At 60.2% G+C, this 55737-nt stretch carries 54 protein-coding genes (1 of these 54 running past the window's edge); 25 read left to right on the top strand and 29 right to left on the bottom strand.

Annotation, left to right across the window (positions count from 1 at the left end; genetic code table 11):
* Positions 1-40: 40 nt before the first annotated feature.
* The 6 genes from FHT76_RS20440 to FHT76_RS20465 all read right to left on the bottom strand — a co-directional run bounded on the left by FHT76_RS20440 (position 41) and on the right by FHT76_RS20465 (position 7758).
* Positions 41-811 (bottom strand): phosphodiester glycosidase family protein, encoded by a 771-nt coding sequence (locus tag FHT76_RS20440; protein WP_183862541.1) that lies wholly within the window; start codon positions 809-811, stop codon positions 41-43.
* Between the two features lie 143 nt (positions 812-954).
* Positions 955-2265 (bottom strand): xylose isomerase, encoded by a 1311-nt coding sequence (xylA, locus tag FHT76_RS20445; protein ID WP_183862408.1) that lies wholly within the window; start codon positions 2263-2265, stop codon positions 955-957.
* 37 nt (positions 2266-2302) lie between these two features.
* Positions 2303-3757 carry a xylulokinase gene (xylB, locus tag FHT76_RS20450; RefSeq protein WP_183862410.1) on the bottom strand — a complete coding sequence of 485 codons (1455 nt, stop codon included), beginning with the start codon at positions 3755-3757 and terminating at the stop codon, positions 2303-2305.
* An 18-nt stretch (positions 3758-3775) separates the two neighbouring features.
* Positions 3776-4801, bottom strand: coding sequence for a LacI family DNA-binding transcriptional regulator (locus FHT76_RS20455; RefSeq protein ID WP_183862411.1), 1026 nt, complete (start codon positions 4799-4801; stop codon positions 3776-3778).
* Positions 4802-4948: 147 nt separating this feature from the next.
* Positions 4949-6541 (bottom strand): DHA2 family efflux MFS transporter permease subunit, encoded by a 1593-nt coding sequence (locus FHT76_RS20460; RefSeq protein ID WP_183862413.1) that lies wholly within the window; start codon positions 6539-6541, stop codon positions 4949-4951.
* Between the two features lie 20 nt (positions 6542-6561).
* On the bottom strand, positions 6562-7758 hold the full coding sequence (locus FHT76_RS20465) for an HlyD family secretion protein (protein WP_183755894.1): 1197 nt from the start codon (positions 7756-7758) through the stop codon (positions 6562-6564).
* Positions 7759-7913: 155 nt separating this feature from the next.
* On the opposite strand from FHT76_RS20465, the gene FHT76_RS20470 reads away from it, so the two are divergent.
* The 3 genes from FHT76_RS20470 to FHT76_RS20480 all read left to right on the top strand — a co-directional run bounded on the left by FHT76_RS20470 (position 7914) and on the right by FHT76_RS20480 (position 10383).
* On the top strand, positions 7914-8591 hold the full coding sequence (locus FHT76_RS20470) for a TetR/AcrR family transcriptional regulator (RefSeq protein WP_183755895.1): 678 nt from the start codon (positions 7914-7916) through the stop codon (positions 8589-8591).
* A gap of 101 nt (positions 8592-8692) precedes the next feature.
* Entirely contained in the window at positions 8693-9532 is an 840-nt protein-coding gene (locus FHT76_RS20475) for an AraC family transcriptional regulator (RefSeq protein ID WP_183862415.1), read from the top strand.
* Positions 9533-9633: 101 nt separating this feature from the next.
* On the top strand, positions 9634-10383 hold the full coding sequence (locus FHT76_RS20480; RefSeq protein WP_183755897.1) for a TerC family protein: 750 nt from the start codon (positions 9634-9636) through the stop codon (positions 10381-10383).
* 31 nt (positions 10384-10414) lie between these two features.
* Here the strand turns inward: FHT76_RS20480 and FHT76_RS20485 are convergent, their stop codons facing one another.
* Positions 10415-11347, bottom strand: a complete 933-nt coding sequence (locus FHT76_RS20485) for a phytanoyl-CoA dioxygenase family protein (RefSeq protein WP_183862417.1) — start codon at positions 11345-11347, stop codon at positions 10415-10417.
* Between the two features lie 95 nt (positions 11348-11442).
* On the opposite strand from FHT76_RS20485, the gene FHT76_RS20490 reads away from it, so the two are divergent.
* Positions 11443-12270 carry an AraC family transcriptional regulator gene (locus tag FHT76_RS20490; protein WP_183862419.1) on the top strand — a complete coding sequence of 276 codons (828 nt, stop codon included), beginning with the start codon at positions 11443-11445 and terminating at the stop codon, positions 12268-12270.
* Between the two features lie 50 nt (positions 12271-12320).
* On the opposite strand, the gene FHT76_RS20495 is transcribed toward FHT76_RS20490, so the two are convergent.
* Complete coding sequence (locus tag FHT76_RS20495; RefSeq protein ID WP_183862421.1) at positions 12321-13889, bottom strand: DHA2 family efflux MFS transporter permease subunit; 1569 nt, start codon at positions 13887-13889, stop codon at positions 12321-12323.
* A 24-nt stretch (positions 13890-13913) separates the two neighbouring features.
* The gene (locus FHT76_RS20500; protein ID WP_183862423.1) at positions 13914-15113 is read right to left on the bottom strand and encodes an HlyD family secretion protein; all 1200 of its coding nucleotides are present in this window, start codon (positions 15111-15113) and stop codon (positions 13914-13916) included.
* Positions 15114-15235: 122 nt separating this feature from the next.
* On the opposite strand from FHT76_RS20500, the gene FHT76_RS20505 reads away from it, so the two are divergent.
* Entirely contained in the window at positions 15236-15892 is a 657-nt protein-coding gene (locus FHT76_RS20505; RefSeq protein WP_183862425.1) for a TetR/AcrR family transcriptional regulator, read from the top strand.
* 27 nt (positions 15893-15919) lie between these two features.
* Here the strand turns inward: FHT76_RS20505 and FHT76_RS20510 are convergent, their stop codons facing one another.
* The gene (locus FHT76_RS20510; RefSeq protein ID WP_183755903.1) at positions 15920-16468 is read right to left on the bottom strand and encodes a glutathione peroxidase; all 549 of its coding nucleotides are present in this window, start codon (positions 16466-16468) and stop codon (positions 15920-15922) included.
* Between the two features lie 135 nt (positions 16469-16603).
* On the opposite strand from FHT76_RS20510, the gene FHT76_RS20515 reads away from it, so the two are divergent.
* Positions 16604-17365 carry a hypothetical protein gene (locus FHT76_RS20515; RefSeq protein ID WP_183755904.1) on the top strand — a complete coding sequence of 254 codons (762 nt, stop codon included), beginning with the start codon at positions 16604-16606 and terminating at the stop codon, positions 17363-17365.
* Between the two features lie 52 nt (positions 17366-17417).
* On the opposite strand, the gene FHT76_RS20520 is transcribed toward FHT76_RS20515, so the two are convergent.
* Complete coding sequence (locus tag FHT76_RS20520) at positions 17418-18452, bottom strand: aldo/keto reductase (RefSeq protein WP_183862429.1); 1035 nt, start codon at positions 18450-18452, stop codon at positions 17418-17420.
* A 114-nt stretch (positions 18453-18566) separates the two neighbouring features.
* On the opposite strand from FHT76_RS20520, the gene FHT76_RS20525 reads away from it, so the two are divergent.
* From FHT76_RS20525 to lysS, 4 genes are all read left to right on the top strand, one after another.
* The gene (locus tag FHT76_RS20525) at positions 18567-19118 is read left to right on the top strand and encodes a TetR/AcrR family transcriptional regulator (protein WP_183862431.1); all 552 of its coding nucleotides are present in this window, start codon (positions 18567-18569) and stop codon (positions 19116-19118) included.
* Positions 19119-19257: 139 nt separating this feature from the next.
* Complete coding sequence (locus tag FHT76_RS20530; RefSeq protein ID WP_183862433.1) at positions 19258-21027, top strand: SLC13 family permease; 1770 nt, start codon at positions 19258-19260, stop codon at positions 21025-21027.
* Between the two features lie 192 nt (positions 21028-21219).
* Entirely contained in the window at positions 21220-22677 is a 1458-nt protein-coding gene (gltX, locus tag FHT76_RS20535) for a glutamate--tRNA ligase (RefSeq protein WP_183862435.1), read from the top strand.
* Between the two features lie 16 nt (positions 22678-22693).
* The gene (gene lysS, locus FHT76_RS20540; protein WP_259128608.1) at positions 22694-24190 is read left to right on the top strand and encodes a lysine--tRNA ligase; all 1497 of its coding nucleotides are present in this window, start codon (positions 22694-22696) and stop codon (positions 24188-24190) included.
* A gap of 64 nt (positions 24191-24254) precedes the next feature.
* Here lysS and FHT76_RS20545 read toward each other — a convergent pair whose 3' ends face one another.
* Positions 24255-24980, bottom strand: a complete 726-nt coding sequence (locus FHT76_RS20545) for a hypothetical protein (RefSeq protein ID WP_183862439.1) — start codon at positions 24978-24980, stop codon at positions 24255-24257.
* Positions 24981-25161: 181 nt separating this feature from the next.
* Between FHT76_RS20545 and FHT76_RS20550 the strand changes: the two genes are divergently transcribed.
* From FHT76_RS20550 to FHT76_RS20585, 8 genes are all read left to right on the top strand, one after another.
* Complete coding sequence (locus FHT76_RS20550; RefSeq protein ID WP_114714357.1) at positions 25162-26070, top strand: LysR family transcriptional regulator; 909 nt, start codon at positions 25162-25164, stop codon at positions 26068-26070.
* A 131-nt stretch (positions 26071-26201) separates the two neighbouring features.
* Positions 26202-27362, top strand: a complete 1161-nt coding sequence (locus FHT76_RS20555) for an ABC transporter substrate-binding protein (protein ID WP_183862441.1) — start codon at positions 26202-26204, stop codon at positions 27360-27362.
* A gap of 201 nt (positions 27363-27563) precedes the next feature.
* The gene (locus FHT76_RS20560; RefSeq protein ID WP_183862443.1) at positions 27564-28550 is read left to right on the top strand and encodes an ABC transporter ATP-binding protein; all 987 of its coding nucleotides are present in this window, start codon (positions 27564-27566) and stop codon (positions 28548-28550) included.
* Positions 28547-29521 carry an ABC transporter permease gene (locus FHT76_RS20565; protein ID WP_183862444.1) on the top strand — a complete coding sequence of 325 codons (975 nt, stop codon included), beginning with the start codon at positions 28547-28549 and terminating at the stop codon, positions 29519-29521. The genes FHT76_RS20560 and FHT76_RS20565 overlap by 4 nt, the downstream gene beginning before the upstream one ends.
* Complete coding sequence (locus tag FHT76_RS20570; RefSeq protein WP_183862446.1) at positions 29511-30326, top strand: ABC transporter permease; 816 nt, start codon at positions 29511-29513, stop codon at positions 30324-30326. Before FHT76_RS20565 ends, FHT76_RS20570 begins: the two co-directional genes overlap by 11 nt.
* A gap of 52 nt (positions 30327-30378) precedes the next feature.
* Positions 30379-31806: a gamma-aminobutyraldehyde dehydrogenase gene (locus FHT76_RS20575; protein WP_183862448.1), complete on the top strand. Its 1428-nt coding sequence runs from the start codon at positions 30379-30381 to the stop codon at positions 31804-31806.
* 67 nt (positions 31807-31873) lie between these two features.
* Positions 31874-32368, top strand: coding sequence for an ester cyclase (locus FHT76_RS20580; RefSeq protein ID WP_183862450.1), 495 nt, complete (start codon positions 31874-31876; stop codon positions 32366-32368).
* Positions 32369-32520: 152 nt separating this feature from the next.
* Positions 32521-32694, top strand: coding sequence for a DUF1328 domain-containing protein (locus tag FHT76_RS20585; RefSeq protein ID WP_183862452.1), 174 nt, complete (start codon positions 32521-32523; stop codon positions 32692-32694).
* 2 nt (positions 32695-32696) lie between these two features.
* Here FHT76_RS20585 and FHT76_RS20590 read toward each other — a convergent pair whose 3' ends face one another.
* From FHT76_RS20590 to FHT76_RS20600, 3 genes are all read right to left on the bottom strand, one after another.
* On the bottom strand, positions 32697-33905 hold the full coding sequence (locus tag FHT76_RS20590) for an adenylate/guanylate cyclase domain-containing protein (RefSeq protein WP_183862454.1): 1209 nt from the start codon (positions 33903-33905) through the stop codon (positions 32697-32699).
* A 71-nt stretch (positions 33906-33976) separates the two neighbouring features.
* A complete protein-coding gene (locus FHT76_RS20595; protein WP_246712609.1) occupies positions 33977-34615 on the bottom strand; it encodes a DUF1345 domain-containing protein in 639 nt (212 codons plus the stop codon).
* Between the two features lie 98 nt (positions 34616-34713).
* A complete protein-coding gene (locus tag FHT76_RS20600) occupies positions 34714-35445 on the bottom strand; it encodes an SDR family oxidoreductase (RefSeq protein WP_183862456.1) in 732 nt (243 codons plus the stop codon).
* 210 nt (positions 35446-35655) lie between these two features.
* Here FHT76_RS20600 and FHT76_RS20605 point away from each other — a divergent pair, with 210 nt between their 5' ends.
* Positions 35656-36492, top strand: coding sequence for an amidohydrolase (locus FHT76_RS20605; RefSeq protein WP_183862458.1), 837 nt, complete (start codon positions 35656-35658; stop codon positions 36490-36492).
* A 56-nt stretch (positions 36493-36548) separates the two neighbouring features.
* Here FHT76_RS20605 and tal read toward each other — a convergent pair whose 3' ends face one another.
* Positions 36549-37514, bottom strand: a complete 966-nt coding sequence (gene tal / locus FHT76_RS20610; RefSeq protein ID WP_016556954.1) for a transaldolase — start codon at positions 37512-37514, stop codon at positions 36549-36551.
* A 325-nt stretch (positions 37515-37839) separates the two neighbouring features.
* Here tal and FHT76_RS20615 point away from each other — a divergent pair, with 325 nt between their 5' ends.
* Positions 37840-38823, top strand: coding sequence for a sugar-binding transcriptional regulator (locus FHT76_RS20615; RefSeq protein WP_183862460.1), 984 nt, complete (start codon positions 37840-37842; stop codon positions 38821-38823).
* 19 nt (positions 38824-38842) lie between these two features.
* On the opposite strand, the gene FHT76_RS20620 is transcribed toward FHT76_RS20615, so the two are convergent.
* The 3 genes from FHT76_RS20620 to FHT76_RS20630 all read right to left on the bottom strand — a co-directional run bounded on the left by FHT76_RS20620 (position 38843) and on the right by FHT76_RS20630 (position 40875).
* Entirely contained in the window at positions 38843-39322 is a 480-nt protein-coding gene (locus FHT76_RS20620; RefSeq protein WP_183862461.1) for a hypothetical protein, read from the bottom strand.
* A gap of 113 nt (positions 39323-39435) precedes the next feature.
* Positions 39436-40308 carry a bifunctional helix-turn-helix domain-containing protein/methylated-DNA--[protein]-cysteine S-methyltransferase gene (locus FHT76_RS20625; protein WP_183862463.1) on the bottom strand — a complete coding sequence of 291 codons (873 nt, stop codon included), beginning with the start codon at positions 40306-40308 and terminating at the stop codon, positions 39436-39438.
* A 69-nt stretch (positions 40309-40377) separates the two neighbouring features.
* Positions 40378-40875: a DUF2244 domain-containing protein gene (locus tag FHT76_RS20630; protein ID WP_016556951.1), complete on the bottom strand. Its 498-nt coding sequence runs from the start codon at positions 40873-40875 to the stop codon at positions 40378-40380.
* A 22-nt stretch (positions 40876-40897) separates the two neighbouring features.
* Between FHT76_RS20630 and nth the strand changes: the two genes are divergently transcribed.
* Positions 40898-41680 (top strand): endonuclease III, encoded by a 783-nt coding sequence (nth, locus tag FHT76_RS20635; RefSeq protein ID WP_183862465.1) that lies wholly within the window; start codon positions 40898-40900, stop codon positions 41678-41680.
* Here nth and FHT76_RS20640 read toward each other — a convergent pair.
* Complete coding sequence (locus tag FHT76_RS20640; protein WP_183862466.1) at positions 41645-42223, bottom strand: TetR/AcrR family transcriptional regulator; 579 nt, start codon at positions 42221-42223, stop codon at positions 41645-41647. The two genes, nth and FHT76_RS20640, sit on opposite strands and share 36 nt — an antisense overlap.
* An 83-nt stretch (positions 42224-42306) precedes the next feature.
* On the opposite strand from FHT76_RS20640, the gene FHT76_RS20645 reads away from it, so the two are divergent.
* Positions 42307-42732 (top strand): VOC family protein, encoded by a 426-nt coding sequence (locus FHT76_RS20645; protein ID WP_183862468.1) that lies wholly within the window; start codon positions 42307-42309, stop codon positions 42730-42732.
* 1 nt (position 42733) lies between these two features.
* Here FHT76_RS20645 and FHT76_RS20650 read toward each other — a convergent pair whose 3' ends face one another.
* Positions 42734-43447: a sulfate transporter family protein gene (locus FHT76_RS20650; protein WP_183755926.1), complete on the bottom strand. Its 714-nt coding sequence runs from the start codon at positions 43445-43447 to the stop codon at positions 42734-42736.
* A gap of 227 nt (positions 43448-43674) precedes the next feature.
* On the opposite strand from FHT76_RS20650, the gene FHT76_RS20655 reads away from it, so the two are divergent.
* Entirely contained in the window at positions 43675-44529 is an 855-nt protein-coding gene (locus FHT76_RS20655; RefSeq protein WP_183862470.1) for a MurR/RpiR family transcriptional regulator, read from the top strand.
* A gap of 50 nt (positions 44530-44579) precedes the next feature.
* On the opposite strand, the gene FHT76_RS20660 is transcribed toward FHT76_RS20655, so the two are convergent.
* The 8 genes from FHT76_RS20660 to FHT76_RS20695 form a co-directional block, all read right to left on the bottom strand.
* Positions 44580-46163: an FGGY-family carbohydrate kinase gene (locus FHT76_RS20660; protein WP_183862472.1), complete on the bottom strand. Its 1584-nt coding sequence runs from the start codon at positions 46161-46163 to the stop codon at positions 44580-44582.
* The gene (locus tag FHT76_RS20665; RefSeq protein WP_183862474.1) at positions 46163-46852 is read right to left on the bottom strand and encodes an HAD family phosphatase; all 690 of its coding nucleotides are present in this window, start codon (positions 46850-46852) and stop codon (positions 46163-46165) included. The genes FHT76_RS20660 and FHT76_RS20665 overlap by 1 nt, the downstream gene beginning before the upstream one ends.
* 83 nt (positions 46853-46935) lie before the next feature.
* Positions 46936-48417, bottom strand: coding sequence for a mannitol dehydrogenase family protein (locus tag FHT76_RS20670; RefSeq protein WP_183862476.1), 1482 nt, complete (start codon positions 48415-48417; stop codon positions 46936-46938).
* 105 nt (positions 48418-48522) lie between these two features.
* Positions 48523-49521, bottom strand: a complete 999-nt coding sequence (locus FHT76_RS20675; RefSeq protein ID WP_183862478.1) for an ABC transporter ATP-binding protein — start codon at positions 49519-49521, stop codon at positions 48523-48525.
* Positions 49522-49539: 18 nt separating this feature from the next.
* On the bottom strand, positions 49540-50370 hold the full coding sequence (locus FHT76_RS20680) for a carbohydrate ABC transporter permease (RefSeq protein ID WP_016556941.1): 831 nt from the start codon (positions 50368-50370) through the stop codon (positions 49540-49542).
* A gap of 1 nt (position 50371) precedes the next feature.
* Positions 50372-51244 carry a carbohydrate ABC transporter permease gene (locus tag FHT76_RS20685; protein ID WP_016556940.1) on the bottom strand — a complete coding sequence of 291 codons (873 nt, stop codon included), beginning with the start codon at positions 51242-51244 and terminating at the stop codon, positions 50372-50374.
* Between the two features lie 137 nt (positions 51245-51381).
* Positions 51382-52692: a sugar ABC transporter substrate-binding protein gene (locus FHT76_RS20690; RefSeq protein WP_016556939.1), complete on the bottom strand. Its 1311-nt coding sequence runs from the start codon at positions 52690-52692 to the stop codon at positions 51382-51384.
* 145 nt (positions 52693-52837) lie between these two features.
* Positions 52838-53791 (bottom strand): sugar-binding transcriptional regulator, encoded by a 954-nt coding sequence (locus tag FHT76_RS20695; protein ID WP_183862480.1) that lies wholly within the window; start codon positions 53789-53791, stop codon positions 52838-52840.
* A 223-nt stretch (positions 53792-54014) separates the two neighbouring features.
* On the opposite strand from FHT76_RS20695, the gene FHT76_RS20700 reads away from it, so the two are divergent.
* Both FHT76_RS20700 and FHT76_RS20705 read left to right on the top strand, forming a co-directional pair.
* Positions 54015-54668, top strand: a complete 654-nt coding sequence (locus tag FHT76_RS20700) for a response regulator (protein ID WP_016556937.1) — start codon at positions 54015-54017, stop codon at positions 54666-54668.
* A gap of 2 nt (positions 54669-54670) precedes the next feature.
* On the top strand, positions 54671-55737 hold the 5' portion of the coding sequence (locus FHT76_RS20705) for an ATP-binding protein (protein WP_183862482.1). It continues 268 nt past the right edge of the window; the window shows 1067 of its 1335 coding nt (coding positions 1-1067); its start codon is at positions 54671-54673; its stop codon lies beyond the right edge, outside the window.

The following is a 55737-nucleotide window of genomic DNA, read 5'->3' on the forward strand; positions in this document are numbered from 1 at the left end:
GGCACGATCCGGATGCCCTGAATGCGGCTCATCCGGTGCGCTATTCGACGAGGCCGAACATCGGGCCGAACCCGCCATGCCAAGACTTGTCGTCACGTCCCAAGGCGGGACTGTAGAGCCCGACACCCCGGCCACCATCGAGAAACAGCGCATTCGGGCAGGCCAGATGATCGCGGAACAGGCGCGCGAAATCGTGGAAGTTCACCCTGTCTTCGCTGACCGCGAAGTGCACCACGCCATCGCCACAGATACCGACGCCGCCGCGGCGGGTCTTGTCGGTCGATCCGACGATGAAGATCGGGTTCAGCTTGTTGTCGATCACGAGCATCGGGCCGGATTGCGTGGCGAGCCGGACATCGGGGCGGCGCTTCAGGAATTCCTGGGTCGGAAGTATTCCCGCGGACGTCTCATCGATGAAGAATATGCCATTCGGCTTCTTGTAGAAGTTCGGCACCGGGCCGTCGGCGGGCCCATTGCTTTGCGCGGTGCTGGCTGGCCGCAATTCCCTGCCGTCTTCGACATAGAGCCCGATCGGCGAAAAATCGGGCAGATACATGCCGGCATTGATCGCAAACACTAAGCTCTGCCCGCTCTTTTGAACGGCCTCGTCAACCCCGGAGAAGTCGCGATAGGGTTCTCCAGCCGCGTTCTTCCAGAACAAACGGAGGTCGCTTCCTTTCTCGACGGTGCACACGACATAGGCCTCGCCTTCGAATGTATCCTGCAGGCAAGGCCCTGCGACGGCCGCACCCGCAAACGCGGCAGCGCCCAGCATCGCGGCGCCGGCAAGCATACCCTGTCTGAAGTCCATCGCAGCTTTTCCCTTGAGATCGCCGAGCGGCCCGATACCAGCGATCGCACTTCCACCAAACATGGAAACGGCATCGCCTCAATCAACAAAAAAGGCCGGGGAACCTTCGCTCCCCGGCCCTCTCCTCCACAATCAACCGCCGATCACACGTAACGGTTGACGATGTTTTCGAGCAGCTCCTGCTTGCCGGACTTCGGCTGCGGGTTGATGTCCTTGGCTTCGACCCACTCGGCGATCTGCTCGAGCGAGTATTCGCCGCGGGCGAGCTTCTGGCCTTCGACCGAATCCCAGCCGGCATAGCGGGCGTCGAGCGGACCGGACAGAGCCTTGTCCTCGATCATCTTGGCAGCGGCCTTGAGACCGCGAGCGCAGGCATCCATGCCGCCGATGTGACCGATCAGCAGATCTTCCGCATCGAGCGACTGGCGGCGCAGCTTGGCGTCGAAGTTGGTGCCGCCTGTCGTGAAGCCGCCGCCCTGCAGGACCTGGTAGTAGGCAAGCGCCATTTCAGGAACGTTGTTCGGGAACTGGTCGGTATCCCAGCCGGACTGGTAATCGTTGCGGTTCATGTCGATCGAGCCGAAGATGCCGAGCGCGTTGGCGAGCGCCAGTTCGTGCTCGAAAGAGTGGCCGGCGAGGATCGCGTGGCCCTGCTCGATGTTGACCTTCACTTCGTTTTCGAGGCCGTGGTTCTTGAGGAAGCCATAGACCGTCGCGACGTCGTAGTCGTACTGGTGCTTGGTCGGCTCTTGCGGCTTCGGCTCGATGAGGATCGTGCCCTTGAAGCCGATTTTGTGCTTGTACTCGACGACGAGGTTGAGGAAGCGACCGAGATGGTCGAGTTCCTTCTTGAGGTCGGTGTTGAGCAGGGTTTCGTAGCCTTCGCGGCCGCCCCAGAGAACGTAGTTGGCGCCGCCGAGCTTCATCGTGGCGTCCATGCAGGTCTTAACCGTCGCAGCCGAGTAGGCGAAAACATCCGGATCCGGGTTGGTGGCGGCGCCCGACATGAAGCGGCGGTTGGAGAAGAGGTTCGCCGTGCCCCAGAGCAGCTTGGTTCCGGTCGCAGCCTGCTTTTCGGCGAAATAGTCGACGATCTCGTTCAGGTTCTTCGTGTTTTCGGCGAAGTTCTTGCCTTCCGGGCGCACGTCGGCGTCGTGGAAGCAGTAGAACGGTGCGTCGAGGATCTGGAAGAGTTCGAACGCGACGTCGGCCTTGAGCTTCGCGGCTTTCATCGAGTCTTCGAACCAGGGACGCAGGAAGGTGCGTCCGCCGAACGGGTCGCCGCCCTCCCAAGCAAACGTGTGCCAGTAGGCAACGGCAAAGCGCAGATGGTCTTCCAGGCGCTTGCCGAGAACGACCTCGTCCTTGTTGTAGTGGCGGAAGGCGAGCGGATTGGTGCTCTCAGGGCCTTCGTACTTGATCTTCTGGATGTCGCCGAAGAATCCGGTGCTCATCTCGTGTCTCCTCAGGTTTCGAATTGTTGTTCTGGGTTCAGTGCTGCAGCGATTTGATCGCCGGGTAGAGAGCGCGGTAGCGCTTGTAGGCATCTTCGTAGGCGCCAGAGAGCGCCGCGACGGGCTCGATCGTGCCAGCCGTCTTCGGTGGCGTGCAGACGGCAACCGGATCGGCACCTGTTGCCGCAATCAGGCCGAGACGCGCCGCGCCGAACGCAGCGCCGAAGTCGCCATCGGCGGGCAGGTCGACGGGAACGCCGAGCGCGGTTGCGATCGAGGCCAGCCAGTAGCGCGAGCGCGAGCCGCCGCCGATTGCCGTGACGCGGGAAATATCCGTGCCCGCCGAGCGCAGCGCTTCGAGATTGTCGCGGATGGCGAAGGACACGCCTTCGAGAACCGCCTGGGTCAGCACGACGCGGCTGCTCTCATGCTCGAGGCCGATGAACGCACCGCGGATGACGGCATCGTTATGCGGCGTGCGCTCGCCGGAGAGATAGGGAAGGAAGGTAACGCCTGACGGAGCCTTTAGCGTTTCGCCGAGCTCGGTGGTCAGATCCGCAGCCGACTTTCCAGTCACGCTGGAATGCCAGTTCAGTGCGTCCGTCGCCGAGAGGATAACACCCATCTGATGCCAGGTGTTGGGCAGCGCGTGGCAGAAGGCGTGTACGGCGCTTTCCGGCTTCGGCAGGTAGGCGGCATTGGCCGCAAAGAGAACGCCCGAGGTGCCGAGCGACACGAAGGCCGCGCCATCGCTGACGGTGCCCATGCCGCAAGCCGAAGCCGCGTTGTCGCCGGCGCCGCCGGCAACGACGACGCTTCCCGACATGCCCCACTGCCCGGCCAACTCACCGCGCAGCTTGCCGCCCTGCTCCGTGCCTTCGATCAGGCGAGGCATCTGCTTTTCATCGAGACCCGTCGCCGCGAGAAGCTCAGAGGACCATGCGCGCTTGCCCGTATCCAGCCAGGAGGTACCAGCGGAGTCCGACATCTCGGAGATGTGCTCGCCTGTTAGCCAGAGGCGCAGGTAATCCTTCGGCAGCAGCACCTTGGCGACCTTGGCAAAGATCGCAGGCTCATGCTTGGCAACCCAGGCAAGCTTCGGCGCGGTAAAGCCGGGGAAAACGATGTTGCCGGTCAGCTTGCGGAAGCGCGGATCGGAATCCAGGGCAGCCGCTTCGACATAGGAGCGCGTATCGTTCCAGAGAATGCAGGGGCGCAGCACCTTGTCGTCGGCATCAAGCAGGGTCGCGCCATGCATCTGGCCGGAGAGGCCAATACCCTTCACGGCGGCGAGCTCCTTCGGGTGCTTTGCCTTCAGCCCGGCAACCGCCTCTTCCGTTGCACGGATCCAGTGCGAAGGCTCCTGCTCCGACCAGCCGGAATGCGGGCGCGAAACGTCGAGCGAACCATTGGCCGAACCGATGATCTTCTGATCGCCGTCGATCAGCATGGCTTTGACGCCGGAGGTTCCGAGATCGAGACCCAGATACATGTGTTTCTCCCTTTGCCGTTACGGCAGATTGTCTTTTAGAAAAATGTCGAGGCGGATGCGTTCCTGCGCCTCGATGACGGCAAGCCCGTCCGCCTTCGCCTTGAGGACGCGGATGGCGCTGCGCACTTCATGGCCCGCATTCTGGTTGAGAATTGCGTCAATGGTGCCGTCGAGCAGCGCAGCGCGGGTATGGGCGGTCAGTTCATGGGCGATGACCGTCAGCGACCGATCGACCGCCTTTTCCTTCAACGCCCTGATCAGGCCACGATTACCAGCGCCGAGGCTGTAGACCCCGATGATGCCGCTTTTCTTCGACAGCGCGTCCGCAACCAGCATATACGCCATCTCGGGATCGTCGCGGCCTTCGATGACAGGCAGGATGGAGAGCGATGGAAACTCCGCCGCGATAACGGCGGCAAAGCCTTCGAGGCGTTCGCGATGGTCGCGCACCAGCATCGAACCGGCGAGCACGGCGATCTCGCCCTTTGCGCTACTGAGGAAACGGCCCAGCAGCCGCGCGGCTGTACGGCCGGCAGCGATGTTGTCGACACCGGCATAGTGATGGCGCTGCGAGCCGGTAAGATCGGAGACAAGGGTCACGACGGGAATGCCGTCATTCACCAGTCGGTCGACGGCGTCGCGCACATCAGGCGCATCCGTGGCGACAAGGGCGATCCCCGAAGGCCGCTCCTCGCAAAGCTCATCCAGGACCGTGACGAGCGCGGTCGGATCAAAGGCCGGCACCTCGATCGTGCGAATATCCGTCCGCTCGGCGGGCGAGCGGGCGACGGCGGCGCGTACCTCGTCGTTCAGACCGTGCATGAAGGAGTTGTCGCTGGCCGGGAGGATGAAGACGAGTGGGTAGGTCCGGCCCTTGGCAAGGTTGGCGGCAGCAACGTCCCTGACATAGCCGATCTCGCGAATCGCGTTCTCGACCTTCTCGCGGGTCACGTGGCGTACGCCCGGCCGCTGGTTCAAAACCCGGTCGACGGTCGCCAGGCTGACGCCTGCCGCAGCAGCGATATCGTGAACTGTTGGCCTCATCTTTCCTCCTGACGAGACCTTTAACTCCAAATTTGATGTACGTAAATCAAAAACTGCAAACGTTTCCGTTCACGTCAAATCTTTGTGCAAAAGCAAAGGCCGGCCCGTTGTCCGGACCGGCCTCGCAAGCTGGTTTGATATGCCTTCTTAGTGACCTCCGCCACCACCGCTTCCGCCTTGTGGCGCAGGCTTGTCCAGCATCAAGACACCGAAGATCATCGCAAGGAATAACACGGTCAGCATCAGGAAGACGTCACTGAAAGACAGAACGATTGCCTGTTTCGTAACAAGTCCAACCATCTGCTTGATGGCAACAGCAGCGCCGTCCATGCCGTAGGTGTTGAAGTTCGCCGCCATGTTGTTCATCTGGTCAATCGCCGCCGGATTGCCCCAATCGATATTTTCGCGCAGTCGCTCGTAGTGCACGTCCTGTCGGTTCGTCAGCACCGTGTTGATCACAGCCAGCCCCACCGCGCCGCCAAGGTTGCGAGTCAGATTGAAGAGGCCGGACGCGCCGCGCATACGGGCGGGCGGCATCGTACCGAGCGCGATGTTGTTGATCGGCACCATGCACATCATCAGCCCGAAGCCGCGGAAGATCTGCGGAATAAAGAGTTCGTAGAAGTCCCAATCCTGGGTCAGGTGCGTCATGATGTAGGTGCCGCATGCGAAGCTGACGAAACCGATGACCATCATCAGCCTGAGATCCATCTTCGTCGACAGCTTTCCAGCGATCGGCGCCGTGAAGAACATCGCGAGGCCAGACACGAACATGGTCTCGCCGATCATCAGCGAGTCGTAGCCGCGAATGCGCCCGAGATAGACCGGGTAGATGTAAGTCAGTCCGTAAAGGCCGATGCCCATGACGAAGGAGAACACCGAACCGAAAGCGAAGTTCCGGTTGGTGAAGGCTCTCAGGTCGACCACCGGAAATTCGACGGTGAAGGCCCGATAGAAGAAGACAACGGCAGCAATCGCAGAGGCGATCGCGCCCATGAAAATATAACTGTCGTTGAACCAGTCGTTGGAGTTGCCTTCCTCGAGCACGTATTCCAGCGCACCGAGGAAGACACCCATCGACAGCAGCCCCCACCAGTCAAACTTCTTGATCAGCGCGAATTCCGGCCTGTCGAAATCGATGAAATTCCAGGTAACGATCGTGACGATGATGCCCGGCACGATGTTGACCAGGAACAGCCAGTGCCAGGAGAACGCGTGGCTGAGATAACCGCCGACGGTCGGGCCGATCGTCGGCGCAAGCGTTGCGATCAGACCGATGATCGGCGACACGATGCTGCGCTTGGACGGCGGGAAGATGGTGAAGGCGGCCGCGAAGACCGACGGGATCATGCCGCCGCCGATGAAGCCCTGGATGGCGCGGTACACGATCATCTGGTCGATGTTCGTCGCCGTTGCGCAGAGCGCGCTCGCCATGGTGAACCCTGCAGCCGAGGCCGCGAACAGGTATCGCGTCGAAACGATGCGCGCGAGGGTGCCTGATAGCGGAATCATGATGACTTCGGCGATCAGGTAAGATGTCTGTACCCAGCCGATCTCGTCCGAACCGGCGCTGAGGCCCGCCTGGATTTCGGCAAGCGATGCCGAGACGATCTGAATGTCGAGGATCGACATGAACATGCCAAGCACCATCGCGAAGAAGGCGATGAGCTTGCGTGGGTCCATGTGCTCCGCGGCCGCCGGAGCGGCCGGGATGGTTCCAACTGTTGCGCTGCCGGCCATGGGCCTACCTCGTCAGGATCTTACTTGCCGGCATCCGGCGCGGTGCGCGTATCGACATCGACGACGACACTAAGGCCGGCCCGCAGGCGGCCGCTGTCGAGAGCATCTTGCGGCAGGGCGATGCGCACCGGGACGCGCTGGATAATCTTGGTGAAGTTACCGGTGGCGTTTTCCGGCGGCAGCAGCGAGAAGACCGAGCCGGAGGCCGGCGAGATCGACTCGACCGTGCCAACGATCGGATGATCGCCATAAGCATCGACATGGACGTTGACCTTCGAGCCGGGAACCAGATGCTGGATCTGCGTTTCCTTGAAGTTTGCGTCGATATAGAGCTGACGGACCGGGACAAGCGCCATCAGCCGCTGACCAGGCGATACCAGATCGCCTTCCTGCACCGACCGGTTGCCGACGACGCCCTCATAGGGCGCCTTCAGGATCGTGAAGGAGAGGTCACGGGCCGCCTTATCGCGCGAAAGCTCCAGCTGGCGGATCGTACCCTCGGCTTCGCGGCGCTGCGCCTGCAGGAGTGTGACGTTGGCGTGCGCGGATGCAATCGCCGCATCACCACCAACGAGGTTTGCCTTGGCCTGATCAAGCGCGATGTTAGCCGCATCGAGGTTGGCGGTCGTGCCAACGGACTTGGATTGCAACTCGGCAGCGCGGGTCTGGGTGATCTGCGCGCCGCGAACGGTGGCTTCGAGGGCCGTCTTCTGAGCCTCGGCCTGATCAAGACTTGCCTGCCCGCCGGCGATCTGTGCATCGATGCGCTGCAGCGAGAGCTTTTCCGTCTCGAGGGAAGCGACGGCCTGATCGAGAGCAAGCTTGTAATCGCCGTCATCAAGCGTCGCGAGCACATCGCCTGCCTTGACCTTCTGGTTGGCAACGACGTTCACCTTGGCGACATAGCCGGTGACCTTCGGCGAGATGGTTGCGATGTCGCCTTCGATATAGGCATCGTCGGTCGACACCATGAAACGGCCCGTCGTCCACCAGTCGTATCCGTACCAGGCGGCACCGGCGAGAAGGACAAGGCCGATGATCGGCAGCGCGAGACTGCGCTTTTTCTTCTTTTCGGCGGGAACAGCCTGCGTATCGCCAGGACTCTGCGGCGTGCGCGGTGCTTCCGCAGCAGGGATTGCTACTTCCCGAGCCTTGCCTTCGGCTTCATCGGTTTCGCTGACGATGCGGGCAACATTGGCTTTTGGACTGGACGACATGAGCGACTACCGGGCAAATTGAGTGAATTTAATCGAACTGAACGGTTCGGTTCAGTTGACATAGAACCTTTTTCCATTCATATCAAGATATATCGAACCGATTGGTTCGGTTTTATTAATGAAAAATTCGCTGATGCGAACATGGTTAAGGAGCGATGACAGAGCTTTCCGATACGCGCGTGGACGATACCCCCTCGATAGGTGGCCGTTGGGCCGCTGGCGAAGATCCCGCCAAGCGCAAACAGATTCTCGACGGCGCCCGCCGCGTTTTCATGAAGCTTGGCTTCGATGCCGCGAGCATGAACGATGTGACGCGCGAAGCCGGAGTTTCAAAGGGAACGCTCTATGTCTACTTCGCCAACAAGGAAGAGCTGTTCACGGCGATAATCGAAAGTGAACGGGCCGCCTTCATCGCATCGATGCGCACGACGCTTGAAGAGCATGACGATGTCGAGGAAGGCCTTCACGACTTTGGTGTAAGCTTCATCGCGCACATGACCGATGAAAAGGTCATCAGCGCCATGCGCACGGTGCTCGGAGTTCGTGAGCGCATGCCGGCTCTCTGTCAACGTTTCTTCAAAGGGCCGGAGAACCTCCGGACTATCCTGCACGATTATCTCGAGCGCTACGTTCAGACCGGGCAATTGCAGATCGAAGACATCGACTTGGCTGCGGGGCAATTCCTGGATCTCTCCAGTGGCAGCTTCTTCAAGTTTCGGCTCTTCGGCAGCATGGAACAACCGCCGTCGGGACCCGAGATAGAGCGTGTCATCTGTGGCGCCATCCGCGTTTTCATGGCCGCCTATGGCGCCAAGCGGAGCGATCCCGCCTGAGCTTTTGATTTCCTTCCCCATCCGCGCCAGAATCCCGCAACTGGGATCAAACGCGGTCTGCTGCCCTTCGCTATGAAGGAAATGCAGCCAAGGGAGAAAGAATGAGCGCCGTCGCACGAGCGATCTGGTTTATCGAAAGTCATTTCGGCAACGACATTACTCTGGAAGAGATTTCGGACGTTGCCGGGCTTTCGCGCTACCATCTTTCGCGCGTCTTCGGACTCGTCACCGGTCGTTCGATCAGCAGCTATATCCGCGCCCGCCGCCTGAGCGGTGCGGCACGGATGCTGGTCAACCAGCCGGCCAACATTCTCGAGGTTGCCCTCGACGCGGGTTATGGCTCGCACGAGGCGTTCACCCGTGCCTTTCGCGACCAATTCGGCGTCACGCCGGACGCCGTGCGCAAGCAAGGGCACATACACAACCTCGCACTTCTGGAACCTATCCGCATGGACCCCGCTCGCCTTCCCGAACTCGAACCGCCGCGCTTCGAAACCTTGCCGCCGATGCTCTTTGCCGGCTTGCAGGAGACCTACCCCTATGGCGGCAATGCCGCGATCCCCTCGCTGTGGCAGACATTCAATGTGCATTTCGGCAGCATTCCCGGCCAGATTGGCAATGTCGCCTATGGCGTCTGCACACATATTGAAGGAGAGGCGGAAAAATTCCGCTACATGGCAGCCGTGGAAGTCAACGACGGCAGCGACCTGCCCGACGGCTTTGTCACCTTGAAAATCCCTGGCCAGCGCTATGCGGTCTTTGCCCATCGCGGCCATGTCTCGGGCATTCCGGCGACGATGCACCGGATCTTCGGGGAGTGGGTGCCGAACTCCGGTATGGAATTTAGCAGTCTGCCCGACATGTTCGAGCGCTACGACGAGCGTTTCGATCCCTATACCGGCATGGGTCTGACGGAAATCTGGATCCCCATCAAGGAATAAAAGTCACTCGGCTTTCGTATATCCCCTTGCGCGCTTGCCAAGGCAGGACGCGTCCGTACATTGCGAGCGTCAGATTCTGTGGCGCAAGGGGATAAACGCTGATGCAAGATATCATGATGCTCGTTCAGGACCCGGCCGCATGGGTGGCTCTCGTTACCCTCGTGGTGATGGAAGTGGTCCTCGGGATCGATAACCTCATCTTCATCTCGATTCTCACCAACAAGCTTCCGCCCGAACATCGCGAAAAAGCGCGCAAGGTCGGCATCGGCCTTGCCCTCATCATGCGTCTTGCTCTCCTCGGCACCATTGCCTGGATCGTCAAGCTGACGACGCCGATCTTCGAACTGTTTGGCCACGGCTTCTCCTGGAAGGACATCATCCTCATCGCTGGTGGTCTTTTCCTGCTATGGAAGGCGACGAAGGAAATCCATCACAACGTCGATCCGGCCGATCACAACGAAGATTTCATTGGCACTGCCGCGACGGCCGGCTTTACAGCCGCAATCGGCCAGATCCTGCTACTCGACCTCGTCTTCTCGGTCGACAGCATCATCACCGCCGTCGGCATGACGCCGCACCTGCCGATTATGGTCGTCGCCGTGATTGCCGCCGTGACCGTCATGCTGGTTGCCGCAACGCCGCTCGCGAACTTCATCGAGAGAAACCCGACCATCGTGATGCTGGCCCTCGCCTTCCTGATGATGATCGGCACGACCCTGATCGCCGAAGGCATGGGCTTCCATGTTCCGAAGGGTTACGTCTATGCCGCGATGGCCTTCTCCGCCTTGGTGGAAGTGCTCAACATCTTCGCCCGCAATGCTCGCCAGCGGAAAAAGCAAGGCAGTCACTAAAATGCTGAGGGCGCGGTTCTGGGGCCGCGCCCTACAGCATGTCCCCCAAACTCCAGTGGTTGCTCCAACGCGCGTCGATCTCGTCATCGACGTTCTGGTAGCGTATATCTGTCGACAGTCTGATCCGGTTCGAAGCACTCTGGTTGGTGGTCGAGGCATGGATCATGTACGGGCTGTGCAACACCACGTCTCCGGCCTCGTAGTCAGCGATCAGCCAGCGCGTGTCGAAGCGCTCCGCCATCTCGGGAAGGTCCTTTGAAACCCAGCCGCCCTCGGTCATGTTGCGATTGAAGGCGCTGATCCTCTCCTCGGCGGAGAGATCCTGGCTCTTCCTGGCGAACGCCTCCTCCATGCGCGCGCCGATGGCATGCGACCCCTCGAGGTAGACGAGGCCGCCCATATCGACCGGTGTATCGCCGATCGGAATCCAGGCCGTCACCAGCCGGCTCGTACCGCCGCGCAGATAGACGAGATCGTAGTGAGCAGGCGTGGCGGTCGTCGTGCCGGGCTGGGTGAAACGCATAATCTTCCGCTTATGCAAATAGGAAATCCCCGAGAGGAACTCGTCCATAAACTGCCCAAGCCGCCTCTGGGCACAAAAGCCCTCGAAAGCAACCGAACGCACGAGCGACATGAGGATGCGATCCACTTGGCTTTTGTCCGGCACCGCATTGGCGGACAGCCCCATCATCGGATCGGAGCCGGGCGCGATCAGCCCGCCACGCGCCAGATGCGCGAAAACCCAGCCGCGAAAGGCGTTGACGGCAGCGGGATCGAGAAACCGCTTCAACCAGACATAACCGTGTTCATGATACAGCCTGCGGATCGCCTCCACGCCGATCGACGGATCCGTCGGCTCCAGCGCCCCCAGCCGGTTCGGAACGGTCGAAAGGATCTTTCCGTTGGCGACTAGGTCGATTGCCGGCGCTTGAGTTGACCCGCGATCTAAGGCGAGACTTGACATTCCGATCACTCCCAAAGTGAGATAGAAACGCTGGAAATCTGAAGGTAACAAAAGAGGTTCGCCATGGACGAAAGGCGTTACTGGACTTTTCGCTCATGATGGACGGTCCGATTGCTCTCTACCGTTCCCCCTCTTCCGACCGGACGGCAATCGCGGTCGCGGGATTCGGACGCCAGCGTATCGGAACGCGTATCATCAACCGCCGCCTGCTCATGCATGCGGTCGTGTTGGTGGAAGCCGGACGCGGCACGCTGCAGACGGTGAAGGCCGGCATACAAGAGATCAATGGCCCGTCGCTCTTCTGGCTGCCCGCCGGCACATTGCATTCCTATGGTCCCGCCCAGAATGAAAGCTGGGAGGAGCGATGGGCGCTCTTCGAGGGGACATTGATGGCGGACCTGATCGGCCAGCGCCTAATTTCGATAACAGCGCCGCTCGTGCGCCTGCACAATGTTCGAGAGATGCAGCATCTCTTCGGCGCGCTGCACTCGGACTTCGCCGCAGGCGATCCGCTCGGCCTCGCATCGGCAGCGGCAACGCTTCACCGCATTGCCATCCAGGGCGCGCGCCAGGCAAACACGCGCAGGGACGATGGCGGGGAACTAAAGCTGGAATTGGTGATCGAAACCCTGCAACGTCGTGCATTCGAGCCGATCGATATGCATTCCCTAGCACAGGAATTCGGCGTGTCTCCGGCAACACTGCGACGTCGGTTCCACACCGCTCTCGGCCTGTCGCCGAAAGCGTTCCAGCTGCGCCTCCGCATCGACCGGGCGAAGCAGTTATTGGCAACATCCGATCTTTCGATCGAGGCGGTCTCGCACGCCATCGGCATTGACGACGCGTTCTATTTTTCGCGGCTGTTTCAGGATCGCGAACATTGTTCACCGAGCGAGTTTCGTCGCCAGCACCGCCGATTATAAAACGCGGGCCGGCTGACGCCGGCCCTCGCTCGCGATTTGACGAATGGCGGTCAGTGCGCGCCGGCGCCGCCGGCCTGCGTCTTCCGCGTGAAGAGCAAGGCGAACGCGGCGATCGCAAGCACTGCGCCGATGACGGCGAACGTGTCGCTGAAGCCGAGGATCAGCGCCTGGCGCTTGACGATCTGACCCAAGGCGACGATGGCCTTTTGGGTGGCGAGTGCCGGGTCCGAAACACCGTGCGCCAGAAAATAGTTCGTCGTCTGGGTGAGCCGGTCGCGAACCTCGTCACGGGCAAGCGTCACCGACTGACCGATGATGTTCGAATGGAACTGCTCGCGCTTCGTCAGGATCGTACCCAGCGAGGCAGTGCCGACGGCGCCGCCGAGGTTGCGCAGCATATTCGTCAGGCCCGAGGCAGCCGCAGCGTCCGCTGCAGCGATGCCGCCCGTGGTGATGGCGGTGACCGGCGTGATGACGAGTGCCTGACCCATGGCGCGCACGATGTTCGGGATCCAGAACTGGTCGCCTGCATTGTCGGGCGACAGCCAGATGTTCATGAAGCAACTGATGGAAAAGACGCTCACGCCGACGACGGCGAGCACACGGACGTCCACGCGCTTCATCATCCAGGGGATCAGAGGGATCAACATCAACTGCGGCAAACCGGTCCATGCGAGAACGTTGCCGATCTGCTCGGCGTTGTAACGCTGCACTTGGCCGAGATATTGCGGGACAATGTAGACGGAACCGAACAGGGCCACGCCGACCAGCACGTTGACGAAAACACCGATGCCGAAATTGCGCTGCTTCAGCAGGCGCAACTTCACCAGCGGCTTTTCGACCTTGAGCTCGATCCAGATGAAGGCTGCAAGGAAGACAAAGGCAACAATGCTCAGCTTGATGATGAAGGGCGAGGAGAACCAGTCGTCCTTGTTCCCTTCCTCGAGCACCGTCTGCAAGGCGGAAAGGCCGATTGCCATGGTGGCGATGCCCGCCCAGTCGCCTTCCTTCAGCAAATGCAACTGCATCGGTTGCTTCTGCAGCGTCAGAGCAAGGGCCACCGCCATGATGGCGCTCGGAAGGGTATTGATGAAGAAGATCGTCTGCCAGCCGTAGTTCTCTGTAAGGTATCCGCCGATCGTCGGCCCGATGGCAGGCGCGAAGGTCACGGACAGCGCAAAGAGCGCCAGGCCGAGCGGCTGCTGGCTCTTGGGCAGCTTGGTCAGAACCATGGTGAAAGCCATAGGGATCAGGACGCCGCCGGCGAACCCCTGGAGGCCGCGAAACAGGATCATCGTGCCAAGGTCGTGTGCGAACGCACAGGCCATTGAAAACAGCGGAAAGAGGATGGAATTGACGAGAATGTAGCGGCGAAACGAGAAGACGCTGCTGAAATAGGCCGTCAGCGGTATGACGACGATCTCGCCGATCAGATAGGAGGTGGAGATCCAGGCGCCGTTGTCGACGCCCGTTCCGATACCGCCCTCGATGTTGAGCAGCGAAGCATTGGTGATCTGAATGTTGAGAATTGCCATGAACGCGCCGATCATGCCGGCGCAAACGGCTATCCAATCCTTGGTGCTGGCTCGGGGCTGGGAGACTGCAATTGAAGTAGACATGACAAGATCCTCATCCCGCGCCTGTTACGCTCCATGAGCTGTATCGGCGGCCTTGGTGTCGATGCTTGGCTGCACCGACATGCCAGGGCGAAGATCGCCATTGGCAGTGTCTTTGCCATCGAGCACGATCTTGACTGGGATACGCTGCACGACCTTGGTGAAGTTGCCCGTAGCGTTGTCAGGTGGCAGCAGAGCGAATTCCTGGCCACTTGCCGGCGCGATACTGTCGACATGACCGCGATATGTTCGGCCCGGGAACGTATCGACTTCGATTTCGACCGGCTGGCCGGCATGCACGTCGGTCAGCTGTGTTTCCTTATAGTTCGCAATAATGTAGGCCGCGCTGACGGGAACGACCGACATCAGCTGTGTGCCTGCCTGAACGTATTGGCCGACGCGCAGGGTGCGGTTCCCGACGGTGCCATCGACCGGCGCGACGATCGTCGCGTAAGAGAGGTTGAGTTCGGCCCGATGCTCGATCGCCTGGCTTCGGGCCAGAGTGGCCTTTGCCTGCGCAAGCTCGGCGTTCAGAAGATCGACCTGCTTGACCGCGGCGTCGAGGGCGGCCGTATCGCGCACGATCGTCGCCTGAGTGGCGGCGATCTGCGACGCGGCCTGCTGGGCGGTCTGGACCGGGGCATAGCCGCTTGTGGCGAGGCTCGAATAGCGCTTGTTGTTCTGCTCGGCGAAAGTCTCGTTCGCCTTGTCAACCTCGACGGTGGCGCGGGCGGCGGCGATCGTCGATTGCTGGATCTCGAGGGCGGCCCGCTTCGCGCTCAATGTGGCCGTCGCGGCGGCAACGTCCGCCTTTGCCTGATCGAGCGCTGTGCGGAAATCGCGGTCGTCGATGCGTGCAAGCGGCTGACCAACCCTGACCGGTTCGTTGTCCCGCACAAGCACCTCGGCGAGATAGCCGGAGACCTTGGGGGCAATCGCGCTGGTGTCCGCCTTCACATAGGCGTCGTCTGTCGACACATGGAAACGGCCGACCGTCCAGTAATCGTGTCCGTAGTAAGCACCGGCGGCGACGATTGCGAGCGCAGCCGCACCGAGCAGCAACGACCGGCCCGGTCGGCGCTTGCGGGCTTGCTTGCCCTCAGAGGCGGCAACCGGCGCCGCCACTGGCAGCGGCTTGCCGGCTTCGAGGGTTTCCGGCGCTATCTCTGCCACCGTTTCGGTGGCTGGGGCGTTGTTGTTCAGAGCATGCAGCTTCTGGATGGTCATTGTTTTCTCCGGATCAGGGTCGCCGTGAGAGGAAGCTGCGGCCGTGATGCATAAAAGGAAAATTGACGTTTTCCAAAATATTCACTATAAAGTCGATGTCAACACGAATTTGGAAAATAGTGATGGTCCAAAATCACGAAATCGAGAGAAAGCCGCGTGGCAGACCGCAAATGCGCTGCGACGAGGACACCCGGAGCGTCATCATCGAGGCTGCAAGCCGGCAGTTTCATGAAAATGGATTCGCAACCGCCAGCATCGCGGCGATTGCCCAGGAAGCGGGCGTATCGACGAAGACGCTCTACCGCCTCTTTCCAACGAAGGCCGATCTTTTCTCGGACCTTATTTCCGATCGCATTGGCCGTTTTCTGCTGGCGCTCGACCCGACTACGCTTGCGGCAGCTGATCTACGCCAAGGGTTGGAGCGGATGCTGATGGCCTACGGCATGCTGACGCTCTCGGAAGATACGATCACCATGATACGGCTTGTGATCGGCGAGTCCGATCGCTTCCCGGAGATCGCGAATTCGTTCTACGAACGAGCCGTAGTCCGAACCAATACGCTGATGGAGGGATGGCTGCGCAGGCAGATCGAGCGCGGTGCGATCGCCCTCGAGGATCCGCATGCCGCATGCGGCATGTTGCGCGGGATGATGACCATGGAGCCGCAGCGCGCGACAATGCTGCGCCAGCGGCCCGCGCCTGGGATCGAAGAGATCGCCAACCGGGCAAAGATGTGCGCTGATCTGTTTCTGAACGGGGCGGCCGTCGTCCATGCATGACGGCCGCGCTTGCTGTTCGCTACAGCGTCAGGCCGACGCTGCCAGTTCCTTGTCGATCGCCAAGACCAGTCGCTGATCTTCCGCCGTGATATCAGGCGCAAACCGCGCCACGACCTTGCCATTGCGACCAATTAGAAACTTTTCAAAGTTCCAGAGGATATCGCTCTTGTCGCCGGTCTCGATCCCGTGAGTACGCAAGCGCTCCCGCATCGGGCCGTCCCCGACCGCGGTGCCGGCGGAAGTTGTCAGCAATTGATAGAGCGGGTGCTTGTCATCGCCCTTGACCGAGATCTTTGAGAAGATCGGAAACTTAACGTCATATGTGAGGGTGCAGAACTCAACGATCTCGGCATCCGTGCCCGGTTCCTGCCCCTTGAAATTGTTCGCTGGAAAGGCGGCGATCACGAAGCCGCGCTCGCGCTTGTCCTCATAGAGCTTCTCAAGTCCTTCGTACTGGACCGTCAGGCCACATTTGGAAGCGACATTGACGACCAGGATCACCTTGCCGCGGTGATCGTTCAGGGTCGTCTCGCGACCGTCAGCCAGCTTCACCGGTATGTTCAAAAGATCCGTCATTGCTATCTCCAGCATGAATTCCGCGGCGGAAGCTATACCCACCGGTGCATTTGTCCAGCCGTCCGATAGCGTCCACTGGCAAAATCAAACAAAACAGCTAGTTTGCCCCAAGAGCAGAGGAGGGCGCGACGAAAGATGGGGCTGGAATTGCTGGTGGCGGCCGCTGTTTTCGCTTTGCTCATGACAGCCTCGATCGGAACGATGCTGACCTACTCGAAGTTGCCGGTTCATCACCGCCAGGACGAGACCAATACGGTCGTCCGGCTCGTCGCCAACATCTTCGTCGTGATGACATCGCTCGTCTTTGGCCTGATGATCAACTCGTCAAAGAATACCTTCGGCGAGATCGACAAGAACGTTCACGCCTTCGCGACGCAGATCATTCTTCTCGACAGGACCTTGCGCACCTACGGCCTCGAAGCCACCGAAACCCGCAAGCGGCTGCAGAATTACGTCGAGAAAGCCCTCACCAATCCTGCACGTACGGCGCCGGATCCATTGGTCAAGAGTGACCGGACGACCGAATTTGCCCTCAATGCCGTCGGCGACGGTCTTTCGCTGATCAGGCCGTCCGACCCCGGACACGTTGCGCTGTGGAACGACGCCCGCCAGCAGTACCAGAGGATCGTGGAGCAGCGATGGGTCATCGTCGAACAGTCGGAAGGCGTCATTCCGAGGCCCCTCATTAGCATGCTGACAGCATGGCTGACGTTGATCTTTGCGAGCTTTGGCTATCGAGCGCCGAGAAACATCATCGTCGTGCTGATGTTCTCGATCTCGGCGCTGCTGATATCGCTGTCGATCTTCGTCGTGCTCGATATGGATATCCCATTCTCAGGCTGGATTCAGATCTCCGACACGCCTCTGCGCAGGGCGCTGGCCGAGCTGCAACAATAGCGGCTCCGAATCCCGTGCCGCCGCCACGAGACGGCACGACTCGCCTTCGGCGTCAGCGAACGGCAACCGTTGGCCAGTCAATGAAATCGGCCTTGGCCCCGGCAAGCGTATCGCGGCTGCGGGAGACCACGTCATGCGGGAAACCGAGCGGTATGGCGCTCGCTTCGTCGAGGCGCCGGACCTGTTCATCGGTTAGCTTTACATCAAGCGCTGCGAGGTTGTCCGACAGCTGCGCCGCCGTACGCGGTCCGATGATTGGCAGCGTGCCTTTGTGCAACACCCAGGCGATGGCAACCTGGCCGGCGGAGACGCCGGTCTCCTCGGCAATGGCAAGCACCGCGTCGACTGCTGCGGTCTTGCGGGCATCGCTTTCGGCATGAATAACGACGCCAAGTCCCTGCTTCCGGCCGGTTTCGCCCTTGCGGTACTTGCCGGTCAGCAGCCCGCCGCCGAGCGGCGACCAGCCGACAGTACCCAGACCAAAGGCGGCCGCCATCGGCAGAAGCTCGCGCTCGGACGTACGCTCGACAAGGCTGTATTCCAGTTGCAAGGCCGACAACGGCGCCCAACCGCGCAGCTCCGCAAGCGTCGCACCCGTCGCCACGCGCCAGGCCGGAAAGTCGGAGAGGCCAGCGTAGAGGATCTTGCCCGAGCGGACGAGATCGTCGAAGCCGCGCATGATTTCGTCGATCGGCGTCACCGCATCAGGCATATGGGCCCAGAGGAGATCGATGCGATCGGTGCCGAGCCGCTTCAGGCTCGCTTCGACTGATTGCACCATCGCCTTGCGGCTGTTCCCGGTAGCCTGCAGGCCGGCGCCATGACGATCCCCGAGCGAGAACTTCGTCGCGACGACGATGTCATCCCGGTCGCTGGCGATGAATTCGCCTAGCATCGTCTCAGACTGGCCGAATTGATACTGATCTGCCGTATCGACAAAGTTGCCACCCGCATTGCGGTAGCCATCAAACACGACTTTAGCCTCCTCACGGCTCGAGCCGTAGCCCCAGCCGGTTCCGAAGTTGCCCGTGCCGAGTGCCAGGCTGGAGACGCGAAGGCCGGTCCGGCCGAAGATCCTGTATCGCATTGTCATCGTCCTCTTTCGTTGGTCATCACTTTTTAAATTACGGTCGTCATTCATTTGCAATGAAATGACGAACGTCATATAATTTGTCAAGAGCAAATCAGGAGAGGCCAAAAAATGCGCCCAACCAAGGAACAGGCAGACCAAAACCGCAAGCGGATCATCGACGCGGCCGGAAGGCTGTTTCGCGAAAAGGGAATCCATGCGGTCGGCGTCGATGAGGTTATGAAAAGCGCCGGACTTACGCATGGCGGCTTTTATGGTCATTTCAAATCGAAGGGCGACCTCGCGGCCGAAGCTTTGAGCTACGCCATGGATGAAAGCCTGAGATCGGAGGAGGATTTTCCCTCGGTCGCGGCGTTGGCCGAGACCTACCTCTCCAAAGCGCATCGAGACGAAGCCGAAAATGGCTGCACAGTGGCCTCCCTCGGCCCGGAACTTGCGCGTCTGCCAAGCGGAAAGCGTGGCGTGATCGCCAGTTATGTTAGGAAGCGCATAGATCAGATGGAGACATTGCAGGAAAAGACCGGCGACCAAGCCGATCGCGGCAAAGCGATTGCCGATCTTGCAAGTCTCGTAGGCGCCCTTGTCATGGCGCGCGCGGTCGATGACGAGGCTCTCTCTAACGAAATTCTCGCGGAAACCATCCGCATCGTCGGTAACGGCTGAGATCGTTATCCCCATCCCGATCGCTGACGTCTGTCCGAGCTTTTGCGCACCGCCGGGGATTGAATAGCCGACGGCGCGGTACAGTTATGACTTCACGGCAGGAGGTTCTCTGCTGCCGAGTTTCAGTTTTCGGAAGAGCATGACGACCCAACAGATACTCGCCTTCGGCGTCATCGGCCTGATGATGGCGGTCTTCATCTGGGACCGGTTTCGCTATGATCTGGTTGCATGTTGCGCTTTGGTGCTGGCCATCTGTGTCGGCATTGTGCCTTTCGACAAGGCATTTTCCGGCTTCAGCGACGATATTGTCATCATCGTCGGCAGTGCGCTCGTGGTCAGTGCCGGTGTGGCGCGTTCGGGCATCGTCGACAGCACGATCAAGCGCTTGTTCCCCAACCTGACCAAGCCACACGCGCAGCTCGCCTTGCTGCTCATCGTCGTTGCGGTTCTATCGGCCTTCATCAAGAATATCGGCGCGCTGGCGATCATGATCCCGGTCGCCTTCCAGTTTGCCCGAAAGAGCGGGAGGTCGCCGTCGCTCTACCTGATGCCGATGAGCTTTGCCGCGCTTCTCGGCGGGTTGATGACGCAGATCGGCACCTCACCGAACATCGTGGTCTCGCGACTTCGCGGCGAAATCACCGGAACACCCTTCACGATGTTTGACTTCACACCCGTCGGCGCGACGCTTGCTCTGGTCGGTATCGTCTTCTTGATCTTTTGCCACTGGCTCGTTCCCGAGCGACAGAACGAGAACCCATCGCTTGAGGAAGCGTTGGATTTGAAGAACTATTTCTCCGAAGCAACGGTGGTCGAAGGCTCCGGCTTCGAAGGCAAGAAGCTTAACGAAATCCTGCAGCTCGGAGATGGCGAAGTGGTCGCAACCGCGATCCTTCGCGGGCATTCGCGCCTCTCGCCATTCCCCGATATTCTCCTGAAGCCAGGCGACACGATCCTGCTGGAGGGGCGTCCTGAAGCCTTGGACCGCGTCGTTTCCAACGCCAAGCTCAAGCTTTCAGGCAAGCCGATCCCCGAGGCAAAGACGGAAGGTGACGTGACTTCGATCGAAGCAGTGGTCTCCTCCGAGTCCATGCTGATCGGCTGGTCCGCGCGCCAGCTCTCGCTCTGGAACCGCCGGCGCATCAACCTGCTTGCGGTCAGCCGACACGGCCACCGGCTGACGGAACGGCTGAGCGAAGTCACGCTGCGCGCCGGCGACGTTCTTGTGTTGCAGGGCAGCCGTCGAAACCTGCCGGCCTTCCTGCAGGAATTCTCCTGTCTTCCGTTGGCGCAGCGCGAGATCATGCTTGGGACGCCACGCAGGGCCTACGTGCCGCTGCTGATCCTCGGGATTGCCATGGCAGTGACGGCGGCCGGAATGGTTCCGGTTTCGGTCGCCTTCTTCTGCGCGGCGCTGGCGATGGTGGTTTTCCGGGCAGTCCCTCTCGCCGAGGTCTACAAGGCGGTGGACGGCCCGATCCTCATCATGCTTGCCGCCCTGATCCCCGTCTCCGACACATTGCGAACGACCGGCGGCAGTGATCTGATTGCCGGGTGGCTTGGCCATTTTGCGGCCCAGATGCCGCCCTTCGGCGCATTGGCGCTGATCGTCATTACCGCCATGGCGGTGACCCCGTTCCTCAACAACGCCGCAACTGTCCTGGTCATGGCGCCGATAGCGGCGAGCTTTGCCCACACCCTCGGCTATAGACCGGAAGCCTTCCTGATGGGGGTCGCCATCGGGGCCGGCTGCGATTTCCTGACGCCGATCGGCCACCAATGCAACACGCTGGTCTTCGGTCCCGGCGGCTATCGTTTCAGCGACTACCCCCGCCTCGGCCTGCCGCTGTCCTTCATCATCGTCCTCGTCAGCGTACCGGTTCTTCTGTACGTCTGGCCGGTTCGTTGACCCAACTGCCCATTTTCCTTGACGCGCGCGGTCGAATATGGCCTTAAGGCCAGCCAAATGGGCAATCGGCGGATGAACGGGGGCAGTGCCCTTTTCCGGCCGGTTTCCTGATCCAGTTATCTGCATTCTTTCCGGCCGAACGTCGCTTTCTCAGGAAAAGCCGTCCGGCATTCATTTGACGGGCACATAAAAATGACAGCTTCCGGCGTCCGCGTCCGCATTGCTCCCTCGCCGACCGGCGAGCCGCATGTTGGCACTGCTTACATCGCACTCTTCAACTATCTTTTCGCCAAGAAGAACGGCGGCGAGTTCATCCTGCGCATCGAAGACACCGATGCTACGCGCTCGACACCGGAATTCGAGACGAAAGTGTTGGACGCGCTGAAATGGTGCGGCCTTGAATGGAAGGAAGGTCCCGACATCGGCGGCCCCTACGGCCCCTACCGTCAGTCCGACCGCAAGGACATCTACACGCCCTACGGCCAGGAACTGCTCGACAAGGGCCATGCCTTCCGCTGTTTCTGCACGCCCGAGCGTCTTGAAAAGATGCGCGAAGAGCAGCGCGCCGCCGGCAAGGCGCCGAAGTATGACGGTCTTTGCCTGAAATACTCCGCCGAAGAGGTCAGCGCCAAGATGGCCGCTGGCGAGGGCTCGGTCATCCGCATGAAGATCCCGACCGAGGGCTCCTGCGACTTCACCGACGGCGTCTATGGCGATGTCAGCATTCCGTGGGATTCGGTCGACATGCAGGTCCTGATCAAGGGCGACGGCATGCCGACCTATCACATGGCGAATGTCATCGACGACCATCTGATGAAGATCACCCATGTCGCCCGCGGCGAAGAGTGGTTGGCTTCGGTACCGAAGCACATCCTGCTTTACCGCTATTTCGGTTGGGAACAGCCGGTGTTCATGCATCTTTCTCTGATGCGCAATGCCGACAAGTCGAAGCTCTCGAAGCGCAAGAACCCGACGTCGATCTCCTATTACTCCGCTCTCGGCTACATTCCGGAAGCGCTGATGAACTTCCTCGGCCTGTTCTTCGTGCAGATCGCCGAAGGCGAAGAACTGCTTGATATGGACGAGCTCTCCGAGAAGTTCGATCCTGAGAACCTTTCCAAGGCCGGCGCGATCTTCGACATCCAGAAGCTCGACTGGCTGAACGGTCGTTGGATCCGCGAGAAACTGTCGGAAGAAGAATTCCAGGCCCGCGTGCTCGACTGGGCGATGGAGAACGATCGTCTGAAGGCCGGCCTGCGCCTGTCGCAGTCGCGTATCTCCAAGCTTGGCGAACTGCCTGATCTCGCGGGCTTCCTGCTGAAGTCCGATCTCGGTGTCGACCCCTCGGCTTTCGCCAAGATCAAGTCGCCGCCGGAAGAGATCCTCGAGATCCTCAACACCGTGCAGCCGGATCTCGAAAAGATCCTGGAATGGAACGTCGAAACAATCGAAGCCGAACTGCGCGCGATTGCCGATCGCATGGGCAAGAAGCTGAAGGTCATCGTGGCCCCGCTCTTCGTTGCCGTATCAGGCTCGTCGCGCTCGCTGCCGCTGTTCGACTCCATGGCGATCCTCGGTCGCTCCGTCGTGCGCCAGAGGCTGAAACTGGCCTCTCAGGCAGTCGCCTCCCTCGTCGGCCCGAAGAACTGAACCGGACGTTTGCATCATGACCGAAAAGACTGAAACAGCGACCCTGTCCTCCGACGCAACAGAAGTCCGCGCCCAGAAGCTGAAGCTGCTGCGCGAACAGATCGGCGACGTCTATCCGGCGCATTTCCACCGGACGATCACGAATGCCGAACTGGCGGAGAAGTACAAGGATCTCGAAGCTGACGTTGAAACGCAGGATGTCGTGACCGTTGCCGGTCGCGTCTATTCCTCGCGCAATTCAGGCATGTTCATGGATATCCATGACGCCGGCGGCAAGATCCAGATCTTCAGCCACAAGGACGTGACGCCGGAAGAAGCCCGCAACATGCTCGGCATGATCGATATCGGCGACATCATTGGTGTAACAGGCACCGTGCGTCGCACCAAGCGCGGCGAGCTGTCGATCAACGCCCGCGAAATCACCATGCTGACCAAGTCGCTGCTCCCCATGCCGGAGAAGTGGCATGGCGTTTCCGACATCGAGATCCGCTATCGCAAGCGTCACCTCGACATCATGACCAACGAGGAATCGAAGCTCCGCTTCCAGCAGCGTTCGAAGATCGTTTCCGGCATCCGCCGCTTCATGGAAAACGACGGCTTCATGGAAGTCGAAACGCCAATGCTGCATTCGGTCTACGGCGGCGCCACGGCAGACCCATTCAAGACGCACCACAACACGCTGAAGCAGGATATGTATCTGCGCATCGCTCCGGAATTGTTCCTGAAGCGCACGCTGGTCTCCGGCCTCACCGACAAGGTGTTCGAGATCAACCGCAACTTCCGCAACGAAGGCGTCTCGACACGGCACAATCCTGAATTCACGATGATGGAGTGCTATTGGGCCTATGCCGACTACGAGGACATCATGGACCTCGTGGAGCGGATGTTCGAAAGCATCGCGCTGTCGATCCACGGCACGACGGACTTCCCCTTCGGCGACAAGACGATCTCCTTCAAGGGTCCGTTCAAGCGCGTGCCGATGCCCGATGCCGTCAAGGAAGTGACCGGTCTCGACTTCCTCGCCATGAAGACGGATGAGGAAGCCCGTTCAGCCGCCAAGGCTGCCGGCTTCGCGGTCGAGAAGGACTGGACCTGGGGCGAATGCCTTGCCTTCATCTTCGAAGAGAAGGTCGAAGCGACGCTCATCCAGCCGAGCCACGTCACCCATTTCCCGAAGGACATCTCGCCCTTCGCCAAGGAAGTACCGGGCGAGCCGCGCCTCGTCGAGCGCTTCGAGACCTATTGCAACGCCTGGGAACTCGGCAACGCCTTCTCGGAGCTCAACGATCCGGAAGAACAGCGCCGCCGCATGGTCGAGCAGCTGGAGCAGGCGCATGCCCGCGGCGAAAAGGAAAAGCAGCTGGACGACGAATTCCTCGATGCGATCGACCAGGGCATGCCGCCCGCAGGTGGCCTCGGCATCGGCGTTGACCGCCTGATCATGCTGCTCACCAACGCCCCGTCGATTCGCGACGTCATCCTCTTCCCGGCTCGCCGCAGCAAGGCTGACTGAGCCGGTTTATGCGGAATAGACAAAGGCGGCAGCCCCGGGCTTGCCGCCTTTTTGTTGAAGTCTGTTAGTGGCCGGCAGCAGGCGCGGCTTCCGCCGCGGCGGGTTCTTCGGCCGGCGCGGAACCATGCTCACCGCCTTCCGCCGGTTTCTCTTCCTTCGCCTCGCCGTTTTTTCCGCCCTTCTTGCCCTCGCCTTCCCCGCCCTTCGTGGCAGCAACGGCGATCGGATCGATACAGTCCGTATAGTCCCTGAAGGACGCATTCATCGCGGTGATCTCGTCCTCCGGCAGATCGACGCGCTCGCCGAAGAAGAGTCCATTCGCGGCAGCCTTTCCATCGTAGTAGCGCGCGGTATAGGTCTTGGCGTCCGCGCTTTCGAGCACGGAATCGGGATGCGGGATATAGACGACGTCGGCGCCGATCGCCCGACCGCGAATGTCCGAGCGCAACGTCGGTCCGTTAGTATCGAGAACCACGACCTGCACGAGATCGGGTTTCTGCGCATCGTAAATCGCTTTTGCCACGCGAAGCGCAGTCTTGACCCGCATCATGCCGTCGGTCGGTTCGGTCTTGATATACTTGCGGATCCAGACGCGGTTCTGCTTCTTGATGGTAACGAGATTGACGTCGGTGCAGGTCAGCCCATTGCTTGCTTCGACGGAGGGACCGAGGATATTGTCCTTGCCGATATAAACAGCGGCACCGCCGGAGACGCCCCCAAGGAGAGCGACGCCAGCGATGATAAACACCAATTTCCGGGAAGGCCGGAAGATGCGCAGTAAGGCCCTCACGCCAACTGCTCCGCCATTAACAAGCTCCAACGCAATACGAGTGGCTTCGACGCTAGAGAAATGACGTTTCCGAATACTTAAACGCGACCTCCAAGTTTGCGTCAGTATGGGATTAGTACCAAAAAAGGTCCAAGCTTTCCCGATGCTTGCCAACGTCCTCGCGGCCATGCTCTAACGGCGCATGGCCTTCACGCTTCGCCAGATCCAGTATTTCGTCGCCGTCGCCGAACAAGGCTCCGTAACGCGTGCCGCGCAGAACCTTTCGATCTCGCAATCCTCGGTTACGGAGGCGTTGAAGGAACTGGAAACCGACCTTGGGGTCGAGCTCTTCGAGCGCCATCCGCGCGGCCTGACGATCACTCACAACGGCCATCAGTTCCTGCGGCATGCGACCAAGATCCTCGCAAGCGTCTCTGATGCGCGCACCAGCTTCTCTGGCAAGCAGAACGAGCTTTCAGGCACGCTCAACATCGGCGTCACTTCGCTCGTTGCCGGCTACGTGCTCTCAGACCTGTTGGCCCGCTATCGCCGCGCCTGCCCGGGCGTCGAAGTCAGCGCCATCGAGGACAATGGCGGCTATCTCGAACATCTGCTGGTCGGCGGCGAGCTCGATGTGGCTGTCATGGTCATTTCCAACCTGCGTGACCGCATGGCCCTGCAGGCCGAAATCCTGGAAACGTCGCCTTATCGGTTGTGGCTGCCCATGGGCCATCCTCTCGTTTCCGCGGACATCATTTCCGTCGCCGACATTGCCCGCGAACCGCTGATTATGCTGACCGTCGACGAAATCGAGGAAAACACCGGCAAACTGCTGTCGGCGCTCGGTGCCCGTCCGCATGTTGCCTTCCGCACGCGCTCGGTGGAAGCAGTTCGCAGCCTGGTCGCGACGGGCGCCGGGGTGGCACTGTTGCCTGATCTCGTCTATCGCCCCTGGTCGCTCGAAGGCGATCGAATCGAGAGCCGCGACGTGTCCGGCTCGCTGCCAGTCGTGCAGGTCGGCATGGTCTGGCGCAAGGGGTCGAGCCTGCCGCAAGCGGCGCGCGATTTCGTCGGCATAGCCGAAGCGCTGCGGTCCGGTCGGCCGCGTTGACGATTGGTCGCGATATCGGAAATTCCGATATCGGCTTTCTGATAAATGAATTTGCGAAACCGGAGAATTCGGCGCACTTTTCTAACCGGGAACATAACGCCACGAAAAGTGGCAAAACCGGGAGACATCAGATGAAATATCTTCTGAAATCGTGCACGGCTGCCGTCGCGAGCCTGAGCTTCGTGACGCAGGTCGCGGCCGCCGAACCGCTGAAGGCACTGGGCAAGGGCGAAGGTGCGGTCAGCATCGTCGCTTGGGCGGGCTACATAGAACGCGGCGAAAGCGACAAGAGCTACGACTGGGTCACCAGCTTCGAGAAGGAAACCGGCTGCAAGGTCTCCGTCAAGACGGCCGCGACCTCGGACGAAATGGTCTCGCTGATGAACGAAGGCGGGTTCGACCTCGTCACCGCCTCCGGCGATGCATCGCTTCGGCTGATCGCCGGCAAGCGGGTCCAGCCGATCAACACCGATCTGATCCCGAGCTTCAAGAACGTCGACCCCCGCCTGCAGAAGGGCCCTTGGTACACCGTCAAGGACGTCCACTACGGCGTTCCCTATCTCTGGGGACCGAACGTGCTGATGTACAACACCGACGCCTTCAAGGGTAAGGCACCGACCAGCTGGAAGGTCGTGTTCGAGGAAGAAACGCTTCCGGACGGCAAATCCAACAAGGGGCGCATCCAGGCCTATGACGGCCCGATCTATATCGCCGATGCCGCCCTTTACCTGATGGCCCACAAGCCTGAACTCGGCATCAAAGATCCCTACGAGCTGAACGAAGATCAGTACAAGGCTGCGATCGAGCTGTTGCGCGGCCAGCGCAAGCTCGTTTCGCGCTACTGGCACGACGCGATGATCCAGATCGACGACTTCAAGAACGAAGGCGTCGTCGCCTCCGGCTCCTGGCCGTTCCAGGTCAACCTGATGCAGGCCGACAAGCAGAAGATCGCCTCGACTTTCCCGGAAGAAGGGGCGACCGGCTGGGCTGACACGACCATGCTGCACGTCGACAGCGAGCATCCGAACTGCGCCTACATGTGGATGGAGCATTCGCTGCAGGCCAAGGTCCAGGGCGACGCCGCTGCCTGGTTCGGCGCCGTGCCGTCGGTTCCCGCCGCCTGCAAGGGCAACGAACTGCTGACCGACGAAGGTTGCGCAACCAACGGCTACGACCACTTCGACAAGATCAAGTTCTGGAGAACGCCGACTGCGAAGTGCACGACGCAGAATGAGTGCGTACCCTATCACCGTTGGGTCTCTGACTACATCGGCGTAATCGGCGGACGATAACTTCATCCGCAACCTCGTCTTCTCCTCACTCGGGGAGAGACGCCCTGCGAGGGCAGACGAGGGGACAACCGAACAAAAGAGCGGACGTCAGCGCGGGGGCGCGATGACGGAACGCCGGGTTGCCCCCTCGTTAGAGCCTTTTGGGCCACCTTCTTCCCACTGCGAAGAAGTCAAAACAAACACGACATTCCGGAGCTTACCATGACCCCCGCCGTCCGTTTCCAAAAGGTCTCGCGCCATTTTGGCCAGGTCCGCGCCGTCGATGGCGTCGATCTCGAAATTGCGCCGGGCGAATTCTTCGCCATGCTTGGCCCATCCGGTTCCGGCAAAACCACTTGCCTGCGCCTGATCGCCGGCTTCGAACAGCCGACGGGCGGCCACATCGAAATCTTTGGCGAAACGGCCGAGGGCATTCCGCCCTATCGCCGCAACGTCAACACCGTCTTCCAGGACTACGCGCTGTTCCCGCACCTCAATATCCTCGACAATGTCGCCTACGGCCTGATGGTCAAGGGCGTCGGTAAGGCCGAACGCACCAAAGCCGCCGAACAGGCGCTGGAGCTGGTGAAGCTTCCCGGCTATGGCGCACGCAAGCCCGGTCAACTGTCCGGTGGCCAGCGGCAACGCGTTGCGCTCGCCCGCGCTCTTGTCAACAAGCCGAAGGTGCTCCTCCTCGACGAACCGCTAGGCGCGCTCGACCTGAAGCTGCGCGAGCAGATGCAGGAGGAGCTGAAGAGCCTGCAGCGTGCGCTCGGCATCACCTTCATCTTCGTCACCCACGATCAGGGTGAGGCGCTGTCGATGGCCGACCGCGTCGCCGTCTTTAACAATGGAGGCATCGTCCAGGAGGGCACGCCGCACGATATCTATCGCCGCCCGAAAACTCGTTTCGTCGCCGATTTTGTCGGCTCCTCCAATGTCATTGCGCCCGACCTGATGACCGCGCTCGGCGGCGAAAAACGCTGGGCGAGCCTCCGTCCCGAAGCGATCCATGTCGCGGACGAAGGTGTCGAGGCGCGCGTCGAAAATGCAAGCTTCCTGGGGGCCGCAACCCGTCTGACGGTCGCCGCCAAAGGCACGCGCCTGCACGTGATGCTGCCCGCCGGCGCCAACGTGCCTGATGTCGGCGCGAACGTCCGCCTCGCCTGGCAGCGGGTCGACGTGCACTACATGGATAACGCAGCATGACCGCCATTGCACTGACGAAGCCGGCCGAACTGCGCGAAACCTCGATCCTACCCGGTCGCGGCGGTTTCTTCGGCGGGCTGTCCGACGCCTTCTGGCGGCACCCGAAGCTGCTGCTTTTCTTGATGCTCACGCCGCCCCTGCTGTGGCTCGGCATCATCTATATCGGCTCGCTGATTGCGCTGCTCCTGCAGAGCTTCTTCTCGATCGACGATTTCTCCGGCCTGGTGAACTATGAGTTCACGCTGGCGACTTACGCGCAGCTCCTCAGCCCGACGAATTTCGACATCATCATCCGCACGATCATCATGGCGGCGCTGGTGACGCTGGCCTCAGCCGTCGTCGCCTTTCCGATCGCCTATTATGCAGCCCGCTATGCGCAGGGCAAATGGAAGGCGCTGTTCTATCTCGGTGTGATGCTGCCGCTCTGGTCCAGCTATCTCGTGAAGATCTACGCCTGGAAACTCATCCTCGCGAAGGAAGGCATCCTGACCTGGATCTTCGACAAGCTGTATCTGTCCTGGCTGCTCGACGGCGTCCTCAACCTTCCTGTGGTCGGCGGCAATTCGCTGTCGGTCAGCTATCTCGGCACATTTCTCGTCTTCGTCTATGTCTGGCTGCCCTACATGATCCTGCCGACACAGGCTGCACTCGAACGCGTGCCCGGCAACCTCATCGAGGCCTCGTCCGATCTCGGCGCCACCCCGAGCCAGACCTTCCGCACGGTGCTGTTCCCGCTGGCGTTGCCCGGCATCGTCGCCGGCTCGATCTTCACCTTCTCGCTGACACTAGGCGACTACATCATTCCGCAGATCATCGGCTCGTCGCGTCTCTTCATCGGCCAGGCGGTCTATGCGCAACAAGGCACGGCTGGCAACGTCCCGCTCGCCGCCGCCTTCTCCGTCGTCCCAATCGTCATCATGGCCATCTATCTCTGGCTAGCCAAGAAACAGGGGGCCTTCGATGCGCTCTGACCGCTCACAGCGTTCGCCGCTGCTCCTGAAGATCGCCGCCGGCGGCGGCCTGCTCTTCCTGCACCTGCCGATCCTCCTGATCTTCGTCTACGCCTTCACGACAGAAGAGAAGAGCTATCAATGGCCGCCACCGGGCCTGACGACGCAGTGGTTCGGGATCGCCTGGAACCGCCCGGATGTCTGGGCAGCGCTCGGACTGTCGGTGCAGGTCGCGGTGATCGCCACATCGATCGCGCTGGTGCTCGGCACGCTTTGCGCCGCCGCTGTCAGCCAGACGAAGTTCTTTGGCCGTGAAGCGATCTCGCTGCTGGTCATCCTGCCGATCGCGCTCCCCGGTATCATCACCGGCATTGCGCTGCGCTCCGCCTTCAGCCTGTTCGACATCCCGTTCTCGGTCTGGACGATCGTGCTTGGCCACGCGACCTTCTGCGTCGTCGTCGTCTACAACAACGCCGTCGCCCGCTTCCGCCGCACCTCGGGATCCCTGATCGAAGCGTCGATGGATCTTGGTGCCGATGGCTTCCAGACCTTCCGGCACGTCATCCTTCCGAACATTGGCACGGCGCTTCTGGCCGGCGGTATGCTCGCCTTCGCGCTGTCCTTCGACGAGGTCATCGTCACCACCTTCACCGGCGGCCAGCAATCGACGCTGCCGATCTGGATGCTCGAGGAACTCATCCGCCCGCGCCAGCGCCCTGTTACCAACGTGGTCGCGATGGTCGTCGTGCTCGTCACCTTCCTGCCGATCCTGGCAGCCTACTACCTCACTCGCGACGGCGACCAGGTCGCCGGAGCCGGCAAATAAACAGGAAGCGGGATAACCCCCATCCCGCCCCTCAAAGACAAGGGAGAACAAAATGGACACCGCGATGCTGATTGGGTCCCGCTTCGAAGCGGGTACGGAAACGGAAGAGCACATCCTGAACCCGAAGACGGGTGAAACAGTGCTTGACCTGCCGGAAGCCTCGCTTGGCCAGATCGACGCCGCCGTGGACGCGGCGGAAGCCGCGTTCAAGCAATGGTCGCAGACGACGCCGGGCGAACGCTCCAACTACCTCCTAAAGATCGCCGATGCGATCGAGAAGGACGCCGCAGGCTTCGCAGCCCTCGAAGCACTGAACTGTGGCAAGCCGATCAATGCCGTGCTCAATGACGAAATCCCCGCGATCGTCGATTGTTATCGCTTCTTCGCCGGCGCGGTGCGCAACCTGCACGGCCCGGTCGCCGGCGAGTACCTGCCCGGCCACACCTCGATGATCCGCCGCGATGCCGTCGGCATCGTCGGGTCGATCGCGCCCTGGAACTACCCGCTGATGATGATGGCCTGGAAGCTGGCGCCGGCGATCGCCGGTGGCAACACCGTCGTCTTCAAGCCTTCGGAGCAGACGCCGCTGACGGCGCTGAAGATGGCGAAGCTGCTCTCCGAAATCCTGCCGGAGGGCGTCGTCAACGTCATCCTCGGCCGCGGCGAAAGCGTCGGCAACGCGCTGATCAACCACCCGAAGATCTCGATGGTCTCGATCACGGGCGACGTCGCAACCGGTAAGAAGGTGCTTCAGGCAGCCGCCAAAACCGTGAAGCGCACCCACCTGGAACTCGGCGGCAAGGCCCCAGTCATCGTCTTCGCCGACGCCGATATCGATGCCGTGGTCGCAGGCATCCGCACCTTCGGCTACTACAATGCCGGCCAGGATTGCACCGCCGCCTGCCGCATCTATGCCGACGCGAAGGTCTACGACAAGTTCGTCGCCGACCTCTCCTCGGCCGTCTCCTCGATCAAGTTCAACCAGGCTGATGACACTGAAAACGAGATCGGCCCGCTGATCTCCAAACGCCAGCGTGACCGCGTCGAAAGTTTCGTTGCCCGTGCATCCGAGCACAAGCACATGGAAATCACCACCGGCGGCAAGACCTCCGGCGACAAGGGTTTCTTCTACACGCCGACCGTTATCGCCGGCGCCACGCAGGACGATGAAATTGTTCGCCGCGAGGTCTTCGGCCCCGTCGTCTCGGTTACCCGCTTCACCGAAGTCGAGGATGCCGTCACCTGGGCCAACGACAGCGACTACGGCCTCGCTTCGTCGGTCTGGACCAAGGACATCAGCCGCGGCATGAAGATGGCAGCCCGCCTGCAATATGGCTGCACCTGGATCAACACTCACTTCATGCTCACCAACGAGATGCCGCATGGCGGCTTAAAGCAGTCCGGCTATGGCAAGGACATGTCGGTCTACGCGTTGGAAGACTACACGGCCGTCCGCCACGTCATGATCAACCACGGTTGATCCGCGCGGCTGGGCAGACGGTCCGGCCGCAATTCAAAAACAGAACAATGTACAAAGGGGAGTCCACATGAAACGCCGTACCATTCTTGCCGCCTTTGGCGGCATATGCCTCGCCTCGACGTTTGGCGGCGCACCGGTCTATGCCGCCGAGCAGACGCCGCTTGAGGTCGTCCAACAGTATCTCGCCGCATGGAACGCGCATGATGCCACCAAGGCCGCTTCCTACTTCGATGAGAAGGTCAGCTACTACGACGCATCCGTCGGCAAACCGACAGTCGGCAAAGCAGAAGCCAAGGCTGCCGTGATCGACAGCTTCATGGCGGCGGTACCAGACTTGAAATGGGTGATGCGTGGCGACCCGATCGTCAGCGGAAACAAGGTCTCCTTCGAGTGGACCTTTTCAGGAAAGAACAGCGGCGCCTGGGCGGATGGGACCAAGGCGACTGACAAGTCCTTCTCCTTCGACGGCGCCTCCGTCTTCGTCATCGAGAACAACGCGATCAAGCAGCAGTCGGATTATTACGATGCCCTTGGTTTCTACAAGCAATTGGGCCTGATGTAACGACCCATACGGAATGGCGACGCTCCTCGAGGGCGTCGCCACAAGCCCTCCGCTGCATCCGCAACCTGCACCCGCGGATTGCGGAAAAGAGCGTATGGAACAAATTTCCTCGCGCTGCGTCATCTAAGCGATGAACAAAGAGGAAAAAATCCATGCTTAAATGGGCTCTTATATTCTTCGTTATTTCGCTGATTGCCGGTTTCTTCGGCTTCTCCGGCATATCGGCCGCGACGGCGACAATTGCGCGCGTTCTTTTCGGCATCGCGCTGGTGATCTTCCTGATCTTCCTGGTTCTGGCGCTGATGGCCGGCAATGCTGTGCTTTAGCCTCACGTTCTGCGTTGGGCAGCAAACAGAGGCACAGAGTCCTTGAAGCCTTTCAGGGACACAGCTCCCAGACCCTGGAAGGCGAGACCGCGTACTGCCGCTTCGGCGGCAGTACGCGTATTCAGGCAGACAAGAGTTTGAGACGGCCCGGCAACTGCGGAAACGCGTGCCGCGAGATTGACCGTCCTCCCGAAAATATCGCCATCGCGCGGTACCACCTGGCCCGTCGCGACACCGACCCGCACAGGCGGAAGATCGCATTCACGGCTTTGCTCCACCAAGGATAGCGATGCCTCGACTGCCGAAGCCGCGTCGGGGAAGAGCATCATGACTCCATCGCCCAAAGGCTTGACGATCCGTCCATCGAATGAGCAAGAAAGCCGTTGCGCGATCGCCTCGAAACGAGCGGCCTTCTCGGCGGCGGGTGCATCACCGATCTCATGCGTCAATCCGGTGAACCCCGACAGATCGGCAAAAGCGACTGCTGGCAAGCTGTCTTCGTCCTCCGGCTCCAGACCATGTTCGCGCAATGCATCCTGGAGCCTGCCAACGATATTGTCGAAGACAGCCTCTTCAAGCATTCGTCGTTGCAACAGGAAGAGCACCCGAAAGCCGATCCGCTGAAGAGCAAGACGCTTGGCCGCGGAGATCTCCAGAAGGTGATGGTAACTCAGGCCGGCATTCAGCATTGGCTCTTCGACTTCGGCCCGGAAGAGGTCGCGCATCGTCTCGACGCAGCGCCGGACCGAATGCCCAAAGACGCGCAAGACACGCTCCATTCCCGCAGCCGAGGCGCCAAGCTGCATGCATTCGGCGATAAGCCGGACGAACTCCAAATCGTCCTCGCGAAGTGAGCGCTCCGCCGACAACGGCGGCAAGCTTGCGCTGGCCCTGAGACCGTTCAACGTATCGAGGTCGACGGTTCCAGCCGCCACTTCGTCTGCTACCGATGCGCTCGTCATGCTTACCGGTTCGAACATCACTTGACTGGCGAATTCGAACGAGAAGATTTTTCTTCTTAGCCCTTCCGCCAGAATGTCAGGGCCGATGCCCGCGTCCTGCAGAGCAAGGATCAGGCGGAGCCTACTGACATCGCTGAGTGAGTATCCATGCACGCCGGGACCGATGATCTGCCGTTGCTCGAGATCGTCAAGCCGAGCGTCGTCGCAGCCGGCAAGCACCAACAATCTCTGACGCGGCAACGCTTCCATGACGGCAACCTTTGGGGAAGGAGATTGCTTTCTACCCCAAATCCGTGCGCCCCTCCACGCAGCCAAAGGGGTTAGAGCAGACTCGCCCCAACATTGATGGCTAGCGCCAGGATCGTCGTGTTGAACAGAAACGACAGTATGGAATGCAGCAGCGTCAGCTTCCGCATCGTCACCGATGTCGTCGCGACATCCGCCGTCTGCGAGGCAACGCCGATCGTGAAGGAATAATAGAGAAAATCCCAATAGATCGGCTCTTTCGTGCTCTCCGGAAACTTCAGTCCATCGCCTTTGTGGGAACCGCCATAGTAGCGGTGCGCGTAGTGAACGGTGAAGAGCGTGTGCAGGAAGAACCAGGAATTCAGGATGGTGACGATCGCCACCAGCGCCCGGGCCAACGCTTCGCTCGGTCCCGCTTCCTTGGCGAAGTGCAACTCGAGCGCGATGCCGGCGATACTGGCGACGGCAGCCAAAATTGACAACGCCAGCAGGACGACGTCCGAAATATCGAGGTCCTCAGCGCGTTTGCGGATGCTCGCGACACTCGCGCGCAACATTCGCCGCCAGGTCAGCGCGGTAAAAACGATGGCACTGACGTTCCAGGCGACGATCAGGTTTTGCGGATTGACCTCCCGGCTGGTCAAAAGCAGAAACGTCACCAGCCCGGCGGCCACGGCGACGACAAAGACCATGTGTTTGCGAACCTGCCCCATTCCGTGACTTCCCCGGTCGCACACGTCTTCTTAGGCGAGCGCGCGTACTGCAAGATTGCCTTTGATATCAGCTTGATGGCAGCGCGAGCAATATGGCCTCAGCCAGTCCAGCCCCCATCGACGACATGGATCTGACCGGTCGTAAAGCCTGCCTCGTCGCCAGAAAGATAGGTCACAAGGGCAGCGATCTCTTCCGGTGTCGCAATGCGTCCCATCGGCTGGCGAGCGATGAAATCCTTCAGTGCCTTGTCGTAATCGCCCGTGGCACGCAAGCGATCGTGCAGCGACGGGCTATCCACCGTGCCGGGGCAGATGGCGTTGGCGCGAATGCCCTTCGCCACAAAATCCGAAGCGATCGACTTCGTGAGCCCGATGACGGCAGCCTTCGATGCACTGTAGGCGAAGCGATTGGGAACACCCTTCACGCTGGAAGCAACCGAAGCCATGTTGACGATCGACCCTTTGCCTTTCTCCAGCATGCCCGGAAGAAAAGTACGGCAGGTCGTATACATCGCCTTGGCATTGAGGTTGAAGGAGAAATCCCAGTCCTTTTCCTCGCAATCCAGGATTGTGCCGGCATGAACGAAGCCGGCGCAATTGAAGAGAACGTCAACCGGGCCAATCTCGGTCGCGAAGGCTCGGACAGCGTCGCCATCGAGTACGTTAAGAATGTGCTTCTCGGCGCCCTCAAGCGTGGACAGCGTCTTCTCGTTGATATCAGTCGCATAGACATGCGCGCCGAGCGACAGGAAACGCTCTGCGCTCGCTCGACCAATGCCCTGCCCTGCCGCCGTGATGACGACCTTCTTGCCTTCCAGACCGTGGCTCATACGTCCTCCCAAAGAATCCAGCGCTTGCGACGCGTTCATTCATATGCAAACAATATATTCAGATTGGCGTCAACCTGGGTGGAGCAGAGTTGCACGCCGGAGGAAGCCTAATCAATCTCATGTCGCCGGGCATGACAAATCTGGTCGCGGAACGCCGCCCGACCGATATGCTTATGTCTGCGGCAGTTATCATGCAGTGGGAGGAACAGCATGCTTTTCGACACACACCTGCACATCGTCGATCGGCAGGCGCTTGACTATCCCTGGCTTTCGAGCGCCGGAGATCTCAATCGAGATAGTCTCTACGAAGACTATGCACGCGATGCGATGCGATGTGGGATCTCCAACGTCCTGCACATGGAGGTGGATGTCGCACCCACCCGCATCGATGATGAGACGAGCTACGTCAATGAGGTCAGCCGTCGTCCAGGTAGCCTCGTGCGCGGCGTCATCGCCGCATGCCGACCGGAGGAAGACGGGTTCGAGGCGTATCTCGAGCGATCGCTCGCCGATCCCTTCATCAAGGGGTTCCGCCGCGTCCTGCATGTAGCACCCGACGATACGGCCGCCCGACCGCTGTTTCGCGAGAACGTCCGGCGCCTCTCCGGCACCCGCATGACGTTCGACCTCTGCGTCTTCCCGCATCAATTCGAAACCATCCTCGCACTTGTCGATCATTGCCCGGACGTTCGCTTCATTCTCGACCATTGTGCCAATCCGCCGATCAAGGAGGGCATGAACGAAGTCTGGCGCAAGGGTGTCACGGATTTTTCCCGGCGCCCGAACGTAACCGCAAAGGTCTCCGGCGTCGTCGCGTATGGTGATCTTGAAAAATGGTCGGTCGACAGCCTGCGCCCCTATGTCGAGCATACGATCGGAAGCTTTGGCTGGGATCGTGTCGTCTGGGGAAGCGACTGGCCGGTCTGCACGCTGGGTGGCGGGCTGACACCCTGGGTCGCGGCCACCCATGCTCTGACTGCAGGCTGCAGCCCGGAGGAGCGCGATAAGTTCTATCAGGCCAATGCCAAGCGCATCTGGTCGATATGAAACAAAAAGGGCGGCGCCATCGGCGCCGCCCTTTCAGTTTAGTTCGCCCGACAACCTTAAGCGGCTGCGAGCTGCAGTTCCTTCTGAACATTACCACGCAGCGTACCGAGGTCTTTGGCGAAGGCACGGATGCCTTCAGCAAGCTTTTCGGTCGCCATCGCGTCTTCGTTCATCATCCAGCGGAAGGTCTTTTCGTCGACGGTGATCTTGGGAGCAGGCTTCGTCACGTCAGGCGAGAGCTTACGCTCGAGCTTACCCTGGTCCTTGGAGAGTTCGTCGAGGAGGTTCGGCGCAATCGTCAAGCGATCGCAACCGGCCAAGGCTTCGATTTCGCCGGCGCTGCGGAACGACGCGCCCATGACGATCGTCTTGATGTCGTTGGCCTTGTAGTAGTTGTAGATGTCGCGAACGGAAATGACGCCCGGATCTTCCTCGGGCGTGAACTCCTTGCCGGTCGACTTCTTGTACCAGTCGAGGATACGGCCGACGAACGGCGAGATCAGGAACACCTTGGCGTCGGCGCAGGCGATCGCCTGGGCCTTCGAGAAGAGAAGCGTCAAGTTGCAGTCGATGCCTTCTTTCTGCAGGATCTCGGCCGCACGAATGCCTTCCCAAGTCGAAGCCAACTTGATGAGGATGCGGTCACGCTCGATACCGCGTTCCTTGTAGGCAGCGATGATCGAACGTGCCTTGGCAAGCGATGCTTCGGTATCGAAGGAAAGGTCCGCATCGACTTCAGTCGAGACGCGACCCGGAACGAGTTTGACGAGCGCAGCACCGACGGAGATCGCGAGACGATCGGCAACGGCTGCGGAAACGGCCTCTGGATTGCCGCCCTGCTTCTTGCCCCAGGCAACGGCTTCCTTGACCGTGTCTGCAAACATCGGCGTGCCCAGTGCTTTGAGGACGATGCTTGGGTTCGTCGTGCAATCAACCGGCTTCAGACGGGCAACAGCTTCGATGTCACCGGAATCGGCAACGACGGTGGTCATTTCGCGGAGTTGGTCAAGCTTGGATGTCATGGTTACTGGTCCTTTTGACTTGAGCTGCGAGCCGGCGCCTATTCGACCGGCAAAATAATCTACGAACAAGCGGTCAGTATGCTGCACATCGGGCTGCGCTCGTCTTGCTCAAACGAACTGCAACGTGAGGGACAGTTGCACCTTACCTCCTCGGACGCATAAGGGCGACTTCTTCGCGGCGACTATCGCTACTACCACCTAGATATGTCAAGGACATTTGTGCATTTCAATTGACATAAGTGTCACACCCGTCATTATCAGGCGCAACACCGAACCTGTCCTGGCTTAATGGTAGATCTAGGGCGCATTTCGCTCCGGAGGAGATGTGGTCAAGCTCAAACGCGGCACGCACACTGCCTATTCCGAGGCCTCCTCTCTCAGGCTGCGTGCGGCCTGGCTCTATTACAACCAGGGCCTGACCCAGAAGGATGTCGCCGAACAACTCGGCATCAGCCGCACGACGGTGATCCGCCTGCTCGACGAGGCGATGAAGCGCAGCGAAGTTCAGATCTGGATCAACGACTCGATCGGCGACTGCGTCGAATTGTCCGTCAAGCTCGAACGTACCTATGGTCTCGATGAGGCGATTGTTGTGCCGGCGCCGGCAAGCCCTGACGCCAATTCAATGGCAAAGAGCGTCGGCTTGGCGCTCGGCCAGTTCCTCTCCGAAGCCATTCCTGACAATTACACGATTGGCGTCGGCTGGGGGCGCACGATGACAGCCTCGCTCTCCAGCTTCCGGCCGCCCCGCCGCGACAATTGCAAGGTCGTCTCGCTGCTCGGCGGAGTCGTCGCTGTCCACCAGACGAACCCGATCGACTACACCTGGCGGCTGGCAAGCCAGCTCGGGGCGGAGTGCTACATGTTCCTCGCCCCGCTGCTGGTGGATTCGACGGAGACCAAGCGGAACCTCATCGAGAAATGCGGGCTCGATACGATCTATCGTCTGGCCGAAACGCTTGATCTCGCGATCGTCAGCTGCGGCGATATCGGCCCGCATTCCACCTCTCTATCGGAAGGCTGGATCTCCAAAGCGGAGCTGCAACAACTCATCGACGCCGGCTGCGTCTGCGATACGATGTTCAACTTCCTCGACCAGGGCGGCAACACGATCGATCACTCGATCAACAGCCGCGTCATGTCTGTGGACCTCGATACTTTGAAGAAGGCCAAGCACATCGTGCTGTCATCGGGCGGTGCGCATCGCGCCGTGGCTATCCGGGCGACGATCAAACGCATCGGCTGCAATACCCTCATCACGGACGAGAGCGCCGCCAAGGCGCTGTTGGCCCTGGCGGAAGCATCTTAGCGGCTTCCAGAGCAGGCCGTTATTGCAACTGGCAGAGACGCGACAATTGCGATTGCGCCCAGTTCCGCGCAAAATCCTGGGTGTCCGGTAGCTCCGACAGGAGGCTTCCGATCTCGCCATCGATCTCTATGTGGGTGTCCGTGATCTTGCACGCTCCCACATCGAGCGAGACCGTGGCGACGACCTTGCCCTCCACCGGTGCCATCTGAAAGAGCGCATTGTTACCGGTCTCGCAGGTCAAAAGCGCCGTTGCCTTCACGGATGCGAGATTGGCTCCCGTCGAACAGACATCTGCGGACACAACCTTGAAGCCGCTGGTTCGATTGGGCCCCACGGGAAGCTGCTCGCATAGCTGCGCGGTCGATATCGCTCGCGCGACCTCCGGCCATTGCGGACTACTCATCGCCGACTTGCAGCCCGCCCAGGCTGGAACGAGCGATAGCGCGAGCAGGCCAACGGCAATGCCCGCGATCTTGCATGGCTTTTCTCCAGAGTTCATTTCCGCCTCCTCGAGCCCCAGCTCGGAATCAAACCGGTAATTCCTGAGTTTTTGATGGCGGGACTCTCAGGGGAGGTAACGTATCCACAGCTTGGATGGATGCGTGACTGCGGTCACGCGTGCGCCGCCTCCCAGCCCAGCATCGCCCGCTTGCGCGTGAGGCCCCAGTGATACCCCGTCAAAGCCCCGCTCTTGCCGAGTGCGCGGTGGCAGGGAACCACGAAGGAAATCGGGTTTGCGCCAACCGCTGCGCCGACGGCGCGCATTGCCTTCGGCCGGCCGATGTCATTGGCGATATCACTGTAGGTCACGGCTCTGCCGAAGGGGATCTTCAGCAAGCTTTCCCAAACCTGCACCTGGAAATCGGTGCCGATCAGGACGACTCGCAACGGCTGATCGCAGGTCCAGCGGCCCGGCTCGAATATTCGCTCTGCATAAGGCGCCGTTGCCTCTGTATCCTCGACATAACTAGCGTTCGGCCAACGGCACGTCATGTCGTCAAGGCAGGCCGCCTCGTCTCCGAGATCGCTGAAGGCAAGTCCCGCGAGACCCCGGTCGGTTGCCATCACAAGCGCAACGCCGAATGGCGACGCATGGAAGCCATAGCGGATCGTCAACCCGCCGCCTTTCGCCTTCCACTCTCCGGGCGACATCGCCTCATGCGTGACGAAGAGATCATGCAGGCGGCTTGGGCCGGAAAGCCCGACTTCGATAGAGGTCTCCAGCAGAGGCATTGCTTCCTCGCGGAGCAGCCGCTTCGCATGGTCGAGCGTGACCGCCTGCAGGAAAGCCTTTGGAGACAGACCGGCCCAGCGGGTAAACGTCTTTTGCAGCTGCGTCGGCGATTGGTTGAGCCGCGCCGCCATCGTTTCGAGGGACGGCTGATCGCGGTAGTCCTCGGTGATGAGTTCGATCACCCGGCGTACCGTCTCGTAGTCGGAACCGTCAGGGGTGATATCGGTGTTCAGCTTGGCTACCATGTTCATGATCTTTCTCCTTACACCAAGGAGATAGTCAAGTGGCCGCCCGCAAACCACCCGTTTCTTGCGCGTCGATCAAATCCGTTGCTTGACGGTGGCAAGCGCGCCTTTGAAGGCCTTGGCAAAGCTCTCGCGGTCGTCAGGGTTCAGGAAAGAACCGATATCCGTGCCCTTTCCCTCGCCTGTTATATGCATGGAAAGGATGCCGATTTCCTGATGCCGGCGAACGAAGAAGCGCGTCCAGAAGGGATTGAAATGATGTTCGACCATCCGCCCGGAGGGCGCGAACTTGCGCACCGAGATATCGCTCCGCGACACCGTCACTTCCTCCCGCGCACGGCCGGCACGGTAGTTCAGCCAGAAGGCGCCGTAGAGCAGCAGGAAATCCAGCCCAAAAAAGAAGCCGATCGGCCAAGCGCCAGTCGCGACGAAGAACATGCCGTACATCAAGCACACGGCGCCGGTCAAAAGCAGCAACACTTTGAAGCCTTTGCGACCGAGCGACCGGTACGGAAAAAGCTCGGCAGCAAAAACAGGTTGTTCGTTGGCCCTATCGGCGTTGCTTTCCATCATGGCTGGCAAGTATAGATTTTACATGCCAACTCCGAAACTCAAATCATCAGCCACATCGCCGCAGAACTCAAAAGTGATCATTCGCCGCAAGAAGCCGGCCACGGTCCGTTCGGCCTATTCCGAGGCTGAGCGCGAGGAGATCTTCCGCCGCTTCTCCATCCAGCGGCCGGAGCCGAAGGGCGAACTGGAGCACACCAATCCCTTCACGCTGGTCGTTGCCGTGGCCCTCTCCGCCCAGGCGACAGATGCGGGCGTCAACAAGGCGACGCGCGCCCTGTTCAAGATCGCTGACACGCCTGAAAAAATGCTGGCGCTCGGGGAGGAAAGAGTACGCGATTACATCAAGACGATCGGGCTCTACCGCAACAAGGCGAAGAACGTCATCGCTCTATCGCAACTGCTGGTCGACAAATTCGGCGGCGTCGTGCCGCAAACGCGCGACGAACTGATGACACTACCTGGCGTCGGTCGCAAGACCGCCAATGTCGTGCTCTCCATGGCCTTCGGCCAGGCAACGATGGCGGTGGACACCCACATCTTTCGGATCGCCAACCGCATCAAGCTGGCACCGGGCAAGACGCCTGACGAGGTAGAGGAACGCCTGATGAAGGTGGTGCCGAAGCACTACCTCTATCATGCCCACCACTGGCTGATCTTGCACGGCCGCTATACCTGCAAGGCGCGCAAGCCGGAATGTGAACGTTGCGTGATTGCCGACATCTGCAAGTCGCCCGAGAAGACGTGCGATGTGCCGGCGGCGTTGGTCGAGTTACCGCGACAGGTTATAGGAGAGGCCGTCGAGTAAGGCGGCAATCGCCTGCTCATACTCGCTGCGTTCCTCACCGGCTGCGATTGCGATCGCGGCGCGGTCGAAGGCGGCCGAAAGAAGCCGCGCGATCGGCTGCAGCACGGGGCCTCCGCCTGGAAGATATGCTTCGAGGCCCCGTTGGAGCGTGGCTTCAGCGTTCTCCTCGTCGATGACGCCTGCATCGCGAAGGCCAAGGACGGCGGGTGCCTCCAGCAGGAGCAGTTTCGTTCGCCCTTCGTCCGCCAATGCATCGAAATATGCAGAGCCGCCCTCGAGCAATGCCTGACGGGGCGTCAGATCACCGGAGGTGCGCGCTTCGATCGCCTCAGCAACCGCTGCGGCTTCCCGTTCGACCACCGCTCGAAACAGTGCCTTCTTGTCCTCGAAGTGATGATAGAGCGCGCCGCGCGTCACCCCCGCGGCGGCGACGATATCTGGCGTCGCCGTATCGCCATAACCTTTCTCCACGAACAAGCGGCGCGCGGCGTCGAGCAAAGCCTGTTTCGTCTGTTCAGTGCGCTCGCGATTGCTTCTGCTCATAGGAATCTCTTTACATACAATCTGCACGTATGTTAATTACAAAACATGCAGATTGTATGAAAAAACGAGCAGAGGGAAAAGAGATGAAATCGACCAGCTACTATCCCGTAATCATGACTGACCGGGTCCACGAGACAGCTCGCTTCTACATCGGCCATTTCCGCTTCAAGGCGCTTTTCGAAAGCGATTGGTACATTCACCTGCAGTCGATGGACGACGAGCACGTCATCCTCGCAATCCTCGACGGCAGCCATGAGACGATCCCGGAGATCGCACGCGGCAAGGTCTCCGGACTGCTTCTCAATTTCGAAGTAGACGATATCGACGCTATCTATGCGGCCTGCGGAGAGGCGAAGTTGCCGATCCTGAAGCCGATCTGCGACGAGGATTTCGGACAGAGACACTTTATCACGGCCGACCCGAACGGGGTTCTGATCGACATCATCAAGCCGATACCGCCGAGTGCCGAATACGCTGCAATGTACGACGCCTCAGCCCTGCCAACCTGACCTAGCCGCGAAAGCCCGCATCCTCGCGGGAGATCAGCTTATGCAGGTGCACCATTAGTCCGGCAGCGAACAGCGGCGTCAGCAGATTGACGATCGGGATGGCAAGGAACGCCGCAATGACGAGCCCCGCGAGAAACACCGTCGCCGCATGCTTCGCCCGGAACGACCGCGCCTCCTGCGGTGAGCGGAACCGCATCGCCGCAAACTCGAAGAATTCGCGGCCGAGCAGGTAACCATTGACGAGAAAGAAGGCAATCAGGTTGACGCCCGGCACAAACAGCAGAAAAAGCGCGACGACATTGCCGACGATGACAATGCCGAGAAACTTGATGGAACTTGCGAGAGCCGGACCGAGCGGCATCGCGGTGCCGGCCGGGTCCGAGGGATAGTCCCGCTTTTCGATAACCTCGGCTACGTCGTCGAGAAACAGCCCGGCAATCAGCGCCGTTACCGGGGATAGCAACAGGGCCAACCCGAGCGCCAGTCCAATCCCGGCTGCGATCGCAAACACGAAGCCCAGCCACCCGGCCCAATCTGGCATGGCCGGAAAGAAGCTCGCAACCCACGGGAAAACGAATGACATAAAAGCACTTCGCAATGCTAGCCAAAGCCCTACGAGCACCAAAAGAGTCAAACCCAGGACCTTCCAAAAGACTGAACGTGTCTCCGCTGCAAAAAGATTGACAAGGGATAGTCGAGCGGCCTCTAAGATCATCCTGGGGTCTCCGGTTGCAATAACCATGTAGGAATCTGAAGTTTGAACGGCAAGGCTGAAATAAATCCGGCCGATCGCCCCAAAACTTGTCGGGAAACCTATGTTAATATATAGTAATTTATCATCTAAGATTGCTTTATCCTGAGACGCAGCTTTCGGAATAGTTGCAAGCGACGGGGGTTGCCCTGCTTATCCGGGAATTGCTTCGGAAGATCTGGACGGCTGACGTGGAAGATTTTGTTCAAAAGCTCCGCCAATATGCCAAGTCCGGCACCCCGGCCGAGCGACGAATCGCGAAGTACTTCTCCGAACACCTGAACGATCTGCCGTTCGAAACAGCCGCTTCGGTTGCCGATCGCCTGGATCTCAGCCCAATGACAGTGGGCCGCTTTCTGCGCGCGCTCGGCTATCAGGGACTCGACAGCGTCAAGGTCCACATCCGTGAGACAACGGCCATCTCGCCGACGCAGATGCAGGCATCTCTCACTGAGCTGCAAACCGATGCTACCGCCGGCAAGCCGCTCGCCGTACTCGTCTCCGAACAGATTCAGGCATTGCACCACATCTACCACCTGACCGGCCAGCCGCAGTGGACCGAAGCTGTTTCGATGATCTCAGCCGCTCATGAGGTCTTTATCGCTTCGCATGCGCGCCTGTCCGGTTTCGCATCACACTTCGCCCAGCGATTGACATATGCACGCGATGGCGTGCATGCGCTTGATGGTACGGGCAGCCGCTTCGCCGAGCTCTTCGCACGGCTCGATGGCAATGATGCCCTGCTCGTGGTGATTGATAGCCGCCGTTTCGGCAAGGCCCGCCTGCTCGCCCGCACGGCACGGCGCTACGGATACAAGGTCATTCTGGTTACCGCACAAGGAGCCAACTGGATACCAGATCAGGCCAATCTCGTGCTGGCCCTTCCGCCCGCCCGCTCCGAGGACGCCGACAACCTGCCGCCATTGATGGCCTTGCTCGACTGCTTGTCGGAAACCGTCATTGCTGCCGCAGGCGACGAAGCGAGCGCCCGCACCCGCCGCATGGTGGAATTTGGCAGCATGCTGGGCGAAAGCGGAAACCGCTAGATCGGGCCTCCGATAGGGTTGTCCGGTCAGACCGAGGCGACCGATTGGCCCTACTCCATCGCCTCCAGCTCGGCGCGGTGACGATACATGGCAAGTAACCTGCGATAATCGCGGTCGTAAAGCGCCTGCTTTGCTGCATCCGGCAGCCGCTCTTCGCCGCCGGGATACATCGCCGCTCCCGCTTCTGCGAGATCAGCATAGAGGCCACACGCCACGGAAGCCGCCATCGCCGTGCCAAGGAGCACCGCCTCGTTCATCTTAGGCACCACGACCTTGCAACCGGTGGCATCCGAATAGAGCTCCATCAGCACCGAATTTTTCACATGGCCGCCGGCGACATGCAGGGTGTCCGGCACATAGCCGTACTCTTTCATCCGCTCCAGGATGTGGCGTATCCCGAGCGCTATCCCCACTGCGGTACGCCAATACAGCGCGCAGAGCCCGTCGAAGGAGGTGTCCAAGGTCAGGCCGCTTACCGCGCCGACGGCATGCGGGTCAGCGAGCGGCGAGCGGTTGCCGTGAAAATCCGGCAGGACGAAGATCCGCGCACCGAATTCGTCCCCCTCGTCGGCGCGGAGCTGCGCGATCCTAAGGACGATCTTCTGGTGCAATGCCGCGCTCGGCTCGCCGCCGGCCGCGTGCATCCGTACGATATGGTCGAGCAGCGCGCCCGTCGCCGATTGCCCTGCTTCGACCAGCCAGGTTTCTGGAAAGACTGCTTCGTAGTACGGGCCCCACATGCCGTGGCTTGGCTTGCGCTCGCGCGAGAACGAGACGATGCAACTCGACGTGCCAGCGATCAGGGCCAGCTGGCGCTCTAGCCCGCGGGCATCGCGCGCCTCGCCGCCGAGTGTGCCGAGTGCTCCGGCATAGGCATCGATCATGCCCGAGGAAACGTGGCACGCCGTCGTCAATCCCAGCGCCGAGGCGGCCTCCTGCGTCAGGGTCCCGACACTCTTGCCAACCGCCACCGTTTCCTCCGGCAGCCGTCCGCGTTCCAGCAGGTCGTCGAGCCCGATCTGCTCGAGAAAGTCCTTCTGCCAACCTTTGTTGAGATGCGCCAGGTAGTTCCATTTGGCTGTCAACGTGCAACGCGAGCGGGCCAAAGCACCTGTCGCCTTCCAGGTCATGAAATCCGCCAGATCGAAGAGATAGCCGGTGTTCATCCAAGTGCCGGGCAACTTCTTCTTCAGCCACATCAGCTTCGGCATTTCCATTTCCGGGGACATGAAATGGCCTGAGTGCTCCAGCACCGGATGCTGCGTCGCCGTGCAGAAATCGGCCTCCCTCAGTGCCCGGTGGTCGAGCCAGACGATGGTGTCGAAACGCCGTTCGCCGCCGGTCGAAACACTGATCTGATTGCCGTCGACATCGCGCACGACGAGCGAGCAGGTGGCGTCGAAGCCAATAGCGCCGACCGATGCCGGCGCAGCCCCCGATTGCTCCATTGCCTTGCGCACAGCAATGCAGACTGCCGACCAGATGTCTTCGGAATCGTGCTCGGCGTGGTTTTCACGCGGTCGGTTCATGATGATCGGGTGTTCGGCCTTGCCCAGTAGCGCGCCGCGAGCGTCGAAGACGCCGGCGCGCGCACTGCCCGTGCCGATATCGACCGCAACCACATGCTGAGGCATTAAAGGTGCATCCCGTCCTGCTTATGTTTGCGGACAAGGTGTATCAATTCCGGCATCGCGTCAAACACGGCTTCGGGCGAAAGCCGGTCAAGTTCAGCGCGATAGCCGGAAAAATTGGCGTGTGAACCACCGGTGAAGGCAAACACCCTCATGCCTGCGGCCTTGGCCGCCTCTATCCCGGCGGGGCTGTCTTCGACCACGACGCAACCTGCCGGATCGACATTCATTTCACGCGCCGCATGCAGGAACAGGTCCGGGGCCGGTTTGCCGTTCTTGACCATCGTTGCACTGAAGATATTCGGCAACCGATCGATCAAACCGGTGACCGTCAGCGACAGACGGATGCGCTCGACCTGGCTGGAAGAGGCGACGCAGCACGGAATACCGAGAGTGTCGATCGTCTCGGCGATCCCGTCCATCGGTTTCAGCTCCTTGCGAAAGCGGGCGTAGAGATCTGTGCGAATCTGCTCGAGGAATTCCTGGCCCGGGTGGACGTTGTATTCGGTCTTCATCGTCTCGATCACCGTCGCCAGACTGCGTCCGAGGAAGCGGCCGTAGACCTCTTCCTCGGTGATCGGGATGTTGAGATCGTTCATCGCCTTGACAAGAACGCTGACCGATATCGGTTCGCTATCGACGAGAACGCCGTCGCAATCGAAGATGACCAGCCGTGTTTCAGCCTCTGCCATGGCAGACCCATTCGCAATTGGTGCAGGAAAGTTCCAGCCGCCGGACTTGGCGGACGCGGCGGCAAGAATGCCGCCACTAGACCTTACACAGCAAGCTTGTTGTCGAGATAAAGCTGCAGGGTTTCGCGCGTGCCTTTTTCCCACAGCGTTTTCAGCGCGTGGGCAAAACGCTTGCGGAACAGTTCTGATTTCGACACCTCGCCGAAGATGTCGTCGAAGGCGAGGAAGGCCATTGGATCGCTCTTGGCTTTCAGTGCGGCCGCATGCAGGCGATCGGCGCTGGCGTCGTTGAAGACGATGTCCTTGCCGCTGTCGGTCTTGCCCGCGAAATAGCGGCACCACAGCGCCGACACGAGCGCCAGCCCGACGACATCCCGGCCCTGGTTGAGGTTGTCGAGCGTGGACGGCAAAATGAACTTTGGCTGCCGGTTTGATCCATCCTGCGCCAGGCGCGGGATGGTGTCGGCGATCTTCGGATTGAGAAGGCGATGCTCGATCAGCGCAAAATAGTCGGTCAGCGAGGTATTCGGGACCGGCGGAACGATCGGGATAATCTCGTCCTTCTCGAGCTTGGCCAGGAATGCCCGAATCAGCGAATCCTCCATCGAGTCGTGGACGAAGTGGATGTCCATCAGCGCTGCCGGATAGGCAATCGCTGCGTGGCCGCCATTGAGGATGCGGATCTTCATATGTTCATAGGGCGTCACATCGGGAACAAAGGTCACACCGACCTTCTCCAGCGCCGGTCGTCCGGCGGTGAACTTGTCTTCCAGCACCCACTGCTTGAACTCTTCGCAATAGACCGGCCAGTTATCCTCGATGCTGAAGACATCCTTCAACAAATCGATTTCACGCTGGCCTGTCGCCGGCGTGATGCGGTCCACCATGGCATTCGGGAATGCGACGTTCGCCTTGATCCAGTCGGCAAAGGCAGGATCTGACAGGCGTGCTGTACCAACGACGGCATTCGACGTGACGACGCCGTTATGCGGAATGTTGTCGCAGGACATGACGGTGAAAGGCACGATGCCCTTTTCCTTGCGCGCCTTGAGGCCCGCGACAACAAGACCGAAGACGGTCTTCGGCTCGGAAGGGTTCTGGCCGTCCGCAGCGATTGCCGGATGACCCGGATTGAACTTGCCGGACGCGTCGATGAAATAGCCGCCTTCGGTGATCGTCATCGAAACGATACGGATCGTTGGATCGGCGAGCTTGGCGATGATCGTCTTGGCATCGCCAACAGGCAGAATGTCGATCATTGGAGCGGTAACGCGCGCGGCCGTCTTGTTGTTGTCCTGCTCGACGACGGTCGTCAGGAAGTCCTGGGCGGCGAGCTTTTCGCGCATTGCCGCGTCGGAAGGAAGAATACCCGCGCCGATGATCGCCCAATCGTGATCCTGGCCCTGATTGAAGAGGTCGTCGAGGTAGATCGCCTGGTGAGCGCGGTGGAAGTTGCCCACGCCGAAGTGCACGATGCCCGCTTTCAGCGACGCCCGCTCATAGGTCGGTACGGCGGCCGTCTTTGCCGCCTCGGAAAGCGTTGCCAGCGATAGTTTGCACGTCATGTTTCAGTCCTCTTGAAGGTCTTCGGGATCGGCTGCGATCCCGATATCGGCATGCCGGGCATTTGTCCGGCGCGCGCTCTTTTCCCCAACCCGGCACCAATACTCTCAGATGGTGAGGCCACCTTCGTTGAATTTGTGGATCCGCGTCTTGTCGGGCGTCAGATAAACGATGTCCCCAGCCTTGGCCGGGAAATCGCCACCGCCGCGCGCTGTGACGTGGCCGATACCCTCGACATCGACATGCAGGAAGGTGTCGGCGCCGAGATGCTCGGCAACCATGACCTTGCCCTTCCAGTCGCCAGTCTCCATCGACAGCAGCACGTGCTCGGGCCGCACGCCGATCGTGTTCGCGCCAAGCTGCGCGGCATACTGGCCTTTGACGATGTTCATCTTCGGCGAGCCGATGAAGCCCGCGACGAAGAGGTTTCGCGGCTTGTGATAGAGCTCCAGTGGCGAACCGACCTGTTCGATGTTGCCGCGGTTCAGCACCACGATCTTGTCGGCCATGGTCATGGCCTCGACCTGGTCGTGAGTGACGTAGATCATCGTCGTCTTGAGCTGCTGATGCAGTTCGCTGATCTCAAGGCGCATGTTGACGCGCAACGCCGCATCGAGGTTCGACAGCGGCTCGTCAAAGAGGAAGGCCGACGGCTGGCGCACGATCGCACGACCGATTGCTACGCGCTGGCGCTGACCGCCCGAGAGCTGGCGCGGCTTGCGTTCGAGATAGTCCGTCAGATTCAAGACCCGTGCGGCATCAGCGACCTTTCGGTCAATTTCCGCCTTGTCGACGTTGGCCATCTTCAGCGGAAACGCGATGTTGTTGCGCACGCTCATATGCGGATAAAGCGCATAGGATTGGAACACCATTGCCAGCCCACGCTCCGACGGAGCTTTCTCGGTTGCATCCTTGCCGTCGATGACGATCTTGCCGTCAGACACGTCTTCAAGACCTGCAATGAGGCGGAGAAGCGTGGACTTGCCGCAGCCCGAGGGACCGACGAAGACGACGAACTCACCGTCCTTGATGTCGAGGTCGATCGACGGGATGACCTTGGCTTCGCCGAAGACCTTCGAGACTTTCTGAAGGGTAATGCTGCCCATGTTTCTCTCCCTGATATCTTATTTCACCGCGCCGAAGGTCAGGCCGCGGACGAGTTGTTTTTGCGAGAACCAGCCGAGGATCAGGATCGGGGCGATCGCCATGGTCGAAGCTGCCGAAAGCTTGGCATAGAACAAGCCTTCGGGGCTGGAGTAGGAAGCGATGAACGCCGTCAACGGCGCCGCTTTCGAGGCACTGAGGTTCAATGTCCAGAAGGCTTCGTTCCAGGCCAGGATGATGTTCAGGAGCAGTGTCGAGGCGATGCCGGGCACTGCCATCGGCGTCAGCACGTAGATGATCTCCTTGGCAAGCGAGGCGCCGTCCATGCGGGCAGCTTCGAGGATCTCGCCGGGAATTTCCTTGAAGTAGGTGTAAAGCATCCAGACGATGATCGGCAGATTGATCAGTGTGAGGATGATGACAAGGCCGGTGCGGCTATCGAGGAGTCCGGAATTGCGGAACATCAGATAGATCGGGATGAGGGCGCCGACCGGCGGCATCATCTTCGTCGACAACATCCACATCAGGACGTCCTTGGTCCGCTTCGTCGGCGAGAACGCCATCGCCCAGGCAGCCGGAATGGCGATGATCAGGCCGATCAGCGTCGAGCCAAAGGAGATGATCACCGAATTCATGAAGTGGCTGAGATAGTTGGAGCGGCTCTGTACTTCCGAATAGCTCTCCGTCGTCCAGTGGAAGAACAGGAACTGCGGTGGCGAGGCGATAGCATCAGCTTCCGTCTTGAAGCTCGTCAGGAACGTCCAGAGGATCGGGAAGAATATCAGGATGCCGAGCGTCCAGGCGATGGCGGTCATGACGACCTTGCGCTGGGTTGTGACTTTTCTAGCCATCTCAAGCCTCCAGATTCTTGCCGACGAGGCGTACGAGGAAGATCGCAACGATATTGGCGAGGATGACCGCCACGATACCGCCCGCCGAAGCGCCGCCGATATCGAATTGCAGGAGCGCCTGCACATAGACCAGATAGGTGAGGTTCGTGCTCTGCGTGCCCGGCCCGCCATTGGTGGTGACCAGGATTTCGGCGAACACCGAGAGCAGGAAGATCGTCTGGATTAGGATGACGACCGTGATCGCGCGGGCCATGTGCGGCAGGATGATGTAGATGAACTTCGAAACGACGCCGGCGCCATCCATCTCGGCGGCTTCCTGCTGCTCTTCGTCCAGCGATTGCAGGGCGGTCAGCATGATAAGCGTGGCAAACGGCAGCCATTGCCAGGCGACGATTAGAATGATCGAAAAGAGTGGTGCATTGGCAAGCCAGTCATAGGGCTGCATTCCAAGCGCCTTGGCGAGATGCGCGAAGAGCCCGTTGACCGGGTTCATGAACATGTTCTTCCACACCAGCGCGGCAACTGTCGGCATGACGAAGAAGGGAGCGATCACCAGGATGCGAACGATGCCCTGCCCGTAGATATCCTGATTTAGAAGCAGCGCGAACGCGATGCCGCCCACGACGGTGATCAGGAGCACGCCGAGCACTAGCAGCAGGGTATTGATGAGCGCGGAGAAAAAGGCCGGATCGGTCAGGAAGTATTTGTAATTGAGGAAGCCGACGAAGGTTTCCATCCCCGGGCTGAGCAGATTGTAGTTCAGCGTCGAGAAATAGATCGTCATCACAAGGGGGACGATCATCCACAGGAAGAGGAGCACAACAGACGGTGCGATCATCATTCGCGCTGCGGAGCGGGTATGTAACGTTGCCATGGCGATGACCGATCCTGTTCAAATGGGTAGCCGGCTGCAGGGCAGCTGAGAAAAAAGGGGGTCGCCGACGCAGTTTGGGCAATTCGGCGACCCAGACGGGCGGGGATGTCAACTTCCCCGCCTTCTCAGGAGGTTAGTTATTTGATGTAACCAGCCTTGGTCATTTCGCGGGTCGTCAACTGCTGGGCGCTCTGCAGTGCCTGATCGACCGAGACCTGGCCGGCAAGAGCTGCCGAGAACTGCTGGCCGACGGCGGTGCCGATCCCCTGGAATTCAGGGATAGCGACGAACTGGACACCGACATAGGGCACCGGCTTGACGGTCGGCTTTGTCGGGTCAGCTGCATTGATGCTGTCGAGCGTCATCTTCGCGAACGGTGCTGCTTTCTGATAGTCGGCGTTGGCATAGAGCGAAGAGCGCGTCCCCGGAGGTGCATTCAACCAGCCTTCCTTCTCGGCGACCAAGTTGGTGTAGTCCTTGCTGGTTGCCCAGGCGACGAACTTTTCAGCTGCTTCGACCTTCTGCGAGCCTGCAGGGATGGCGAGGTTCCAGGCCCAGAGCCAGTTGCCGCGCTTGCCGAGGCCCTTGTCCGGAGCCAGAGCGAAGCCGACCTTGTCGGCGACGGTGGATTCCTTCGGGTTGCTGACGAAGGAGGCAGCAACGGTCGCGTCGATCCACATGCCGCACTTGCCGGTCTGGAAGAGCGCAAGGTTCTCGTTGAAGCCGTTCGAGGACGCGCCTGGAGGGCCAGCTTCCTTCATCAAGTTGACGTAGAAGTTCAGCGTGTCCTTCCACTCGGCCTGATCGAACTGCGGCTTCCACTGCTCATCGAACCAGCGTGCGCCGAAGGAGTTCGACATGGCCGTCAGGAAGGCCATGTTTTCGCCCCAGCCGGCCTTGCCGCGCAGGCAGATGCCGTAGATTTCCTTGTCCTTGTTGGTGATCTTCTTCGCGGCATCCGCAATGAAATCCCAGGTCGGCGCGTCGGGCATCTTCAGGCCAGCGGCATCGAACAGGTCCTTGCGGTACATGACCATCGAGCTTTCGCCGTAGAACGGTGCGGCATAGAGCTTGCCGTCGGCGGTCAGACCACTGCGGATAGCCGGCAGCAGGTCGTCGGCATCGTAGTCCTTGCCGAGATTGTCGAGCGGCAGCAGCCAGCCCTGTTTTGCCCAGATCGGAACTTCGTAAGTGCCGATCGTCAGAACGTCGTACTGACCGCCCTTGGTCGCGATGTCGGTCGTAACCTTCTGGCGCAGGACGTTCTCTTCGAGGGTTACCCACTCGAGATCAATATCGGGGTTCTTTTTCTTGAAGTCGTCCGTCAGCTTTTGCATCCGGATCATATCGCCGTTGTTGACGGTCGCGATTGTCAGCGTCTCGGCCGAAGCCATGCCGGCAAACGCCAGTGCTGAGCAGGCGCCCAGCAGGAGAGTTCTCAATGTCATATCTTCCTCCCAGAAGATGAGTGCGAGCATTCGCTTTGCTCATGGGCAATTACTCGCTCAAGGGAAAGAAATGTCAATCACCATTCGTTGCTGCATGAGCGAAGAACGATGTTATCTTGTTGAATTTAAAGAATTAAATATTTGCTCATGTCTTGAGCAAATATTCGGCCGTGTCCTCATCCGTGATCAGCGCGTTGATCTGATGGCCTGTTACGGCAGCCCTGATCGCCTTGAATTTGCGCTTGCCCTTGGCGATTCCGATAACGGTCGACGACTCACGTGAGGGGATCGACGCGGAGGCCACCCGCTCGTTGATCGGATTGTCGAGGAGCTTCCCCTCGCTATCAAACACCCAGCCACAGATCTCGCCGACGGCACCGTTGCGCATCAGCTCCATCATCTCGTCCTTCTCGAGAAAACCGTCGATACAAAGCGGCCCGTCGATGCCGAGCTCTCCGATGCCGACAAACGTCACGTCTGCCTGTGCGCTGATCTCTAGCGTCGAGCGAACGAGCTGCTGGCCGTGCAGGGTTTCCCTCTCATCCGCCGAGGTGACCAGAACCGGCAGCGGCATCGGAAAGTGTCGAGCCTTCACCGCGTCAGCCATGCTGAAGATGACGTTGTAGTAAGCAGCGGAGCCATCGGGCGCAATATTGCCGGTCAGCGATACGATGCGGTGACTGGGACATTCGATGGCGGGAAGTTGGTCGACGGCCGCCTTCAAGGTTCGTCCTGTTCCAACTGCGAGCACGATAGGGTCAGGGCGCTTGAGCCAGCGCTCGATTTCCGCTGCGGCGGCCTCCGCGATGCCGACCGTCGTCGAACTGGAGCCCGGGTCGCTTGGCACGACCTCGACATGCTTCAGGTTGAACTTCTTGCGCACGGCATTGGCGAGTTCGAGACAGGCGGCGATTGGATGGTCGAGCCGCACTTTTATCAGCCGTTCGGCAACCGCGAGCGAGACAAGGCGCTGTGCCGATTGCCGTGAAATCCCCATGGAAGAAGCAATCTCATCCTGCGTCCGCCCTGCCACATAGTAGAGCCATCCCGCGCGCGCCGCGTCGTCTAGCCGCCCCGAAGTCTCGGATTTTCTTACCATCAGTCTCTACCATGCTGAAAAGATCGGCCACAGCCGACGCGGATATGCATATTGCGGCAGATCAAACCAGAATTCGGGCAAATGTCGAGTGCATTGAGAAATTGCACAGCCTATTTTGACATGCCTGGCGAGGGCCGCATGCCATCGGCTTGTCATCTTTGTCGATCAACCTTGCTTGACCGAGGATTGAACTGCAAGCTAACTGGCATCGAGGAAAAAAGCTGTGCGAATTCTGCTGGTTGAGGATGACAGAATGATTGGTGGCGCGGTGAGGGATCACGTCGCTGCGGCCAATCATGCCGTCGACTGGGTGCAAAATCTGGGTGACGCCGACGCAGCCGCGGGACCTGTCGATTACGGGCTCATTCTTCTCGATCTCCAACTCCCGGATGGCAGTGGCGTCGCGTTTCTACGCGGCCTTCGAGAACGCGGGCTGAAGACACCCGTCATCATTCTGACTGCACGAGATCAGATCTCGGACCGCATCGACGGACTGAATGCGGGAGCCGACGACTACCTGGTGAAGCCGTTCAACCTTGACGAGTTGGAAGCGCGTATCATGGCGGTCGCTCGCCGCTATGATGCCAACCCGCATCCGGTCGTCCGCATCTCGGACATTGAAATCAACCGGCCCCTGCATCAGATCTCGGTCGCCGGCGAAACGATCATCCTGACGAGCCGTGAATGGGCGGTACTCGATCTGTTGACGGCTCGCCCAGGCGCGATCGTCCCCAAAGATCGGATCGAGGAAGCGCTCTACGCATTCGGTTCGGAAATCGAAAGCAACACCGTCGAGGTCTATGTGAGCCGTCTGCGCAAGAAGATCGGCAAGGACAGGATCCGCACTGCCCGCGGCATCGGCTACACACTCGGATGAAGATGAAGCGCGAACGCAGCATCACTGGCCCGCTCATTCTCGCCCTGACGACCGTCATGGTCGTCTTCTGGCTTGCCGCGATCGGCCTCAGCGTCCGCGTGATGCAGCACGAGTTCGATGAGATTTTCGATAGCGCGCAGCAGGAGACCACCGAGCGTCTCCTGGCTTTGATCCTTGACGATTTGAACCAGCGTGCGGACGTCGATCCGCGCAGCGTCGCCATGCTCAACACTGCCGCCAGTCGAGAATATCTGACTTATCAGGTCCGCGACGCCAGCGGCAAGGTAGCACTGCGTTCGAATGATGCTCCGGCAGAGCCTTTCGATGCACCGCTTCGCACGGGCTTCTATGACACGACGACAGCACGAATCTACACCGAGATGACGGCTGACGGCTCCCTTTTTCTGCAGGTGGCCGACCGGTTCAAGAACCGCCGCGAAGCCGTTCGCGAAAGTTCCGTCACCTTGCTCATCCCATTGGTCGCCCTTATTCCCGCCAGCATCTTTGCGATCTGGTTCATCGTCGGGCGGGCGCTTCGGCCGATCGAGGAACTTCGGCGAGATATCGGGACGAAAGACAGTGGCAACATGGCTGAGGTCGACGATCGGGGTCTGCCGGTCGAACTGAGGCCGATCGCAAGATCGGTCAACCTTCTCCTCGGACGCCTGCGTGCCGCCCTCGAAGCAGAGCGCGAATTCACCGCCAACAGTGCTCACGAGTTGAGAACGCCGATCGCCGGAGCGCTTGCACAGACGCAGCGGCTTATCGAGGAACTGCCGTCCGGCGCAACGCAGGACCGCGTCCGGCAGGTTGAGGCTTCGCTGGTCAATCTCGGCCGTCTGGCAGAGAAACTGCTGCAGCTTTCCCGCGCGGAAGCCGGCATCGGCGGAAGCGCAAGTGCAGTCGACCTGCGCCCGGTCCTCGACATGGTGGTCACCGATTTCCAGCGCGACAGCCGCACGAATGGAAGGCTTCAATACTCCGCGGCGCCGGACGCAAAGCTCGTCCGCACTGCCGACATGGATGCCTTCGGCATTGTCACGCGAAACCTGATCGAGAATGCCCTGCT

It is taken from the genome of Rhizobium sp. BK176, from assembly GCF_024808055.1.

What these genes read in the sequence shown, in the direction of transcription:
- FHT76_RS20550 (WP_114714357.1), top strand. Translation starts at nt 25,162, where the DNA reads ATGGCCTTCACGCTTCGCCAGATCCAGTATTTCGTCGCCGTCGCCGAA.
- lysS (WP_259128608.1), top strand. Translation starts at nt 22,694, where the DNA reads ATGACCGAAAAGACTGAAACAGCGACCCTGTCCTCCGACGCAACAGAA.
- FHT76_RS20520 (WP_183862429.1), bottom strand. Translation starts at nt 18,452, where the DNA reads ATGCGATACAGGATCTTCGGCCGGACCGGCCTTCGCGTCTCCAGCCTG.
- FHT76_RS20660 (WP_183862472.1), bottom strand. Translation starts at nt 46,163, where the DNA reads ATGCCTCAGCATGTGGTTGCGGTCGATATCGGCACGGGCAGTGCGCGC.
- FHT76_RS20505 (WP_183862425.1), top strand. Translation starts at nt 15,236, where the DNA reads ATGGTCCAAAATCACGAAATCGAGAGAAAGCCGCGTGGCAGACCGCAA.
- FHT76_RS20490 (WP_183862419.1), top strand. Translation starts at nt 11,443, where the DNA reads ATGATGGACGGTCCGATTGCTCTCTACCGTTCCCCCTCTTCCGACCGG.
- FHT76_RS20485 (WP_183862417.1), bottom strand. Translation starts at nt 11,347, where the DNA reads ATGTCAAGTCTCGCCTTAGATCGCGGGTCAACTCAAGCGCCGGCAATC.
- FHT76_RS20680 (WP_016556941.1), bottom strand. Translation starts at nt 50,370, where the DNA reads ATGGCTAGAAAAGTCACAACCCAGCGCAAGGTCGTCATGACCGCCATC.
- FHT76_RS20645 (WP_183862468.1), top strand. Translation starts at nt 42,307, where the DNA reads ATGAAATCGACCAGCTACTATCCCGTAATCATGACTGACCGGGTCCAC.
- FHT76_RS20440 (WP_183862541.1), bottom strand. Translation starts at nt 811, where the DNA reads ATGGACTTCAGACAGGGTATGCTTGCCGGCGCCGCGATGCTGGGCGCT.
- FHT76_RS20695 (WP_183862480.1), bottom strand. Translation starts at nt 53,791, where the DNA reads ATGGTAAGAAAATCCGAGACTTCGGGGCGGCTAGACGACGCGGCGCGC.
- FHT76_RS20560 (WP_183862443.1), top strand. Translation starts at nt 27,564, where the DNA reads ATGACCCCCGCCGTCCGTTTCCAAAAGGTCTCGCGCCATTTTGGCCAG.
- FHT76_RS20500 (WP_183862423.1), bottom strand. Translation starts at nt 15,113, where the DNA reads ATGACCATCCAGAAGCTGCATGCTCTGAACAACAACGCCCCAGCCACC.
- FHT76_RS20555 (WP_183862441.1), top strand. Translation starts at nt 26,202, where the DNA reads ATGAAATATCTTCTGAAATCGTGCACGGCTGCCGTCGCGAGCCTGAGC.
- FHT76_RS20605 (WP_183862458.1), top strand. Translation starts at nt 35,656, where the DNA reads ATGCTTTTCGACACACACCTGCACATCGTCGATCGGCAGGCGCTTGAC.
- FHT76_RS20460 (WP_183862413.1), bottom strand. Translation starts at nt 6,541, where the DNA reads ATGGCCGGCAGCGCAACAGTTGGAACCATCCCGGCCGCTCCGGCGGCC.
- FHT76_RS20625 (WP_183862463.1), bottom strand. Translation starts at nt 40,308, where the DNA reads ATGAACATGGTAGCCAAGCTGAACACCGATATCACCCCTGACGGTTCC.
- FHT76_RS20470 (WP_183755895.1), top strand. Translation starts at nt 7,914, where the DNA reads ATGACAGAGCTTTCCGATACGCGCGTGGACGATACCCCCTCGATAGGT.
- FHT76_RS20465 (WP_183755894.1), bottom strand. Translation starts at nt 7,758, where the DNA reads ATGTCGTCCAGTCCAAAAGCCAATGTTGCCCGCATCGTCAGCGAAACC.
- FHT76_RS20565 (WP_183862444.1), top strand. Translation starts at nt 28,547, where the DNA reads ATGACCGCCATTGCACTGACGAAGCCGGCCGAACTGCGCGAAACCTCG.
- FHT76_RS20595 (WP_246712609.1), bottom strand. Translation starts at nt 34,615, where the DNA reads ATGGGGCAGGTTCGCAAACACATGGTCTTTGTCGTCGCCGTGGCCGCC.
- FHT76_RS20575 (WP_183862448.1), top strand. Translation starts at nt 30,379, where the DNA reads ATGGACACCGCGATGCTGATTGGGTCCCGCTTCGAAGCGGGTACGGAA.
- FHT76_RS20620 (WP_183862461.1), bottom strand. Translation starts at nt 39,322, where the DNA reads ATGAACTCTGGAGAAAAGCCATGCAAGATCGCGGGCATTGCCGTTGGC.
- FHT76_RS20585 (WP_183862452.1), top strand. Translation starts at nt 32,521, where the DNA reads ATGCTTAAATGGGCTCTTATATTCTTCGTTATTTCGCTGATTGCCGGT.
- FHT76_RS20525 (WP_183862431.1), top strand. Translation starts at nt 18,567, where the DNA reads ATGCGCCCAACCAAGGAACAGGCAGACCAAAACCGCAAGCGGATCATC.
- tal (WP_016556954.1), bottom strand. Translation starts at nt 37,514, where the DNA reads ATGACATCCAAGCTTGACCAACTCCGCGAAATGACCACCGTCGTTGCC.
- FHT76_RS20480 (WP_183755897.1), top strand. Translation starts at nt 9,634, where the DNA reads ATGCAAGATATCATGATGCTCGTTCAGGACCCGGCCGCATGGGTGGCT.
- FHT76_RS20690 (WP_016556939.1), bottom strand. Translation starts at nt 52,692, where the DNA reads ATGACATTGAGAACTCTCCTGCTGGGCGCCTGCTCAGCACTGGCGTTT.
- FHT76_RS20515 (WP_183755904.1), top strand. Translation starts at nt 16,604, where the DNA reads ATGGGGCTGGAATTGCTGGTGGCGGCCGCTGTTTTCGCTTTGCTCATG.
- FHT76_RS20630 (WP_016556951.1), bottom strand. Translation starts at nt 40,875, where the DNA reads ATGATGGAAAGCAACGCCGATAGGGCCAACGAACAACCTGTTTTTGCT.
- FHT76_RS20590 (WP_183862454.1), bottom strand. Translation starts at nt 33,905, where the DNA reads ATGGAAGCGTTGCCGCGTCAGAGATTGTTGGTGCTTGCCGGCTGCGAC.
- FHT76_RS20475 (WP_183862415.1), top strand. Translation starts at nt 8,693, where the DNA reads ATGAGCGCCGTCGCACGAGCGATCTGGTTTATCGAAAGTCATTTCGGC.
- FHT76_RS20570 (WP_183862446.1), top strand. Translation starts at nt 29,511, where the DNA reads ATGCGCTCTGACCGCTCACAGCGTTCGCCGCTGCTCCTGAAGATCGCC.
- FHT76_RS20685 (WP_016556940.1), bottom strand. Translation starts at nt 51,244, where the DNA reads ATGGCAACGTTACATACCCGCTCCGCAGCGCGAATGATGATCGCACCG.
- xylB (WP_183862410.1), bottom strand. Translation starts at nt 3,757, where the DNA reads ATGTATCTGGGTCTCGATCTCGGAACCTCCGGCGTCAAAGCCATGCTG.
- FHT76_RS20600 (WP_183862456.1), bottom strand. Translation starts at nt 35,445, where the DNA reads ATGAGCCACGGTCTGGAAGGCAAGAAGGTCGTCATCACGGCGGCAGGG.
- FHT76_RS20640 (WP_183862466.1), bottom strand. Translation starts at nt 42,223, where the DNA reads ATGAGCAGAAGCAATCGCGAGCGCACTGAACAGACGAAACAGGCTTTG.
- xylA (WP_183862408.1), bottom strand. Translation starts at nt 2,265, where the DNA reads ATGAGCACCGGATTCTTCGGCGACATCCAGAAGATCAAGTACGAAGGC.
- FHT76_RS20670 (WP_183862476.1), bottom strand. Translation starts at nt 48,417, where the DNA reads ATGACGTGCAAACTATCGCTGGCAACGCTTTCCGAGGCGGCAAAGACG.
- FHT76_RS20455 (WP_183862411.1), bottom strand. Translation starts at nt 4,801, where the DNA reads ATGAGGCCAACAGTTCACGATATCGCTGCTGCGGCAGGCGTCAGCCTG.
- nth (WP_183862465.1), top strand. Translation starts at nt 40,898, where the DNA reads ATGCCAACTCCGAAACTCAAATCATCAGCCACATCGCCGCAGAACTCA.
- FHT76_RS20495 (WP_183862421.1), bottom strand. Translation starts at nt 13,889, where the DNA reads ATGTCTACTTCAATTGCAGTCTCCCAGCCCCGAGCCAGCACCAAGGAT.
- FHT76_RS20650 (WP_183755926.1), bottom strand. Translation starts at nt 43,447, where the DNA reads ATGATCTTAGAGGCCGCTCGACTATCCCTTGTCAATCTTTTTGCAGCG.
- FHT76_RS20510 (WP_183755903.1), bottom strand. Translation starts at nt 16,468, where the DNA reads ATGACGGATCTTTTGAACATACCGGTGAAGCTGGCTGACGGTCGCGAG.
- gltX (WP_183862435.1), top strand. Translation starts at nt 21,220, where the DNA reads ATGACAGCTTCCGGCGTCCGCGTCCGCATTGCTCCCTCGCCGACCGGC.
- FHT76_RS20580 (WP_183862450.1), top strand. Translation starts at nt 31,874, where the DNA reads ATGAAACGCCGTACCATTCTTGCCGCCTTTGGCGGCATATGCCTCGCC.
- FHT76_RS20675 (WP_183862478.1), bottom strand. Translation starts at nt 49,521, where the DNA reads ATGGGCAGCATTACCCTTCAGAAAGTCTCGAAGGTCTTCGGCGAAGCC.
- FHT76_RS20665 (WP_183862474.1), bottom strand. Translation starts at nt 46,852, where the DNA reads ATGGCAGAGGCTGAAACACGGCTGGTCATCTTCGATTGCGACGGCGTT.
- FHT76_RS20530 (WP_183862433.1), top strand. Translation starts at nt 19,258, where the DNA reads ATGACGACCCAACAGATACTCGCCTTCGGCGTCATCGGCCTGATGATG.